This is a genomic window from Kitasatospora sp. NPDC005748, assembly GCF_040630735.1.
In the GTDB taxonomy this organism is placed as follows: domain Bacteria; phylum Actinomycetota; class Actinomycetes; order Streptomycetales; family Streptomycetaceae; genus Kitasatospora.
In genome coordinates this window covers 1-57,671 of record NZ_JBEXYD010000043.1, presented here as the reverse complement: position 1 = coordinate 57,671, position 57,671 = coordinate 1, and the positions used below count along the sequence as shown (strand labels likewise).

The window sequence follows — 57,671 nt, the reverse complement described above, 5'->3', positions numbered from 1 at the left end:
GTCACGACGCACCGTCATATCGGCTCTGAGCTGCGAGGTTTGCAAGCTTCTGACGGGACCTCACCCGGTGTCGCCAGGAAGACATCGGAGGACTTCTTGCGATATGCGAGGTCGCTCCGTATCGTCTTGGCATCACTGATTCATCCGATGTATCGGCCCGTGGAGAGCCACGGCCTCCGGAGTGACCTGGGAGAGACAGCATGAGGTTCCTGCGGATCGGGCCGGCGGGGAAAGAGGTTCCGGCGGTCCTGGGCGAGGACGGGCGGGTGTTCGCGCTCTCGGCCCTGACCGGTGACATCGACGGGGCGTTCCTCGCCTCGGGCGGGATCGACCGCGCCCGGGCGGCCCTGGCCGCCGGGGAGCTGACGCCCCTCGACCCGGCCGGCCTGCGGACCGGCGCCCCCGTCGCCCGCCCCGGCAAGGTCGTCTGCATCGGCCTCAACTACCGCGATCACGCCAAGGAGACCGGGGCGGCCGTCCCGGACCGTCCGGTGGTCTTCCTGAAGGACGCCTCCACCGTGGTCGGCCCCTACGACCGGGTGCTGATCCCCCGGGGCTCGACCAGGACCGACTGGGAGGTCGAACTCGCGGTCGTCATCGGCCGGGAGGCCCGTTACCTGGCGAGCCCGGCCGACGCGGCGGACCACATCGCCGGTTACGCGATCAGCAACGACGTCTCCGAGCGGGAGTTCCAACTCGACTACTCCGCCCAGTGGGACCTCGGGAAGTCCTGCGAGACGTTCAATCCACTGGGTCCGTGGCTGGTCACCCCGGACGAGGTCGGCGACGTGCGGGCGCTCGGCCTGCGCCTGGCCGTCAACGGCGAGGTGCGGCAGGACGGCGACACCAAGGACATGGTCTTCGACGTGCCCTACCTGGTCTGGTACCTGAGCCAGTACATGGTCCTGCGGCCCGGCGACGTCATCAACACCGGCACCCCGGCCGGCGTCGCGCTGGGCCTGCCCGGCACCCCCTACCTGCGCGCCGGCGACACGGTCGAACTCGGCATCGACGGCCTCGGCACGCAGCGCCAGACCTTCTCCCACGCGTGAAAGGCACCGAGTTGTCCGCAACCACAGCGCGGATCACCGCCGTCGACACCTACGACATCCGCTTCCCCACCTCGCGGGAACTCGACGGGTCCGACGCCATGAATCCCGACCCCGACTACTCCGCCGCCTACGTCGTCCTGCGCACCGGCGCGGACGGCCACGAGGGCCACGGCTTCGCCTTCACCATCGGGCGCGGCAACGACGTCCAGGTCGCCGCGATCGACGCGCTGCGCGAACACGTCGTCGGACGCCCCGTCACCGAGCTGTGCGCGGACCCCGGCTCGCTGTACCGCGACCTGATCGGTGACAGCCAACTGCGCTGGCTCGGCCCCGAGAAGGGCGTGATGCACATGGCCGTCGGCGCCGTCGTCAACGCCGTGTGGGACCTCGCCGCCAAGCGCGAGGGCAAGCCGCTGTGGCAGCTACTGGCCGACGCGGACCCGGCGTGGCTGGTCTCTCAGATCGACTTCCGCTACCTCACGGACGCGCTGACTCCCGACGAGGCGCTGGAACTCCTGCGCAACGGCAAGCGCGGCGCACCGGCGCGGGCCACCGAGCTGCTGCGCCGCGGCTACCCCGCCTACACCACCTCGCCCGGCTGGCTCGGCTACAGCGACGAGAAGCTCACCCGCCTCGCCAAGCAGGCGGTCGCCGACGGCTTCACCCAGATCAAACTGAAGGTCGGCGCCGACCTGGCGGACGACACCCGCCGCTGCCGCGCCGCCCGCGAGGCGGTCGGGCCGGACATCCGGATGGCGATCGACGCCAACCAGCGCTGGAACGTCGACGAGGCGATCGAATGGACCAACGCCCTGGGCGAGTTCGACCCGTACTGGATCGAGGAGCCCACCAGTCCGGACGACGTGCTCGGCCACGCCGCCATCCGGCGGGGGGTCCACCCGATCAAGGTCGCCACCGGTGAGCACGTGCAGAACCGGATCATCTTCAAGCAGCTGCTCCAGTCCGGCGCCATCGACGTCCTCCAGCTGGACTCCGCCCGGGTGGCCGGCGTCAACGAGAACCTCGCCATCCTGCTGCTCGCCGCCAAGTTCGGGGTCCCGGTCTGCCCGCACGCCGGCGGCGTCGGACTGTGCGAACTCGTCCAGCACCTGTCGATGTTCGACTACGTCGCGCTGTCCGGCACGGACGAGGACCGGGTCATCGAGTTCGTCGACCACCTCCACCAGCACTTCCTCGATCCGGTGGTGATCGAGAACGGTCGCTACCGGGCCCCCACCACGCCCGGGTTCTCCGCGACGATGCACCGGGCCACCATCGACACCTACACCTACCCGGGCGGCGCGTTCTGGGCCGCGGAAGCGTCGGAACCGTCGGAGCCGGCGGCGCAGGGGGGCCGGGCATGACCACCGACCTCAACGGGCTCACCGCCCTGGTCACCGGCGGAGCCTCCGGCATCGGCCTGGCCACCGCCCGACTGCTCGGCGAGCGCGGAGCGGACGTCGCCGTCCTGGACCTCGACCCGACCGACGCCCGCCCCCCGCTGCGCGGCTTCACCGCCGACGTCGCCGACGACCGCTCGGTGCGCTCGGCCGTCCAGGCGGCGGCCCGGGCGCTCGGCGGGATCGACATCCTGGTCAACAACGCAGGCGTCGGCGCGGTCGGGACGCTGGAGGACAACCCCGACGAGCAGTGGCACCGCGTCCTGGACGTCAACGTGCTCGGCATCGTCCGCACCACCCGCGCCGCCCTGCCCCACCTGCGCCGCTCGCTGCACGCCTCCGTGGTCAACACCTGCTCCATCGCCGCCACCGCCGGCCTTCCGCGGCGCGCGCTCTACTCGGCGAGCAAGGGCGCCGTCCTCTCGCTCACCCTCGCGATGGCCGCCGACCACGTCCGCGAGGGCATCCGGGTCAACTGCGTCAACCCCGGTACCGTCGACACCCCGTGGGTCGCGCGACTGCTGGGCGCCGCCGACGACCCGGCCGCCGAACGCCTCGCGCTGAACGGCCGTCAGCCGACCGGACGTCTGGTGGCCGCCGAGGAGGTGGCCGCCGCCATCGCCTACCTCGCCTCCCCGGCGGCCGCGAGCGTCACCGGCACGGCCCTGGCGGTCGACGGCGGCATGGCCGGCCTGCGGCTGCGACCGGAGCCCCGCCCGTGAAGCCGCGCCGCCGCCCCCTCGGCCGCACGCCGGTCCAGGTCACCGAGCTCGGCTTCGGCGCCGCCGGAATCGGCAACCTGTTCACCGCGGTCGGCGACGACCGCGCGGAACAGGCCGTCACCGCCGCCTGGGAGTGCGGCGTACGGTACTTCGACACCGCCCCGCACTACGGTCTGGGCCTGTCCGAGCGCCGGCTCGGCGCCGTGCTGCGCACCCTGCCCCGGGGCGAGTACACGCTGTCCACGAAGGTCGGCCGGCTGCTGGAGCCGACCCCCGCCGGTGGGGGCGACGACCTGGCCGACGGCTTCGCCGTCCCCGCCACCCACCGCCGCGTCTGGGACTTCAGCGCCGGCGGCGTGCGCCGTTCCATCGAGGACAGCCTCCGACGCCTCGGCCTGGACCGGATCGACGTCGCCTACCTGCACGACCCCGACGACCACGCCGAGCAGGCGCTCGCCGAGGCCTACCCCGAGCTGGAACGCCTGCGCGCCGAAGGCCTCCTCGGGGCGATCGGGGTCGGTATGAACCAGGCCGAGATGCTGGCCCGGTTCACCCGCGAGACGGACCTCGACGTCGTCCTGCTGGCCGGCCGCTACAGTCTGCTCGACCAGCGCGGACTGGCCGAACTGCTGCCGCTGGCCCACCGGCGCGGCGTCGGCGTCGTCGTCGGTGGCGTCTTCAACTCGGGCCTGCTCGCCGACCCGCGCCCCGGCGCGACCTTCGACTACACCGCGGCCCCCGCCGAGCTGCTCGCCCGCGCCACCGCGCTCAAGGCCGTCTGCGCGGAGCACGGCGTACCGCTGCGCGCCGCCGCCCTGCGGTTCCCGTTCGGGCACCCGGCCGTCGCGAGCGTGCTGGTCGGCACCCGCAGCGCCGAGGAGGTCCGGGACGCCGCCGCGCTGCTCGACCACCCGGTTCCGGCGGCGCTCTGGGCGGACCTCAAGGAGCGTGGTCTACTGCCGGCGGACGTCCCCACCCCGGCGCGGGAGAGCTGATGCGCATCGCCCTGTTCATCACCTGCTTCAACGACACCCTGTACCCCGGCACCGGCCGGGCCGTGCTGACCGTCCTCGAACGCCTCGGGCACACCGTCGAGTTCCCGCGGGACCAGACCTGCTGCGGGCAGCTGCACTTCAACACCGGCTACCGCCCCGAGGCCGTACCGCTGGTGGCCCGCTTCGCCCGGGCCTTCGCCGACTACGACGCCGTGGTCACCCCCTCCGCCTCCTGCGCCGGCATGGTCCGCGACCACCACCCCCTGCTGGCCCGGGAGTACGGGAACCCCGGCCTCCAGCGGCAGGTCGAGGACCTGGTGCCCCGGGTGCACGAGTTCACCGAGCTGCTCACCGACGTCCTGGGCGTCACGGACGTCGGGGCCCGCTTCCCGCACCGGGTCGCCTACCACCCCACCTGTCACTCGCTGCGCGGCCTCCGGCTCGGGGACCGCCCCTCGCGCCTGCTGCGCGAGGTCGAGGACCTCGACCTGGTCGACCTCCCCGCGGCCGACTCGTGCTGCGGCTTCGGCGGCACCTTCGCCGTCAAGAACGCCGACACCTCGGCAGCGATGCTCGCCGACAAGGGCGACGCGGTGCTCGACAGCGGGGCCGAGGTGCTGTGCGCCGCCGACAACTCCTGTCTGATGCACATCGGGGGCGGACTGTCCCGCCGGCGCGCCGCCGTGCGCACCATGCACCTGGCCGAGATCCTCGCCGCCACCGAAGGAGCCGCGCCGTGAGCGACCACCGTGACCGCGGCGTCGTCTGGCTGGGCGCCCCCTCCTTCCCCGACGCCGCCCGCGGGGCGCTGAAGGACACCCAACTGCGCGCCAACCTCAGGCGCGCCACCGCCACCATCCGCGACAAGCGGCTCGCGGTCGCCTCCGAACTCGACGACTGGGAGCAGCTGCGGGACGCCGGCGCCGCGATCAAGAGGCGCACCTCGCGGCACCTGGACCGCTACCTGGTGCAGTTGGAGGCATCCGTCACCGCGGCGGGCGGCATCGTGCACTGGGCCGCCGACGCGGCCGAGGCCAACCGCATCGTCACCGAACTGGTGCTCGCGACCGGCGAGCGCGAGGTGGTGAAGGTGAAGTCGATGGCCACCCAGGAGATCGGACTGAACGAACACCTGGCCGAAGCCGGCATCACCGCCTACGAGACCGACCTGGCCGAGCTGATCGTCCAACTCGGCGACGACCGGCCCTCGCACATCCTCGTCCCCGCGATCCACCGGAACCGCACCGAGATCCGCGACCTGTTCGCCGCCGAGATGCGCCACTGGGGGCGGCCCGCTCCCGAGGGCCTGACCGACGAACCGGCGGACCTCGCGGCGGCGGCCCGCCGCCATCTGCGGAGCAGGTTCCTCACCGCCAAGGTGGCCGTCTCGGGGGCCAACTTCGCCGTCGCCGACACCGGTACGGTCGTCGTCGTGGAGTCCGAGGGCAACGGCCGGATGTGCCTGACCCTCCCCGAGACGCTGATCACCGTCATGGGCCTCGAAAAGGTCGTCCCCACCTGGTCCGACCTGGAGGTCTTCCTGCAGCTGCTGCCGCGCTCCTCCACCGGCGAGCGGATGAACCCCTACACCTCCACCTGGACCGGCACCACCGACGGCGACGGCCCGCGGACCTTCCACCTGGTCCTGCTCGACAACGGCCGCACCGACACCCTCGCCGACCGGGTCGGACGGCAGGCCCTGGCGTGCATCCGCTGCTCCGCCTGCCTCAACGTCTGCCCGGTCTTCGAGCGCACCGGCGGCCACGCCTACGGCTCCGTCTACCCGGGCCCGATCGGTGCCGTCCTCACCCCCCAGCTCGTCGGCGTCGAGAACGCCGCGAGCCTGCCGTTCGCCTCCACCCTCTGCGGGGCCTGCTACGACGCCTGCCCCGTGAAGATCGACATCCCGGAGGTGCTCGTCCACCTGCGGGCCGAGGTCGTCGAGAGCGGGACAGGCGGTGCGGAGGCGCCGGCCATGAGGGCGGCCGCCGCCGTCCTCGACTCCCCACGACTGCTCGGCGCCGCCCAGAAGGCCGCCGCCCTCGGTGGCCGGGCCCTCGCCCGCGACGGCCGCATCGGCCGGCTGCCGGGCCCGCTGCGCGGCTGGTCCGACAGCCGCGACACCCCCGTGCCCCCGGCCGAGTCCTTCCGGACCTGGTGGCGCAAGAACCGGGAAGGCGAACGATGAGCAGCCGTGAAGCAGTCCTCGGCCGCATCCGGGCCGCCCTCGCCGACGTCCCCGCCGGCGAGGACCCGGACGATGTCCCGGTGCCCCGGGCCTACCGCCGCCGCCACACCGAACCGGGCGAGGACGTCGTCGCCCTGTTCGCCGAGCGGGTCGCCGACTACCGCGCCACCGTCACCCGCACCGACCGGGCGGGCCTGCCGGCCGCCATCGCCGCCGCCCTCACCGCCCGCGCCGCCGTCCGTCTGGCGCTACCCGACGGCTTCCCCGTCGAGCTGCTGCCGCCCGGCGACTGGCAGTGGCACCCGGAACCGCTGGACGTTCCCGAGCTGGACGCCCTGGACGGCGCCGTCACCCTCGCCGCCGCCGGCATCGCCGTCACCGGGACCGTCGTCCTGGACACCGGCCCCGGCCAGGGCCGCCGTGCGCTCACCCTGATCCCCGACTACCACCTGTGCGTCATCCGGGCCGGCCAGATCGCCGACGACGTCCCCGAGGCCCTCGCCCGCCTCGATCCGACGCTCCCGCTGACCTTCGTCTCGGGCCCGTCCGCCACCAGCGACATCGAACTCGACCGGGTCGAGGGCGTGCACGGCCCCCGCACCCTGCACGTCATCATCGTCGACCCCACCCGACCGGACCCGGAGCCGTCATGAGGATCGCCCTGCACACCCGCGTCCGCGCGGACCGGATCGAGGAGTACGAGGCCGCCCACCGCGCGGTGCCCGCCGAACTCACCGCCGCCATCCGCGCCGCCGGCGTCAACTCCTGGACCATCTGGCGCAGCGGCTGCGAGCTGTTCCACCTGCTCGAATGCGAGGACTACGCCCGGCTGCTCGGCGAACTGGAGCGCCTTCCGGTCAACGTCGCCTGGCAGGCGCGGATGGGCGAACTCCTCGACGTCGCGCACGACTACGGCGAGGGCGGTGCCGCGGCCGGGCTCCGGGCGGTGTGGGAGCTGTGACCGCCCCCGGGACCGTCGACGCGCACCACCACCTCTGGGACCTCGCGGCGAGGCCCCAGCCCTGGATCACCGGTGCGGCCCTCGCCCCGCTCGCCCGCTCCTTCCACGTCGAGGACCTGGCTCCGCGGGCCCGCGCCGCCGGTGTGAGCGCCACCGTCGTCGTCCAGACCGTCTGCGTCCCCGGGGAGACCTCCGAGCTGCTGGCCCTCGCCGCCGGCGGCGGCCTGGTCGCCGGCGTCGTCGGCTGGACCGACCTCACCGCCCCCGACGTCGCCGACGCGCTCGCCGCCCTGCGTGAAGGACCCGGCGGCGACCGACTGGTGGGCATCCGGCACCAGGTCCAGGAGGAGCCCGACCCGGGCTGGCTGCTGCGGCCCGACGTGCACCGCGGGCTCCGCGCGGTCGCCGGGGCGGGCCTCGCCTACGACCTGGTCGTCAGGCCTCACCAGCTGCCCGCCGCCACCGCCGCGGCCGCCCGGCTGCCCGGTCTGACGTTCGTCCTCGACCACCTGGGCAAGCCGCCGATCGCCACCGGGGCGCTCGAACCCTGGGCGGGGCACGTGCGCCGTCTGGCCGCCCTGCCCAACACCGTGTGCAAGCTGTCCGGCCTGGTCACCGAGGCCGCGCCCGGCCGCTGGGGGAGCGAGCACCTCGGGCCGTACGCCGACACCGTCCTCGACGCCTTCGGCCCGCGGCGGCTGCTCTTCGGTTCCGACTGGCCGGTGTGCACCCTTCGGGCCGGCTACTCCGACGTCGTGCGGACCGCCGAGCAGCTCGTGGCCGGGCTGAGCCCGGGCGAGCGGGACGCGGTGTTCCGGCGCAACGCGGTCCTGGTCTACGGCCTCGACGTACCCGTTCCCGGCGTCGCCGCCACCTGAACCGGGGCCCGCGCCGCCGCCCGTGACACCGGCCGCCCGTGACACCGGCCGCAGGTGGCGCCCTGCCGCGGCCGACGGGCCCCGGGCCGGGAGGGGCGGGGTGACTATGCTGTGACGATCAGGACCAGGGAGGCGACACCGTGCCCGTCACCGACGAGGCGATCGAGAAGATCAAGGCCATGATCGTCAGCGGTGAGCTGCGGCCGGGCGCGCGGCTGCCCAAGGAGGCCGACCTCGCCGAGCGGCTCGGCCTGTCACGCAACTCCCTGCGCGAGGCGGTCAAGGCGCTCTCGCTGATCAGGGTGTTGGACGTGCGCCAGGGCGACGGCACGTACGTGACCAGCCTTGAGCCGCACTTGCTGCTGGACGCGCTCGGCTTCGTCCTCGACTTCCACCAGGACGACACGGTGCTGGACTTCCTGGAGGTCCGCCGCATCCTGGAGCCCGCCGCCGCGGCCATGGCCGCCCGGGTGATGTCCGAGCAGGACATCACCGCCCTGGGCGAGGTGCTGGAAGGCCTGCGCGACGACTCGGCGCTGGAGGAGCTGATCGACAACGACGTCGAGTTCCACCGCCGGATCGCGGCAGGCTCGGGCAACTCCGTGCTCTGCTCGCTCATCGACGGGCTGTCCGGCCCGACCGCGCGGGCCCGGACCTGGCGCGGCCTCACCGAGGAGGGCGCCGTCGCCCGGACCCGCGAGCAGCACCGCGCCATCTTCGACGCCATCGCCGGCCGTCGCCCCGACGTCGCGCACGCCTGGGCCACGATCCACGTGGCCGGCGTCGAGCAGTGGCTACGCAACATCCTCGGCGCCCCCGGGTCCGCGCTCGGCTGACGGCCGCCCGGCCGCCGATCCTCCTGTCCGCCGATCCGCCGGCCGCCCCGCGCGGGTCCGTGCGACAGGCGTGTCCGTCCTGCGAACAGAGCCGTCCGCCACGGGCCTGTCACGGCTGCCGGCTGAGTGCCTGGCGTCGTTCCGCTCCCAGTGGTGAACGGATCGCCCTTGCGCGGGTTCCTCCGGATCGGGGTGGAGTCGAGCGGCTCGGGGATCAGGGCGCGTCCGTCGAGGGCGGCGCTGCCGGTGGCGCCGTTCATGAACCCATCCTGGCCGGCCGCTTGGCCTACCTGACGGCCAGCCCGACCGTCCAGCTCGGAGGGCGGTGCCGGTGACCGACCGGACCCTCACCGCGGACCAGCCGACGCCCGACCTCAAAGAGCAGGACACCAGGAGCAGCCGAGGGTAGGACCGACGGGGCGAGTGGGCGCTGCCGACCCGTACGGTCCTCGCCGCGGACTCCGGGGTGGAGGACCTACTGGTCGAGCACCTCACGGCCGAGCACCGGGCGCCGCACCACCGGATCGGCGACGAGCGAGTCCACGTCCTCCTGCACCCCCTCAAGCCGGAGGAGGCCGCCGTCGCCACGTGACGGGTCCCGCTGGTGCGGCACCGGGGGGAGGTAGGACGGGGCGCCCGTCCCGTCCTGCTGGAGCGAGACCGTCCGCGTAGGCGCGGGGATCGAGATGCCTTCCGTCCGGTACCGCTGGTGCAGGCGCTTGATGAACTCGTGCTTGATCCGGTACTGGTCGCTGAACTCGCCGACACCCAGGATCACCGTGAAGTTGATCCTTGAGTCCGCGAAGGTGTGGAAGCGCACGGCGGCCTCGTGGTCGGGCACGCCGCCGCTGATGTCAGCCATCACACTGTCGACGACGTCGAGGGTGACTCTCTCCACGTGCTCCAGGTCGCTGTCGTATCCGACCCCGACCTGGACCAGGATCGACAGCTTCTGCTCGGGCTGGGAGTAGTTCGTCATGTTCGTCCGCGCCAGACGGCCGTTGGGGATGATCACCAGGTTGTTCGACAGGTTGCGCACCACGCTGTTGCGCCAGTTGATGTCGACGACGTACCCCTCCTCCCCGCTGGTGAGCCGGATGTAGTCACCCGGCTGGACCGTCTTGGAAGCGAGGATGTGCACACCCGCGAAGAGGTTGGCGAGGGTGTCCTGCAACGCCAGCGCGACCGCGAGACCGCCCACGCCGAGGGCGGTGACCAGCGGGGCGATCGACACCCCGAGGGTCTCCAGCGCCACGAGGACGCCCATCGACAACACCACGATCCGGGTGATGTTGACGAAGATGGACGCGGATGCCGCGACACCCGTTCGGGAGGCGGCCACGGACTGCACCAGCCCGGCCACCACCCGGGCCGCGCTGAGCGTCGCGATGACGATGAACACGGCCATCAGCGACTGATCGACCAGTCCCCCGGTCCGCGCGGTGAGCGGAAGCGCCGAAGCGGCCACCGCGACCCCGGCGAGCACGGCTGCCCAGGGAACGATGGTGCGCAGCGCGTCGACGATGACGTCGTCACCGCTCCATTTGGTCCTGGTCGCGTGTTTGCCCAGCCATTTCATCAGGGCCCGCAGCAGGAGACCGGCCGTGCAGCCGGAGGCCAGCGTGATGCCGGCCACCACCCAGTCGTGCAGGACCAGGTCCCGGGTCACCGCGCCGCTTCCACAGCGTGGGGAGGGAGGGAACGGGCCGTAGCCGGCCGCTGTATGTGTTGTGTCGTCACCTTGTTGCCTGTCAGATTGTTCTGTTCATAGCCGCGTCGGAGCGGATGTACGCATTCCGAACGGACTGCCATCCTGCCCCATGGGCAGGCCGCCGCTACGAGCAGCCCGCCGTGCAGCCGGTCGACCGCACCCTGCCCGCCCGACGAACGGCCGACGATCACCAGAACCGAGCGCCGGTCGGGCCCGCGGGCTCCCCCGCGCCATGGGGAACGGTCGGCGGAAGGTCGCTACGCCGCCGCCAGCTCGAGCGCTCGGCCCGCCGGGGATGACCCGCCCGCCGCTCCGCGGCGGTGCTGCGCCCCCGGGGCGTGCGTGCCGGTGTGCGGCCGCCGCCGCGGAGCCATCCCCGCGGGCGCGGCGAGCAGCCGGCTGCTCATGGTGGTGTCTCCTGTGGTCAGTTCGCGTCCTCGGCAAGCACCAGGACCAACTCCTCCCGTCTGACGCCGACCTCCCGAGCCGCACGTCCGAGAGTCCGAGCCGGGGAAGGGGCGTCACCGATGGAGAGGTTCACCCGCAGCAGTTCCTCCACGCGCGCCGACCAGGTCGCGGCGGGCCCGCAGCAAGCTGTTGATCGCAGGCTCGACGGTGTTGCGCTTCGTCGTCACAGGTGGGAGACCAGCATCCATACGGCAATGGCGAGGAACGCGATCCCGACCACACGCTGCATCAGGTAACCCCTTCGCGTGGGCTCACCGGCATCAGGGTCCTTCACCCACCCCCGCTGGAGCCGCCGGTTCACCCCCCACAGGAGCTGTGGCCGCAGTGCCTGAAGAAGCCCCATCGCGAACACCGCGCACGCCACAATGATGAACATCCGTCCTCCTCGTCTGGCCACCGCGGGCGTTCCTCTCATCTGACACCCGCTCATCCAGCGGCTGCCCTCGGTGCCTCGCATGAAACAGGGTCTGCAACCCGCAGTGCGCCACCACCCGCCGGGCTGCTGATCGTGACGTTGACGCGCCGCCACGTCGACGACACGCAGCTGCTCTACTCCGAGTTCGCGGACTACGACCTCGGCCAGGCCGTCGCGCACCTGACCATCCAGGCCCAGGCCCTGGGACTGGCCGCCCGCCAGTTCAGGGCCTTCGACCCGGAGGGCCTGACCGAGGAACTGCGCCCGGACCCGGGATGGGCAATGGTCTCCATGATCGCGGTCGGCGGGGCCGCCGGCCACCGCCGGAGCCTCGCGCCCGGCAGCGCCGGCGATCTGCGTTCCGCCCCTTGGGCGTTGCCGCGGTAGCGCGGTGACCGGGGCGTCCCGGTCCGGACCGCTGGTGCGGAGGGCTTGGGGAGGTGTCCCGGTTCGTCGCGGAGCTGGTCGACGACGTGCCGGATCCGGGGCCGGGCACGCGGGAGGCCCGTCAGTTCGCGGTCCGCTCCCCGCCGGAACCGGTGAGGTCGGCCACCACCAGCCCGGCCGCCCGCACCGGGTCCCCGCCGGCGCGGGTGAGAAGCGGTGCCACGTCGTAGTCCGCGTCGGCCCCCTCCCGGTGGGTCGCTCGCAGGGTCAGTCGCATCCGGTGCACCGACTCGTAGCGCGGTGAGCTGAGCGCCGCGCCGATGCCGGGGCGCAGCCGCTCCAGCTCCGTCACGACCGTCCAGGCGTCGTCCTCCATCCGGGCCCGCCGCACCGGGTCGCAGGCCGCGACGGCCCGGTCGGTCTCGGGCGAGTCGGGCTCGCAGCCGGCCAGAGCCGGCAGGAGTGCGGGAACGCCCAGGATCTCCGCCGCGTCGAGGGTGAAGGAGTGGGACCAGCCGTCGCATTCCAGCAGTCCCGCGATCAGCGGGACGGCCCGGGGGTCGTGCCGTCTGGCGAGCCCACGCGCGCCCTCCTCCCGGACCTCGCCGCACTCGTCGGTGGCGCACCTCCACAGGGCGTCCCTGATGGCGGTCGTGTCCTGCTCCAGTTGAAATCCCAACGTGAAGGCCGCCCAGTTGCGGACGTCGGGGTCATGGTCCCGCATGAGCCGGATCAGCGCCTGGACATCTGGCCCGTCGGGCAGTCCGCTGTTGACGAAGGTGAATTCCGAGGCGACCAGACACCGCAGGTCGGCGTCCTCGTGCCGGGAGAGCCTGACCAGCACGGGAACGGCGCGCCGGTCCCGCGTCCGGCCCAGGCCGCAGGCGAGGGACGACAGCACGCGGGTCTCCGTCTCCGCCTCGGCCAGCGCCATCAACGCGGTCGCCGCCTCGCTCCGCACGGACTCGTGCGTGTCGGCCGCGTTTCCCAGCAGATCGCAGCCCACCTTCCGCTCCAGGGCATCGGCCGACCCCAGCAGCCCCGACCCGCAGCGCAACGCGGTCTCCCCGTTCTCCTCCTGCGCCGCCTCCAGGACCAGCGCCCAGTAAGCGTGCTCGTCGCGGTCGGCCTCCGAGTCCCGCGCCAATCGCGCCGCCGCCACCAACCGTCCCGCCGGCCCCACCACGTTGTCCATGTCCGCATTCTGGCCCGACGGCCCGGTGCCGGGCACCGGATTTCTTCACCGAAGGGTCTGTCAGGACCCACACCGCCACCCCGGCCGCCCGCTTCGGCAGGAGGCGCCGGCCGGCACACGGTGCGCCGGCCGGCGCGTGAGGGTTGTCACGGTCGGTGGATCGGTATCGGCGACGGGTGCGGCGGGCGGTGAGGAGGAGCGGGGTGCCGGCGGCGGTCGCCGTGTCGGTGACGCGCCCCGCGCCCACGTCCGCCTGCGTCACCCTGCTCCCCTTGGTTTCTACTCACCCTGGACGCGGGCGGGGCCGAGGTGCGGCGAGTGAGGGATCGGCAGGCGTGCCCTCCGGAAGCGAGGGCAGGCGGCCAACCGACATCACAGACCCGGCCCTCCCGTGGGCTCGCCGGCAGACGTCGGCACAGGGGTTGCCGGGCGAGTCCGGAGGGCGCCAGGGGTCAGGGGGCGGGGAGGTCGAGGGTGGCGAGGGCTCCGCCGTCGGGGGCGTTCGCGAAGGTCAGCCGGGCGTTGAGGACGACCGCCTGCCCGGTGGCGATGGTGAGGCCGAGGCCGTGCCCTTGGCCACGTTCGGCGGCCCCGGTGCGGAAGCGCTGCGGCCCGTCGGCGAGGAGGGCGTCGGGGAAGCCCGGTCCGTGATCGCGTACGGTGATCCGGCTGCCGGTGACGGTGACCTCGACGGGGGCGGTGCCGTGCCGGCGGGCGTTGGCGAGAAGGTTGGTGAGGATCCGCTCCACGCGGCGCGGGTCGGTGCGGACGGTGGCGGGCCTCGTCAGCCGGAGGCGGACATCGCCGTCGTCCCTCCCACTCACCTCGGCGACGAGATCGCCCAGGGGGACCTCGTCGAGTCGGGCGCTCTCGGCGCCGGCGTCGAGGCGGGAGACCTCCAGCAGGTCCTCGACCAGGGCGCGCAGGGCGCGGACCTGTGTGCGGACCAGGCCGGCGGCCTCGTCGTCCTCGGGCAGCAGACCGGCAGCCGTGACCAGGCCCATCAGCGGGGTACGCAGTTCGTGGGCGACGTCGGCGGTGAAGCGCTTCTCCGCGGCGAGCCGGCCCTGGAGTGCCCCGGCCATCTCGTCCACGGCCGTGGACATCTCGGTGATCTCGTCCCGGGCGCGGCCCCGGCGGCCGATCCGGGCGTCGAGGTCGCCGTCCGCGATCCGGCGGGCGGTCCGGGACCCGTGGCGCAGGCGCCGGTTCATCCGCTCCGCCGCCAGCACGGTGAGGGGGACGACAACGGCCAGGGCGGCGAGGGCGGCCTTGACGATGCTGCGGTCCAGCAGCTGGAGGCTGCGCACGGTGGCGCTCATGTCGCTCCGCACGGTGAGCACCTGGCCGTCGCCGACCGGGACGGCTGCCCACATCCAGTACCAGTTCGGTGCTTTGACGTCGTACCACAGGGTGTACTCCCCCGGAGCCTTCGGGCCTTCGAGGGCCTGGGCCAGCGGCCGGGGCAGGCCGGCCCGGGGTTCGAGGGAGGCGTTGTCGGGACGGCGGCCGGTGCGGGAGAGCTCCTGCTCGGCGGCGTCCAGTCGCGCGATCGCCTGGTCGCGCCCGGTCCGCTCGCCGCGCTCCGCGGTCGCCCGGTGGACGAGCACGCCGATCACCACCGCGACCGCGGCGCAGGCGAGCACGACCAGGGCGGTGATCTTCCAGCGCAGGGAACGCGGGTCCAGGGGGCGCGGGCCGGTGCGTGGTGCGGTCATCGCGTCAGCTCCGCAGGAGTTTGTAGCCGAAACCCCGGACGGTCTCGATCCGCTCGGCGCCGATCTTCTTGCGCAGCCGTACCACGCACAGGTCGACCACCCGGGTGTCGCCCTCCCAGCCGTAGTCCCACACCTCGCGCAGCAGGCGGCGGCGGTCCAGGACCGTGCCGGGACTCTCCGCGAAGACCAGCAGCAGGCGCAGTTCGGTGGGCGTGAGGGCAACGGCACGCCCGTCCAGACGGACGTCCAGGCCGCGCGGGTCGATGGTCAGGGCGCCGAAGGTGAGCAGGTCCGGCACGTCCTCCGCGGGGAGGTCCCGGTGGCGGCTGCCCGGCCCGCCCGGCGCGATCGGCTCCTGCCGAACGGGCTCCGCGGCCGGGCGCTGGTGGAACGTGGCGCGGCGCAGCAGGGAGCGGATGCGGGCGACGAGGACGGGGACGTCCACGGGCTTGACCACGTAATCGTCGGCCCCGGCCTCCAGGCCGGCCACGACGTCGAGGGCGTCGCCGCGGGCGGACATCATCAGGACGGGGGTGAGGGTCTCCTCGCGCACGCGCCGGCACAGGCTGATGCCGTCGAGGCCGGGCAGCATGACGTCCAGGATCAGGACGTCGTGTGCGCCGGCCCGCACGGCGTCCAGGCCGTCCAGGCCGTCGCCGGTGACGTCGACCCGGTAGCCGTAGCGTTCCAGGGCCAGCTGGACCGAGCGGCGGATGACCGCGTCGTCCTCGACGAGGAGCACGTGGACCGCATCGGGTACTCGGGTGGCGGACAAGAGCTCTCCGGTGTCGTCGCCTGGGGGTCGGGTCATCATTCCAGCACGTCCGGGGCCGGTCCCCGTCGCCGGGGACCGCCGGGGGGGAGCGCGCCGCCGGGGGCGGTGGCGGGTGGCCGGGGTGGTCACAGCTTCAGGCACGCCGCGACGGGGAGGTGGTCGCTGCCGGTGTCCGGCAGGGTCCACGCGGAGCGCGCGGTGACGCCCTTCACCAGGATCTGGTCGATGCGCACCACCGGGAACGGCGCGGGCCAGGTGAAGCCGAAGCCGTCGCCGGCTTCCTGCTGGGCCGAGCGCAGCGGCCCGGTGAGCGGGTGCAGCGCGGAGTCGTCGAAGGAGCCGTTGAGGTCGCCCACGACGACGATCCTCGTGAGCGGCTCGCTGTGTACGGCCGCGGCGAGCTTGGCCGCCGCTTCGTTGCGGGCTGCGGTGGTGAATCCGGCGTCCGGGCGTACCCGGACCGAGGCGAGGTGCGCCGTGTAGAGGGCGAGGGGGCCCTTGGGAGTGAGGACGGTGGCGCGCAGAGCCCGGGTCCAGGGCATGATCTCCACCGGCTCCACGTCCTGGAGCGGGTACTTGCTCCACAGTGCGATGCCGCCGTGCACCTCGGAGTGGGCGTAGGTGGCGGCCAGCTCGCGCCGGTAGGTCTCCTGCGCCCGGCCCGCCAGTTCCTCCACCGCCACGACGTCGGCTCCGGAGCCGGCCAAGGCGCGTGCCGTTCGGCGTGGATCGGGGTTGTCCTCGTTCACGTTGTGGCTGACAACGGTGAAGTCCCCGCCGCCCGCCCGCTTGTCGACCAGGGCCGGTGCGAACAGAACGCTCCAGACGAGAGCGGGCAGCAGGACGGCCACCGCTGCGAGGGCCGAGCGCCGTAGTGCCGCTAGGAGGAGAAGCAGCGCGATGCCCAGGCCTGACCAGGGCAGCACGGTCTGCCAGAGGCTGACCAGGTTGAGCGGGCCGCCCGGCAGCCAGGGGCCCAGGACCATCACGGCGGCGAGCACGGCGGCGGCCCCCGCGATCAGCCGTCCGCGCCGCCCCACAGGACGATGGGCCGGACGCGGCGAGCGCGTCGGACGTGCCGGGCGCGTCGGGCGCGTCGGGCGCGTCGGGCGGCGAAGGACGCGGTCGCGAAGGACGTGGTGGAGAGGGACGTGGTGGCGGACCGTCCGACCGCGGGGCCCGTGCCCGCAATCGTCGCCGGGCCCGCGGGCCGACGTGGCGCTGTCCAGGGGCGGGGGTGTCGTCGCGGCCGTTCCGGTGCGCGCGCTCATGCCCACTCCTGCCGACCGCCGTCGAGAGCCGGCAGGACACCGGGCAGCTTCTGCCGCAGGGCGTCGACGAGCCGCCCGCTGCGCTCCAGGGCGGCCCGCAGGCCGTCGGCGGGAGTGGTACCGGCACGCTGGCCGAGCACCACGCCGTAGACGAGCCGGCGCCCCGAGCCGTCCGTGCCGTCAGCGACCTCCAGCGCCCACATCAGATTCCCGCCCGCCGAGGTGGTCGAACCGGTCTTGAGGCCCACCACCCCGGGCAGGTCGAGCAGCCTGTTGGTGTTGCGCAGCGGTGCGGCGCGGCCCGGGAGCGTGGTGTCGCGCAGGGCCACCGTGGCCCGCAGCGCCGGGTCCTTCATCGCCTCGCGAGCCAGTTTGAGCTGGTCGGCGGCGGTGGACACGGTCGTGGCCTCAAGTCCGCTGGCCCCGGTGTAGGTGGTACCGGTCATCCCCAGCCGGGCCGCCTGCGCGTTCATCCGGGCAACGAACGCGTCCTCACTGCCCGCGTCCCACCGGGCCAGCAGCCGGGCCACGTTGTTGGCGGAGGGCAACAGCATCACCTCCAGCAACTTGCGCTGGGTCAGGCGCTGCCCGGCGGTGACGGGGGCGGTGGACTCGTCCGTCGCCTCCGCCTCCTCGGCGGCCCGCGCGTCGACCGTGATCGTCGGCCCGTCCTCGCCGTCCTGGAGCGGGTGGTCCCTGAGAACGACGTACGCCGTCATCACCTTGGTGACACTCGCGATCGGCACCGGCTGCTGCGGCCCTCTGACGCCGAGCACACCGACCTTCGCCGCCGCGACGGCCGACTGCCCTTCCTGCGGCCAGGGCAGGCCCAGCGCCGCGATCGCCTCCGGTGCCGGCAGCACCAGCGTCCCGCCGGCCCGGTTGCCGTTGCCGACGGCCGCGTCGCCGCCCTGCCGGGCAGCCAGCGCGCCACCACCGGCACCGGCCCCGGCGAGCAGGACAACGGCCAAGGCCCACAGCGCCCCACGACGGACCGGGGCAGGCCGACCGGGCGAGGAACGCCGCTCCCGGTCCCGGTCACTGTTCCGGTCTCGGTCTCGGTCTCGGTCTTCGGATGGTGTGGGAACTGACACGACAACGGCCTCCCGGAGCCAGAGGGACAAGGTCCCGGGGCCGTGGCCACCGGGTGTCCCCACAGACTCCGCGACCGGCGCTTCGGCCCGGTCGTAGCGCGGCTTCCGCCATCACGCAGTCGTGTATCAACCATGTACCGGACCACCGGCGCCCCAGACCGGGCAGGAGCCCTGCAAAGCCGGACAGCCCGACCCGCCGGGCCGGACTCCGGCGGGGGGTGCCCCCAGGCGGTGCCCCGCCGGGCCGATCACCTGACAGCGCACCTACGCCGATCGCCCTTTCGTGACACCGGCCCTTGGTACCGCCCTGCCACCGGGGGAATCGCGGGTAGTCTCACGGCCCGGCGTCACGAACTCCCGACTCGCGCCGGGCCGGGCGGCCGGGGCAGGCGGCGAGGTGGGGGTGCGTCGGCCCGCCGCTCAGCCGGGTGGTCAGGCCGCTGACCCGTAGGTAGCGAGCCGGCGGGCGAGTTCCGCGGTGACGTCGCCGTTCCCCAGGGCGGTGGCGAGCGGGGCGGGCAGCGGGCCATCGGATGGCGTGGTGCCGTCGGCCCCCGGGTGTCGCGACACCCGGGGGCCCGTTGAACCAGGCACGGACGAAGTCGGCGACGGCGGCGGGGCCGGCAGCGCGCCGTCGTCGGCGAAGGCCTCGTCGGCGTGCTCGTGGCGGCCGTGGCGGGCCGTGGCCGTCGTGGCGGCCGTGACCGTCGTAGTCGATGCCGAGCCAGCCGGTGATCTGGCGCCGGCCGAGCGCCGTTCGTACGGGCTCGTCCTCGTCGTCCTGGTCGTCCTCGCCCAGGTCGATGAACGCCTCTCGCAGCATCGCCTCTCCGTCGTCGGTGGCGTAGTCGGTGGAGCGGTGCGGGCCGGTGTCGTCGCCGGCCTCGCGGACCGCTCGGATCACGGCGTCGAGGTACGGATCGTGCGGCAGGCGCTCTGTCGTCCGCGGCACTCCCCCTGGTACTCCCTCTGCTCTCGTCACGACGGTGCCCTGCGTGAGCGTCAACCCTCGGCCGCGGTTCGGGGACTGGCCGCCAGCGCCTCGCCGGCCCGCCGCTCCTGCGATGCCGGCCGGGGAGGTGTCGACGGTCACGTGATTCCCCAGGCCAGGGTGATGCGATTCCCCAGGTGCCCGGGGCCGTGGCCGATGGGCGCCCGGGCCGTCCGGCGTGCTCGGATCGGCGCGGCTTCATGGCGCCCGGCATCGCCTGTCCGCCGCCCGACAACTCTAATCGGATAGTTCATCCGTTTCTATGCTACCGTCCCAGCAAGCGGATGAACTCTCCGGATATCGGAGTGGAGGGGCACATGGCGAAGACAGCTGTGGTCACAGCGGGGACGGCCGGCATCGGGCTGGAGACGGCCCTGGGACTGGCCGACGCCGGGTTCTCGGTCACCGTGGTCGGACGCGACGCCGACCGCGGCGCCCGGGCGGTCGGCCGAATCAACGCGACGAACCCGGCACATCCCGGACGGTTCCTGGCCGCCGACCTCGGCTCGCTCGACCAGGTGCGCGCGCTCGCCGACCGGATCGCCGCCGAGCACGCCGCCTCCGGCGACCCGCTGACCGTGCTGGTCAACAACGTCGGGGCGATGTTCCCGCAGCGACGGACCCTGGACGGCATCGAAGCGTCGTTCCTCGTCAACCACCTCTCGCCGTACCTGCTGACGGAACTGCTGCTGCCCACGCTGACAGTCGGGGCGCCGAGCAGGATCGTGAACGTGACCTCGGGCGCGGTCGGGCTCGCGAAGAAGGCCTTCGACGCCGTCGAGCCGCCCGGCGGCTACTACGGCTTCCACTGGTACGGCCGCGCCAAGCTCGCCAACCTCGCCTACACGCTCGACCTGGCGAACCGACTGAAGGGCACGGCCACCTCCGTCTTCGCCGCCGACCCGGGAGGCGCCGCGACCGACATGACCAACGGCACCATGACCGACCCGAAGATCGTCTCACCGGCCCTGCGACTGCTGTGGCCACTGGTGCGCCGCAAGTTCGACCGCTCCACCTCGGGCCCGGCGTCCGTGGCCGCCCGGTCCTCGATCATCGCCGCCACCGACGAAGCCCTCGCGGGCCGGACCGGTCTCGTCATCGGGGCCCAGGCGCGCCCGGTGACGCCGCTGCGCGCAGCCACCGACCCCCGCATCGCCCAGGACGTGCGCCGGCTCAGTGAACGGTACGCACCCCTCACCGCCGCCTGACCCGCCAGGCGGTGCGGGTGCTGTCGGCGGCGCCATCCGGATGGAGAATCCGGTTAGCATGTCCCCCATGACGATGCCCCTGCGCAAGGACGCGGCACGCAACTGGGACCGGATCGTCGCGGTCGCCCGTGCACTGGTCGACCAGGGCACACCCTTGCAGCTGAACGACGTCGCCGGCCGCGCCGGACTCGGAGTCGGCACCGTCTACCGGCACTTCGCCACCCCCGAGGCGCTACTGGAGACCGTCGCCGCTCCCTGCCTGGAAGCCCTGGCCGACCACGGCCGGCAGGCTCTGGCCGGCACCGACCCCTGGCACGCCCTCGAAGGTTTCCTGTTCCGCACCGTCGAAGCGCAGGTCACCGACGCGTCCCTCGCCCCGGTCACCGCGGCAGCCACCGACACCCTGCCGCGCACCACGGAACTCAAGGAGACGCTCCGGTCGGTCGGCACCGCACTCCTCGACCGGGCTCGCGATGCCGGAGCGGTCCGACCTGACCTGGCCGCCACCGATCTCGTCCCGCTCATGTGCGGCATCGCCCACGCCGTCAACGTCCACGGCGGAGAACCCGCCGCCCGGATCGACACCGCCCACCGCTACCTGGCCACGCTCCTCGAAGGACTGCACGCCACGCCACAGCACGCGTGAGAACACCGCCCGCGCACCGACCGGGATGATCAGTACCGTGACGCGCGGAAACGGTCGAAGGCGGGGAACTCCGTGACCGCCGACAAGGGTGCAACGCACCACGCACCCGCCTCAACACGGCCTGTCAGCCATCCAGCAGAAGTAGAGGCCCGGTTCAGGGGTGCAACACGCAGTCTCGCGTCGCACCCCGCGACACGTCAGGGGCCGAGACACAGGTAAGCAGCAGCCACCACAGACCGCGCCGCCAGGACCAGGAGGCAGACAGCCCGACAGCGGACATCAGGCGGCGGGCGCCGGCGGCCCCCGCCGCCGGCGCCCGGTGTCCGGTGTCCGGTGTCCGGCCCGTCCGGGTCGGGTCAGCAGGTGCCGACGCGGCCGTTCAGCCGGGACCAGACCGCGGTCCACGGACCGTCGCCGTGGGGACGATAGATGACCAGGTTCCCGTCGTTCTGCAGGCGCAGCCAGTTGACAGGCGGGTTGCAGCCGAGAGCGGTTCCGGAGGCCCACAGGGCGCGCATGGAGCGGTCGTAGACGACGAGGTTGCCGTCCGACTGCATGATGACCCTGCCCGGCGTGGTGTTGGCGGTCCCGGTGGTCCAGACCGCGTGGCCGCCCTCGTCGTACTGCACGAGGTTGCCGTCGTTCTGGTAGACGAGCCGCTGATCGCCGTTTCCGGAGACCAGCGAGTCGCCGGGGAGCAGACAGGTGCGCCAGTCCATGTGGTCCCATCCCCGCGGGTTCCGCGTGCACTTCCACTCCTGGTCGACGGCGTCGGCCGACGCGCTGGTGGCGGTGGTGAGGCCGATGCCGCCGGCCAGGGCGGTCGCGGCGATTGCGAGTGCGACGAGCCGTTCGGACGTCCTGCGGATGGTCATGGCGTTCCTCCTCGCCCCGGAGCGTTCCCGACCGCTCCCGGGCCTACAGTTCATGGCGGCGCGGTACCCCTCCCCGCCCCACCGATGGTCCGGAGCCACGTTCAGCGGCCCCGTACCTGACAACGCTCCGCACACGACCAGCGGTTCAGACACCCGGACGACGAAGCGGTCACCCGGACGAGCACACGTCGAACCTCCGGGGACAGGGCGGTCATCCCCTCCAAGCTGATCGGCTGGTGCTTCCGGCCCGGCAGCAGTACTACCCGGCCCTCCCGAGGCTGCTGTTCGTCCTGGCCGACACCCGCGAGCGGGCCGCCCGCCAGCGCGTACGCGACCTCAAGGCCGATGCCGACGGCCACCCGATGGTGCGGCGGATGCCGACCGGCGTGAAGGCCGGCGCTGCCCGCCCGGCCGACCTCGAGGACCCAGTGCGGGGCCTGGGACCTGTAGTCCTGCCCGCCGGCCCGGCCCGCGCCATGCCGGCCCGGCCCGCGCCATGCCGGGCCGGGCCGGGCCGGGCCGGGCCGGGCCGGGCAGACGACGACAGCTGCGGTGAGAACACGACACCTGTCCGAGCGGCGCCCGGTGCCGTCCGGAGTAACCATGGCCTTATGGACGCCCCCGAGTCGCCGTTCGAGGGCGACGCGACCGCCAAGCCGAGGAGTGGCCCATGACCGGTCAGGTGCTGGCGAGCTGGAGCGAGGGCCCGGCCAGGCGAGCGATCCTGGACTACGTCCACCAGGCGACGACCCCGGGGACGGCGTTCGTCGAGCCGGCCGACCGGATCGCCACGTTCGACAACGACGGCACGCTGTGGGTCGAGCAGCCGCTGCCACCGCAGTTCGACTTCGTGTTCCGCGCCTGGGAGGAGGAGGCGAAGGCCGACCCGTCGCTCGCGGAGCGGCAGCCGTACAAGGCGCTGATCGAGCGGGACCGGGCGTTCTTCGAGGGCGTGGCAACGCAGGAACCCGAGACGGTGGCGACCCTGCTGGAGGCGTTCGCCCGGTCGTGGGCGGGCACGACGCCCGAGGAGTTCGACGCGCGGGTGCGGGAGTGGACCAGGACGGTGCGGGACCCGCAATTCGGTGTCCCGTACGTGGAGCTGGTCTACCGGCCGATGCTGGAGCTGTTCGACCTCCTGCGGGAACGCGGGTTCCGGGTGTTCGTCTGCTCGGGCGGCGGCCGCGACTTCATGCGCGTGTTCTCCGAGGAGACGTGGGGAATCCTCAAGGAGGACGTCATCGGCTCGGCGGCCGCCTACACCTACACCGGCGGCGGGCTCGTCCGCTCCCCCGAGCTGCTGGGCGGCCTGGACCTGGGGCCGGGCAAGCCCGAGCACATCTTCGCCCACACCGGCCGGCTGCCCGCCTTCGCGGGCGGCAACGCCGACGTCGACATCGAGATGCTCACCAGCGCCGCGTTCGCACTGCTCGTCCGCCACGACGACGACCAGCGCGAGTACGCCTACACCAAGGGCGCCGAGGCCTCACTCACCACGGCCGAGCGGCTCGGCTGGACCGTGGTGAGCATGAAGAGCGACTGGACGACCCTGTTCTGACCAGGAGGACGCGGTGGACGACCTGACCGCCGTCGACATACTCGTCAACCCGGACGAGACAACCATGCGGCACGCCCACGCCTGGAACGCCCGGATGCGCCAGAGCGTGCCGGACGGCTTCGCCCTGGACGCCTCCCACCAACCCCACATCACCACCCTCCAGCGCTACGTCCGGACAACCGACCTGGACGACGCCTACCAGGCGGTCCACCGAACCCTGGCCGCGACCGACACGCGCGCCCTGTCCTACCGGGCCGTCGCCATCAGGCACGCCGACTGGGGCGTGCCCGGACAGGGCCTCGCGGTCATCCTCCTGCGCCCCGGCCCCCAGGTCCTCGACTTCCAGGCCGCGCTGCTGGCCGCGATCACCCCCTTCACCGAGTCCGGCGGCACGGCCGCCGCCTTCGTCACCGACCCCGGCGAGGGCATCAGCCAGAGCACCCTCGACTGGGTCGCCGGCTACGTCCCCCACCAGATCGGGCCCGACGGGTACACCGCTCACATCACCGTCGGCTTCGCCACCCTCGACGACCTCAAAACCATCGAGGCCGAGCCGTTCGACGCCTTCACCGTCCGCCCGGCCACCATCGCCGTCTACCAGCTCGGAAACAGCGGAGCCGCCCGCAAGCTCCTCCGGAGCTGGCCCGCACCGACCTGACCGGCCGCACTGCGGATGTCGCCCAGCCCGACCCGGCCCAGGCGCTCACAGAGAGAAACGACACGTGAGTCCCACGCCGCCGGTACGTGGCCGTCTACGGCGCGGCGCTGCCGATCTCCGGCTCGGACCGGACCGGTGACGGGTGCCGCACCCGGCCGGCCCTCGGGGTGCCGACCTCCTGGCTGAAGGGTGCCCGCCAGGGCAGTCCCTCCTCCGGCCTGGTGGTGTCCGTCCGGTCCGGCAGCGACCCGAACCGGTACGTGATGGTGGACGGTCCGGCGCTGCCGATCTCCGGCGCCGAGTGGACGGCCAACGGCTACGAAACCGCTCGCCGATGGGCGTTCCAGCCCCTGCCGGATAGCCTCACCTGCGACTCTTCCTCCAAGCAACCGCTGGCAGGAAGCCGCATCCCACTGACACCGCGCCCGAACATCCCTACCGGCCGGCTCGACGGGCGCGCCGATTCTGCACCCTGCGCGGTGCCCGAGGCCGTCTCGAACGACCGTCCCGCCGCTACCGGGCGAGCAGGGCGCTGACGGTCTTGCCGCCGCCCTCCCGACGTACGACAGCGGTCGCACGGGCCAGACGGTTGACCATGGGCCAGCCGAAACCCCCGGTGCCGCCGTCGAGGTCCGGGGTCCGCATGCGCGGCAGCCGCGAGCTGCGGTCGTGCACGGCCACCTCCACACCGTCCGCCTGCGCGGTCAGGTCCAGAGTGAACGTGCCGCCGCCATGGCGCAGGGCATTGGTGACGAGCTCCGAGACGACGAGAAGTACCGTCTCCGCAGCCTCGGGCGCGGACGCCGGGACGAGGCCGTCGAGGAACCCGCGCGCTCTCTCGCGCGCGGCCGCGACACACGAGCCCGAACCGAGGGCCGCGACCTCAACGCTCACCATGCCCATCATTCACCTACTTCCTGCGTCGCCAACCCCGCTCCATCCTGCCCGAACCTTGTGCCCCGCCAGGAGAGCGCCAACCCCGCCACGATCAACCCGCTGCCCACGCCGGTCCCCCGCATCCGCCCCTTCCATGCGCGTGAACGGTTTGCTCGTTGCGCCTGCTGACGTTGCGGACCGGGGCCGGGCGCTGAAGGATGCCGACCTGCTGTGGGCGATCGGCATCGAGGAGGATCCGGAGCCGGTGGCCGCGACGGCCGCGGCCGAGGCGAAACCGAAGGGGCCCGCACCGGCCGCTTCCGGCAGGGCGTCGCCGCGCTCGCCCGGGTCGTGGAGCGGGAGCGGCATCCCCCGGGTGCCCCGCCCGCGCGGGGAGCCGGTGGAGGCCGGGGAGGCCGGCCCCGGGAGTGGGGAGGTGGTGGTGTCGCACCTCGCGGTGGGCGCCGGGCTCAATCACCCGGAAGGCCCGGCGGAAGGCCCCCCGGGCAGCTCGCCGAACACGGCGGGGAGTGGCCGTGGAAGCGGGCACTGCCGGGGGTCCCCCGGCACCCCCGCAACTCCCGCAAAGCCGGCGCCATCGCCAGCCGCCTGCCCCTCGCCGCCGCCTCCACAGCCCGCGACCCCGCAACCGCCGGGCAAGGGACCGGCAACCGTCAGAGCCGCCACCCCATGCCGGGGCTCGACGACCGCTGACCCGCGGCCCCCCACTTCCCCGGCGCCGCCGGAAGGGCCGCGCCATCTCCGCCTCCCGGCGGCCCCACGCATGCCCCCACCCGCAACGGGCACACGTCCGAACAGGCCCCACCACCTCGGCGGAACAGGAGAGACGATGAGCATAAAGCCCGAACTCGAACCGGTGCTGCGCGGCATCGCCGAAGCCGTCCACGACCGCGACGACCACGTCCTGCGCCGCCTGCTGGCCCGCCTCGCCGAACAAGCCACGATCGACGACCTCTACGCCCTGCGCGACGCACTCCCCCGCCTGCACACCTCCACGAGCGCCACCCACTGACCCCATCACCCGGCCGGCGGGTCCGCCCCGCGCGCGTGGCCGCCGGAGGGCAGCGGCGCCCAGGCTGACCAAGGTGTGTACGTCTCAGGGGCCGGCGGCCGCCTGCCGCAGACGCTGTCGGCCGCCGGCTCCAGGGTCCGGACAGCGCGGCGGCCGGCTGGGGCACTCTCGGAACTTCGACAGATGGCCTGACCCGCAGGATCAGCTGAGCCAAAAGGGGAGAAGAACGGTCAGCAGGCGAACGCCGTGGGTGCACCAACTCAGGGACTGCCGGATGTCCAGGATGTCGAGGCCCTGGCCGAGGAGGAGGGCCGGCCCCCCGCGGTCCTGGCCCTCAGACGTGAGCAGCAGGCGCACGGGCGCCCTGTTGGTGTGGCTGTCCATGGGGTATGTGACGGTGGTGCGCCAGGAAGCGAAGCCGCCGACGCGCCGACCGGGAGGAACGGACAGGTCGTCTGGTAGCCACCTCGCCGGCCCGCGGGAGGGCATGCGAAAGCCCCGGAGCGGTGGGTTTCGGGACCCGGCAATCCCGTGGTGCAATGCGACCCGCGGGCCCGGAGCGAATCCTTCGCCCACCGGGGCCGGGGTCCTGAGCGTCGTCGAGCAGTGAGGAGTCACCGTGACCGCAAGGAAGCCGGAGGAGGACGACGGGTGCTCGCCCCGTCCTGCTGAGGGCGGGAGCCCTCTGGGCAGGGCGATGACTCTGGCGGGGATGTTGGAGGCTGCGGAGGCCGCGGCGCCCGTGGAGTCCCTGGACGTGGTCGCGCGCATCCTCAAGGAGCGCCTCGGGGCATCGTCCGTGTCCTTCCTGATCATCGACTTCACCGGCAGCTCAGTCGTGCGACTGGGCGCCGCGGGCAGCGTCAAGACCGGCGAGCCGGCCCAGCGCATCTCCGTGCGGGGCACCCCGTACGACGACGTGATCCGCAGCCAACGCCCGAGCGTGGAGCAAACAGGTGCCGCAGAGCTGGCGCGGATCATCGTCCCGGTGACCAACCGCGGGGACGCCATCGGGCTCCTCGAACTGTTCCTGCCCGCCGCACCGAACCCCGAGGTGATGCGGGAGATCGGCGAGAGCGCGCACGCGCTGGCGTACATCATCATCGCCAACCGGTCCTTCACCGACGTGTACCAGTGGGGCCGACGCACCGTCCCGCTGAGCTTGGCCGCCGAGATCCAGCACCGGCTGCTTCCGGCGTCGCTGGCGTGCGAGGCCGCGCAGTTCGCGGTCGCGGGGGCACTGGAGCCCGCCGACCATGTCGGGGGCGACACCTTCGACTACGTGATCGACCGGGACACCGTCCAGTTGTCCGTGACCGACGCCATGGGCCACGACGTCGGCGCCGCGCTGCTGGCCACCCTCGTGGTGGGCGCCCTGCGCCGGGCCCGACGGGCGGGTGCCGGCCTCGACGAACAGGCGCGCCAGGCCGACCAGGCCATGCGGGACCACGGCCGCCAGGGCTACGTCACCGGCCAGCTCCTGCGCATCAGCCTGCTCGACGGCACCACCGAGTTCGTCAACGCCGGGCACCCCTGGCCGCTGCGGCTGCGCGACGGAGAAGTGCGGGAGATCGTCCCGAAAATCGATCCGCCGTTCGGCCTCGGACTGCGGGCCGCCCCCACCAACACCTACCGGGTGCAGTCCCTGGACCTGCGGCCCGGGGACCGGCTGGTGATGCTGACAGACGGCATGCTGGAGCGCAACGCCCAGAACCTCCACCTTCCGGACCTGATCGTCCGCACCCGCGCCCTGCACCCCCGGGAAGCCGCCCGCACCCTCATCGGGGCGATCCTCGACGCCGGCCACGGCCACCTGGACGACGACGCGACCGTCATGTGCCTGGACTGGCACGGCCCCCGCAACACCCACCGCGTCGCCGCCACCGGCGCCAACCTCACCGACGCCTCAGAACCCGCAGAAACGACCCGCACCCCGACCATGACCCCGGACGTGCGCTGAGGCCCAGGCCTGTCCGGCAGCGGCACGGTCGGCGCGTGCACCGCAACCGGGACAGCCACCGCTACGGGGCGCCCGGGCCCGGCTCGACCGTCCCAGCCGGTGTCGGGGCCGTCCTCCTGGTCGCAGTCGTGGTCGGTGCCGACCACGACGCCGTCCTCGACGAGCCCACCGTGATCCGCCAGCAGCGGTCGACGCTGGGGATCGACGCTGGGGATCCGCTGCACCGCGGCGGCCAGCCCGGCCGGGCGGTGAGCCATCGGGTGGACGGGGAAGGGGACCGTGGTGCGGGGGCGCAGCGCCCGCACCAGGTCCGGGAAGAAGATCGCGTCGGGGATGAAGGACGTGTCGGAGACGTCGATGTGGAACGAGTCGGCGTGCCGGCCGATCCGCTCGACCTCGGCGGTCAGCGCTCCCGGGTCGGCGGACCACAAGGAGGCGTCGATCATCGTGCCCTCGGGCGGGCGGCCGGTCGGGGAGGGCAGAGGGGACTCATCTCGTCGAGGTTGCTGGGGCGGGGTGCGCGGGCTGGGGGCGCGGAGCCGGTCGGTGATCGCGGCGGCCATCTCGTAGGCGACTTCCGGTGCTTCGCACAAGCCGACCTGAAGGGGCAGGATGCGCGGCCGGTGGGCGTCGAGGACCCGCCACCGCCCTGCCCGTCGGCCCGACCTGCCGGTCACCGGGTTCGAAGAACCGCAACGACGTCGGCACGACCGTCGACCCGCTCTTTGGCACCACGAACGGTGTCGAGGAGGTCGTGGCGTTCTTCACCCGGGTGGGCGAGTCGGGCTTGCAGGCCGCGCATGGCGATCAGGCCATGTCGGCCTGCGCGCTGTCCGCTCCGCGCCGGCCCGCTCCTACTCGGCGACCGCCGTGCTGTAGACCCACCGGTAGACCCGGAGTGCGCGGCCCTCGACCATCTCGACCTCGTCGGTCAGCTCGAAGTGGACGTGCTGCCCGTAGTACGTCACGGCGACCTTCTCCGCTCCCTCGGCGGCAAGGACCTGCGAGACCGGGCCCAGTCCGCTCGGCCCGCCCCTCAGTACGACCCTGATCATGACAGGACTCCTGTCCGTCGGTGGTTGATGCCACGCGGCACCCATGCCGTCGCGGCAGGTTGACGCGAGGGCGGGAAGGGGACACCTCGACACCCGTGCTCCGGTGCCCGGCCACCCGAGGCGCGGGCGCACGTGCGGGGCTCCTCCGCGCCGCACGCGTCGGAGCCGGCAGTGGGCGGACCGCGTCCTCGTCGCTCGCCTGCGCTCAGTGCCTTCACCCAACAGCGGTGCCGGGGAGGCGTCAACTCCAGCTTTGCGAAGCCTCGTTGCTTGTCAACGTTCGACGGCGCACTCCTCGGCCCGCGCGCCCCCCGTCCGCCGTGCGCCCCCCGGCCGGTCATGGAACGTCCGTGCTGGTCGGCACCGCACCGGTCGGCCAGGCGGCCTTGACAGGACACTCCTGGTGCTGCTGGGGGTATTGCCAGAACCGGTGCGGAGGCGTTCCATGTCCAGTCGAGAGCGCCACGCGTCGGCGGACGACCCGCAGACGACGACGCGCCCGCAATCCCGGTGCTGACGGATCCGCAGCCGGGAGATCACCAGAGAGCCACATCGGGGGACCGACTTCCGGAGGCTTCGACATGTCCGCATCCCAGCGAGAACCCATCGCCGTCGTCGGTACCGGCTGCCGCTTCCCCGGCGGCGTGCAGGATGGCAGCGGCCTGTGGCAACTGGCGGCCGACGGCCGCCGAACGGCCGGCCCCGTCCCCGCCGACCGCTGGTGCGCCGCGCGCCTCGCGCGCGGCCACGACCCGGACATCGCCGTCCGTGCCGGGTACGGCTGCTTCCTGGACGGCGACATCTGGGCATGGGATCCCGAGGCCTTCTCCGTGGCGCCGATCGAACAGCGCTGGGTGGACCCGCAGTTCAGGGTGCTGCTGGAGGTGGCCTGGGAGGCCGTGGAACACGCCGGGATACCGATGGACCAGGTGCGCGGCTCCCGGACCGGCGTATACGTGGGCACCTACGCACCGGACAACCTCTTCCGCGAGGCCAGGCCCGTACAGGACGCCCCCAACAGCGCCTACCTGTTCGGCAACTTCACCGCCGGCGCGGCGGGGCGAGTGGCCTTCGCGATGGACCTGCGCGGACCTGTGATGGTGGTGAGCACCCACTGCTCCTCCGGCCTGGTCGCGCTGGACACCGCGTGCGGGGCGCTCACCCTCGGCGAGTGCGACCTGGCACTGGCGGGCGGCGTGCTCCTGATGGTCTCGCCCGAGACCCACCTGTACGAGGCGCCACTGCTGCTCTCCGGACACGGTGCCTGCCACGCGTTCGACGCCCGGGCGGACGGGTACGTGCGCGGCGAGGGCGCCGGAGTGCTCGCACTGAAGCGGCTGACCGACGCCCTGCGGGACGGAGACCGGGTCCTGGCCGTGATCAGGGGCAGCGCCGTCAACAACGACGGACAGGCCAGCCGGCTGACGGCGCCGTCCACACGGATGCAGCAACAACTGTTCCGCCGAGCCGTGGAGAACGCGGGCATCGATCCGGGAGAGGTCGGCCTCGTCGAGGCGCACGGCCCGGGCACCGCCGTCGGTGACCCCATCGAGTACACCTCGATCGACGCCGTCTACGGGCAGGGGAGCGGGGGCTGCGCACTCGGCTCGGTGAAGACCAACATCGGCCATTCGGAACCCGTCTCGGGGATCGCCGGAGTCATCAAGGCGGTCGAGTCCCTGCGCCGCGGAGTGATCCCGCCGAACCAGCACTTCCGCACGTGGAACCCGTCCATCCCGCGGGACGGGAAGTCCCGGCTGTTCGTCCCGACCGAACTCGTCGACTGGCCGGTCCCGGGCACCACCAGGCTCGCGGCGGTCTGCTCCTACGGGGTGACGGGGACCAACGCCCACGTCGTGCTGGAGGCCGCGCCCACCGTGTCCACCGCACTCCGCCCCCGTCCGGGCGGCGGGGACAGCGCTCCGGACGCGAGGGCCAGACTGTTCCTGCTCTCGGGCAATTCGCCGCAGGCCCTGGCGGGGGCCGCCAGGCGACTGGCCGACTGGGCGGATGTCGGAGCCGGCCGGGCCGTGCCGCTCCAGGACGTGGCGCACACCCTCGCCCTGCGCCGCTCGCACGCCGACCACCGGCTGGGAGTGGTCGCCCGCAGCACCGCCGAACTCGCCTCCAGAGCAAGGAGCTTCGCCGCGGACGAGACGCCCCGGGGGGTGAGTGCCGGGGTACCCGTCCTGCCTCCGGAACACGCCGGTCCCGTCTTCGTCTTCACCGGACAGGGCTCGCAGCGCCCCGGCATGTGCCGCGGCCTGCTGGCCACCCAGCCAGTCTTCGCTGCCGCCGTCGAGGAACTCGAACCGCTGATCGCGGCCGAAGCCGGCTTCTCCCTGGTCGAGATGCTCACCCAGCCGGACCGGCTGACGGGCATCGACCGCGTCCAGCCCACCCTGTACTCCGTCCAGGTCGCGCTCGCGGACCTGTGGCGCTCCTGGGGCGTCGAACCCGCGGCCGTGATCGGCCAGTCGCTCGGTGAGATCGCCGCCGCCACGGTCATCGGAGCGCTCGGTCGGGAGGAGGGGGTGAAGGTCATCTGCCGCCGGTCGGCGCTGCTCGCCACCGTCTCCGGCGGGGCCATGGCCTCCGTGCGGCTCGGCGCCGAGGAGACGGCTGCGGCGATCGCGGCGATGGGCGCCGACGGGGTGACACTCGCCGTGCTCACCTCACCGACCAGCACCGTCGTCTCCGGCGACGCCGGCCAGGTCGCCGCACTGGTCCAGGGCTGGGAAGCCGCCGGCGTCGCGGCACGGATGATCGACGTCGACGTGGCGTCGCACTCCCCCCAGGTCGATCGGATCCTCACCCGTCTGGGTGCCGCCCTCGACGAACTACCCGCCGCCGACACCGGCGGCGCCTTCCTGTCCACCGTCACGACGGATCCGTCGGCGCCGGGCCTGCTCGACGCGTCCTACTGGGTGCGCAACCAACGCGACCCGGTACGGTTCCACGCGGCGGTGCGGGAGGCACTGGCTCGCGGGCACCGGCTGTTCGTCGAGTGCACCCCGCACCCGTTGGCCGTGCAGCCCATCCAGGAGAGCGCGCGGGCCCAGGGCGTCACGGACGTGGTCGCGGTCGGCACCCTGCGCCAGGGCACCGAGGACACCGACGCCTTCCTCGCCCACCTGGCGGCCGTGCACTGCGCGGGCCACCACGGCATCGATTTCGCGGCCCACTACGGGGACGGCCACCTCGCCGACGTGCCGGGCACCACCTGGCACCGGGTGCGCCACGGCGGCGACGGCACGCCGTACCAGCTCGTCGCCCCGCACCTGGTCGGAGCGACCCAGCATCCCCTGCTCGGCGGCCACGTCGCCGACCCCGACCGCCCCGGCCGGCACCTGTGGCAGACACCGATCGGCCCGCGGCGGCTGCCCTGGCTGGCGGACCACCGGGTCGCCGGGGTACCGGTCCTGCCCGGCACCGGCTTCGCCGAAATGGTCCTGGCGGCCGGCGCCGCCGCCTTCGGCACCGACACCGTGGCCGCGGAGGACCTCCGGGCACACTCACCCCTCCTTCTGGACCCGGAGCCGGAGGTCACCACCCGGCTGACCGTGGAGGACGGCCAGGCCCGGACGCAGATCCTGTCCGGCACCGGTGAAGCGCGGGTGATCCACGCGCACGCCACCGTACGGCCGCTGCCCGCCGGGTCCCCCCGCACCCTCGCACCTCCCGCCACCGATGGCTGGACCGACTTCCCTCCCGCCGACCTGTACAGGTACCTGCGTACCCGCCACGACGTCCTCCACGGCCCAGCCTTCACCGCGATCGAGCGCATCCAGGTCCACCCCACCCAGGACCGCGCCGTCTCCTGGCTGCGGGTCGCCGACAGTGCCCGGGTCTCGGCCTGGACGATGACCCTGCACCCTGCCCTCACCGACCAACTGGTCCAGACCGTGGTGGCGGTCTGGCTCGCACACCACACCCTCAGCCCCGGGCCGGTCGTGGTCGCCGGCTTCGACGCGGTCAGGTGTTACGGGCCCTGGAGCCACGCCCGGCGGGCCGAGGCCGAACTCGACCGCGCGGACGACCTCTCCTGCACCGCCTCCGGACGGCTGCTCACCGACGACGGGACCGTGGTCGCCGAGATCCGCGGACTGCGCCTGGCCAACATCACCCCGCCCGAGGAGCGCTTCGCCTCCCGGCTCTCCCACCTGGCGCAGGTGCCCGCACCCGTTCCCGCACCCCCCACCACATCGGGCGACGACGGGCGGCGCGGGCACGGGGGCTGGCTGGTCGTCACCGACGAGGACACCGGGTGGGCGCACGACCTCACCGCGCTCCTCACGCGGGAGGGCGCGCCGGCCCGGACGGTGCGCACCGCCTCGCTGCCCGAGGCGCTGGACGATCCCGCCCCGGAGGGGGCCGCGGCGGTGGCCCTCGTCCTCGGACGGCCGGACCCCGCCAGGTCGCCCGCCGTGGCCGCACGCGAGGTGGTCACTCGGCTGGCCGCCGTCCTGCAAGCGCTCAGCACACAGGCCGCCCCGCCCCGCATCTGGGTGGTGTGGCGCGAGGAGGAGGCGGGTCTGGCCGGCGCCGGGGTGCCCGGCCTGCTCCGGGTGGCCGCCTACGAGCACCCGGGACTGGTCGGAAGCATCGAGATGAGAGGGCGGACAGCACCGCAGGACATCCTCCCGGACCTGCTCGCGGACCGGCCGGTCGCCGAGATCTCCTGGCGGCACGGAGTGCGCCACCTGGCACGCGTCAGACCCGGCCCCGCCGGCGGGCCCGTGGACCCGTTGCCCTCCGGTCCCGTTCGCGAGGACGGCCGCTACCTGGTCACCGGCGGCCTCGGCGGCCTCGGCCTGCTGACCGTCCGCTGGCTCGCCGAACGCGGTGCCGGGCGGATCGTGGCCTGCGGACGCGGAGCGCCCTCCGAGGAAGCGCGACGAGAACTGGCGGTACTGCGCGCGGCCACCGGCGCGAGGATCGACGTGCTCCTGGGCGACATCGCCGATCCCCGCACCGCCGAGCTGGCCGTCCGGACGACGGCGGACGACGGCAGGGGCAGCCTGCACGGGGTGTTCCACAGCGCGGGGCTGGTGGAGGACGCCGTCCTCACCAGGCTCGACGCGACACTGACCGCACGGGTCTGGCGCGGCAAGGCCGAGGGAGCCTGGGCCCTGCACCGGGCCACCGCCGGACACGACCTCGACCTCTTCGTCCTCTACTCCTCGATCGCCGGCCTGGTCGGCTCACCGGGACAGGGCGCGTACGCCGCCGCGAACACCTTCCTCGACGCCCTGGCCGAGTACCGCCGCGACCGGGGCCTGCCCGCCACCTCCATCGCCTGGGGCGGCTGGAGCCGGGTCGGCCGCGGCCGACACCTGGCGCAGCGCGGACACGTCATGATCTCACCCGAGGACGGCATCGCGGCTCTGGAACGGATCCTCACCGAAGGCCACCGCCGGATCGCCTACTCGCCGATCGACCTCGACCGGTGGATCGAACCGTTCCCCGCGCTGCGCGACTCCCCCCTCCTCGCCGGGATGCTGACCACGCCCTCCCCCGACCGGGGAGCCACTCCCGCACGCGACGAAGTCCTGTCCGCCGGGACCGCCGCCGAACGGCGCCGCCTGCTGAACGACTTCATCACCGCACAGGTGCGCGACCTGCTCGGCGGCACCGCCCGCCACATCGGCCCGCACACCAGCATGGTCATCCTCGGCCTCGACTCGCTCGGCGCCGTCCAGCTCCAGCAGCGCATCCGGCGCGGGCTCGGCATCGACGTCAAACCCGGCATCATCTGGGTGCGCCCCACAGCCGCCGGCCTGACCGACCACATCCTCGACACCATGGGGCTCGCCGACGATGCCGAGGAGCACCACTGACATGAACGGCAACCCGGCCCCGGCCACCCCCGGGCCCGCAGCGCCGCGCCAAGGCCAGGCACTGCCCGCGAGCCGACGGCGCTCTCCCGTCGGCTACTGGGCCGCCTTCGGGCTGGCCTGCCTGATCCTCCAGGGCGTGGTCTACGCACGCTGGATCATCGGCGGAGACGCCCACGCCCACTCCGCGCGGGGCTACAGCATCCCCCACGCCATGAAGGTCACCACCCACATCGGGCAGGGTACGGCGGGCCTGCTCTTCCTCGCGCTCACCGCGGTGGTGTGGCGGGAGTGCCGCACCCAGGGCCGCATCACCTTCAAAGCAGCCGTGTTCACCGGCTTCTGCTTCTCCTTCTGGAGCAATCCCTACGTCAGCCAGTTCCACTACGCGGCCGGGAACAACCGCTACGACCTCAACGTCGAGACGTGGGGGCCGTACCTCCCCGGCTGGCGGGGAGACACCCCCGCCGTCGAGTCCTTCCTGATGGAGATGGCCTACCCGGTGATGCTGCTCTGGCTCGTCGTCGCGCTGACCCTCGCCCGACTGTTCGGCCACCGCCGGCCGAACTGGGGGCGGGGGCGCCTCTTCGCCGCGACGACCCTGGCAATGCTGGTGTGCGAGCCCGTGCTCACCCACCTCTACCAGCGGCTCGGCGGATTCGCCTACCCACGCGCCCTGCCCGGCCACCTCACCCTCTTCGAGGGGCGGTGGTACCAACTGCCCGTGACCTCTACGCTCGCCGTCGTCGGATTCTTCATCGTGCCCCTCCTGGCCATGGTCCTGTACGCGCGGCCGGGCCACGAGGTCCACCTCTTCCGCGGCTGCGAACTCCTGCCCCGGCGGCTGCGCCCCTGGAGCCGACTGCTCGCCGGAGCCGGCCTGATGAACGCCTGCACCCTGGGCTTCCAGATCACCATGGCCCTCGTCTCCCTGGTCAGCCACCCGATCGACCTGCCGGGCTGGCTGGACCGGCCCGCCCGTTGACGCCCCGTCGGGAGACTTCGTGAACTCCGCAAGCCGCCACCCCGGCCCCCACCCGCCAGCACGCGGGCACGCCCTCGTCATCGGCGCCGGCATCGCGGGGCTGCTCTGCGCACGCGTACTCAGCGAGACCTTCGAGCGCGTCACCCTCGTCGAGCGCGACCACCTGCGCCGTGACACCCGGCCACGCCCGGGAGCGCCACAGGGGCGGCACGCACATGCCCTGCAGGCCCGGGGACTTCAGGCCTTCGAGGAACTCTTCCCCGGCCTGTCGCAGGAACTGACGCTCGCGGGAGCGCCGCCGGTGGACTTCTGCCGTGACACCCGCCTGCAGCTCCCGCACGGCGCGCCGCCTCCGCGCACCTCCGGCATCCGCGTCCAACCCGTCAGCCGGCCGCTTCTGGAGGAGACGGTACGGCGCCGCGTCGAGGACCTCGACGGTGTCCTGACCGTCGACACCCGCACCGTGACCGGTCTCATCGTCCCGCCGACCGGCCTCCGGGTGACCGGCCTCCGGGTCGAACGCCGCAGCTCTCGGCACGCGCGCTCGAACCCCGCCGAGGAGCTCCACGCGGACCTCGTCGTCGACGCCTCCGGACGCGGCACACACCTTCCGGACTGGCTCACCCGGCTCGGCCTGCCCGGCGTGCCCGAGACCGTCGTCGACGCCCGGGTCGGCTATGCCACCCGCGCCTACCGCACCGACCCCGAATCCGCCCCCGCCTGGCGTGCGCTGTTCGAACTGCCGTCACCGCCCCACCACCCCCGCGGCGCCGTCGCGCTCCGGATCGAGGGCGATCGGCTCCTGGTGACGCTGCAAGGAGCCGGCGGGGACCACCCGCCCACGGATGCCCAGGGGTTCGAGAGCTTCCTGGAATCCCTCTCCAGCGGACTGCACGGCGCGCTGCGGCCGCTGGAGCCCGAACCGTCCGTAGCCCGTTACGGACGGACGGCCAACCGACGCGCGCACTACCACCGGCTGCCCCGCTGGCCGGAAGGACTCGTCGTCCTCGGCGACGCGCTCTGCGCCTTCAACCCCGTCTATGCGCAGGGCATGACGATCGCCGCTCTGGAAGCGCAGGCCCTGGGGCAGCTGCTCACCTCCTGGCCGTCCGAGTCCCTGGACGGCCTCGCCCGTCAGGCGCAGCGGCGGATGGCCCGCCTCACCCTGTGGCCCTGGTTCCTCGCCACCCTGACGGATCGCGGCTGGGCGGACGGACGGCCTCCCGCCCACATCCGCGCGGGGCTGCGGTACCTGGAGCGCTGGCAACGCTCGGTGCCCCACAGCCCGCGCCTGCACCGGGACTTGGCACGAGTGACCAACTCCCTGGCCGGTCCCGCGACAGTCCTCCATCCCTTGCACCTCGCCGGCATCCTCGGCCCTCTGCCATGGGTCCGCCGCAGTCGAGGGACAGCGCCGGCACGGGAGTGACCCTGTCCGGGGCTCCCACTGGTGGGAGCAGGCTGATGCGGCACTGGCGAAGCTGACGCAGTCGCTGCTACCTCACGTGAACGAAGCCAACGCCTCGCCGGGATGAGGGAGGCGGCCGCGCAGGATGCCCTTGCCGTGCAGGCCGGCCCATACCCGGACGCCTGCTCGGGCGCGTCGCGCGCGGCGTCGTTGAACTCCCGCCTCGACCTCGCCACGGCGCCTGTGGTGCCCATCCAGCGTTCTGAGCAGCCAGCCCCGGGCGCAGCGGAATGATGCCCGATCACCTCGACCGCATCGCCAGCTGATTGACCAGACGAACACCACCGCTGCAAGCGGGTCGTCGTTGAGCCGCTGCGCGGGCGCTTTGCCCGCCGCAGCGGACACGGGACCGAGAAGGCCGTGCCCGACGTGATCACCGACGAGCACGGGGCAGCCAGCGCCAGCGCCTTGGCCGGCGCCTCTCTCCTGTTTCACGGATCTGCCACGTTCCCGATGCGGGGTACCACACGAGTTGGACTTGTCCCTGGTCTGGCCGGCGATGCGTCAGCTCGTCCAAGTCGAGTGCTGAGAGTGCCCTCAGTGCCTCGTCTGACGCATTCGACCAGAGGTAGAGCGCGATCCCCGCGTCCGGATCCTGAACGATGGCGAGGCCCGGCTCACCGCCTGGCTCAAGTGCGGAGTGCTGCGAGGAGCCCTCGACGCCGCTGCTCTCGCGGCCCCTGCGCAACAGTCGATGGACCAGCTGCCGGGCCTGCCCGTAAGCATCTTCGGCTACTTTGGACGCGATGGCCTGGACAAACGGCACGATCGCGGTGGTGACCACCGCCGTTATCACGACTGACCCGAGATCCGGCGCGGCCCCAGCCGCATGTCGGCGAGCTTCCTCGTCTTCGCGGCCCCGGAGCGCCAGGGCCTGTGCACGCCATTCAGCGGCCTCCTCGGCATGGCCGAGCTCGTGGTACAGGTCGGCGAGTTTCCCGGCGGCTCCTGACCATTTGGCGTCGTCTTCGGCCTCCTTCGCACACCTCAGCGCCTCGCTCGAACGACCCTGGCCTGCCTGCAGGGAGGCAAGGGCCGGGCGAGCGCTCGGGACGCCCTGGTCGATGGCCGATCGGTACCAGCGTTCCGCTTCGGCCGTCTCCCCCTTCGCTTCCAGGAGCTCGGCAAGCTCCAGCATTGAGTGCGGCGCGCCGCCCTCAGCAGCGCCCCGGAGCCAGAACTCGCGCTCGTGCGGATCGCGGTTGGCCATGGACACCAGGGCCGGGAGCCAGCCCGACTCCGCTGCTCGCCGGCACCACGCCTCCGACGCGGCCTCCTCGGTCTGACCACGCGGGCGCTTGTTCGCCGACTGATCCCAGTAGAAACGAGAAAGGTCGTACATTGACTCGGCGTCGCCGGCTTCCGCGCCGGCGAGAAGCCACCGCTCCGCCAAGCCGATCTCGTGACGCACGCGGTAGAAGTACCTGCCCAGCAGCCTCATTGCAGTTGGATCGCCTACCTCAGCGGCCAACTTGACGTTCGGATCCATCATGCCCGGCACGTTCGGTGCTGCCACTCGCCCTCCCGGATCCACGGCCTTGCCGTCGGCCCTCCCCTGGGCGACGTGGCACGGATGCCCGCAGGATAAGCGGTCACGGGTCAGCGATGAACCGGCTTTCCCAACTTCCAAAGAAGGACCAGAAGCCAGCAGCAACACAGCAACTGCGTAGCGGTAGCCCTGCGAACCACCGACCGATCGTCGGTCCGGTCCGGTGGCGCAGGGCAGTGCCCAACCCCGCCGACACCACCCAGACCCGGAACGCGGTGTGGCTCTACGAGCACTACAAGGGCGTGTTCCCGGCCGGCCTGAGCAACGAGTCCCGCCAGAGCCCGGTCCCCGGCATCGACGGCTCGCTCAGCACGGTGACCTCCATCGGCGGGCCGCAGTACGACGAGAACATGGCGTACTACCAGAACCTCCGCCTCTCCGGGAAGGACTTCTGGCTCTACTACTGCAACAACCCCACCGACAAGCACCTCAACCGCTACATCAGCTACCCGCTGTCCGACTCCCGGCTGACGCCGTGGATGGTGGCGTCCGCCGGCGGCAACGGCTTCCTGCACTGGGGCTGGAACATCTGGACCGACCCGTACAACAACTACGCCCCCCTCGACACCTTCAACGGCAGGATGGACGGCGACTTCTACCTCGTCCGTCCCGACAAGGCCACCTACGGCGTCTACGACAGCGTCCGCAGCGAGGCCCTGCTCGCCGGCATCCAGGACTACGAGCTGCTTCACCAGCTCTCCGCCACCAAGCCGGTGCTGGCCCGCGCCCTCATCGGCTCTCTGATCAGCGGCACCACCGCGTTCTCCACCTCCGGCGCGGCGGCCGACCAGCGGCACAAGCAGATCCTCGACGCGCTCGCCTCCCCCGCCCCGGACGCGGTCTTCCCGTTCGCCGACGACTTCGGCCCGGACAAGGACGCCGCCTGGCGCACCGCCCGCGGCTCCTGGTCGGCGGCCGGGGACGGCGGGTACGTGCAGGGTGACGCCAACTCCGGCTGGGACGTGGTCGCGGGGCTGACCGGCCGCGCGTACCAGGACGTCTCCGCCTCCGTCGACCTCCGGATCACCGGGGTCAGGCCCGACGGCGGCGACACCAACTGGGCGGGCATGGTGGTCCGCAACCAGAACCCGACCGAGTCGCAGACCGGGTACCTGGTCGCGCTGCGCAACAACGGCGAGGTGTTCGTCAACCGCAGCGGCGTCCCACTGGCGTCCGCCACGGTCCCGGGCTACGCCCCGGGCCAGACGGTCAGCCTGCGGGTGTCCGCCCAGGGCGGCACGATCACGGTCTACGCCGGGGCCGTCCAGCTGCTCACCGTGACCGACCAGGGCTACCCGGTCGGCGGCTTCGGCCTCGCCACCGGCGGGGCGTCCGCCCGCTTCGAGCACGTGCGGCTCGATCCGGGCACCGACCCGGCGCAGAACGCCGCCGTCACCACCTCCAGCACGTACGAGGGCGACGGGTGGAGCACGGCCGCACTGACCGACGGGCGCCGGGGCCTGGCCACCGGCACCAACGGCTGGAGCAGCAACACCACCGTGAACGCGGACCACAGCGAGTGGGCCCAGCTGGACCTCGGCTCGACCAGGCGGATCAGCCGGGTGGACCTCCACCCGCGCGCCGACGGTCCGGCCGCCGGCAAGGGCTTCCCGGTGGACTTCACCATCCAGGTCTCCGCGGACGGCTCCACCTGGTCGACCGTCGCCGACCGCAAGAACTACCCGAAGCCGTCGGACGCCTCCGTCCAGACCTTCCCGTTCCAGCCCGCCGACGTGCGCTTCGTCCGGGTGACAGGGACCAGGCTCGGCACCGACCCGAACGGCCACTACCGGATGCAGCTCGCCGAGATCGAGGCGGCGGGCAGCGAGCTGGCGGTCAACCGGCCGGTCCAGGCGTCGAGTTCGGCGGGCCCCTACAGCTGGCGGCCGGCCGCGGTCAACGACGGCGTCGCGAACTCCACCCTCGACCACTCGATGGGCTGGAGCAGTGCCCGCTCCGCCGGGGCGGTCGCGAACGAGTGGGTCACCGTGGACCTCCAGGGCCCCAGCCTGATCAGCCGGGTGAGCCTGACTCCGCGCACCGACGGTGCCAACACCGGTCTGGGCTTCCCGGTGGACTACACCGTCCAGGTCTCGGCGGACGGCAGCACCTGGTCGACCGTCGCCACCCGGACGGGCACGCCGCGCCCCGGCGCGGCGCCGCAGGTCCTCACCTTCGCTCCGACCACGGCCCGGTACGTGAAGGTCACCGGCACCCGGCTGAGCGCCGACCAGTTCGGCGACCACTACCTTCAGCTCGGTGAACTCGGCGTCAGCTGACCCCGGACCGCTCTCGGGCCCCTGACGGCACGGCGGTGTCCAGGGGTCGTTGCAGCACGTGGTTCGTCGTTCAGGCCGCGAGCAGTTCGTGCGGGCGCTCGGCTGGGGTCTCCCAGCCGAGCGCTTCGCGTGGCGGCCGTTGAGTTCGGCGGCGACGGCAGCGAGGTGTGCTGGGTCGTGGGCGGCCAGGTCGGTGCCCTTGGGGGAGCTTTGCCGCAGCGAGCCGTTGGCGCCTCCCTGCCCAGCGGCGAGTTCGCGTGGGGTGATGTGGTGCTGTCGGCGCCGAGCTTCATGCCGCCGGCGCCCGGTGCGGCCTCCGGACTCCCCGAGGCGTCCCAGCCCCGTCCCCTCGTCCCAGGGTCTGCTGGAGTCCCGCCTCGTGCCCGGTAGTGCTGGCACCGATCGCGGCTCCGGCACCCGGTCGGTGGCCGCTCTGGACATGCTCAGTGGTTCCGAGGTCCAGGTTCGGCCTCGGGGCGCCGTTGGCCCCCAAGGCCGAGGCCGCGTCAGCGGCACCATACCTCCGAAGGCGGCGCCAGAAACTGCCTGGCCTCTGGCCTCGACGCCGATGGCCCACACACCAGCAGGTGTGGGCCATCGGGTCCCGGGCCGTATCCGGGGCTGTCAGGCGGTGGCTCTGCCGAACAGGTGGTTGGCAGGAGCGTCCGGGTCGTCGCCGTAGAAGAACTCCGAGACCGCCTGGTGGAACTCGGTGCGGTCCAGCGCGCCGGAGCCGTCCCGGTCCAAGGCGGCGAAGACCTCGGCGCAGTCCTCGCCGGGAACGCCTGAGATCGAGTTGAACATCAGCTGGAACTCCGCCTGCTCGATCTTGCCGTTTCCGTTGAGGTCGACGAGGTCGAAGAAGCAGTTGCTGACCGGCTCGATCTGTTCCGGGAACCGGGCAGGGTCGGTCAGGGCCCGCTTGAAGCCTTCGGTCATCTCCCGCAGATCGACCTTTCCGTCACCGTCCTGGTCCATCGGGGCGATCACGTTCGTCCAGAACTCGTCCATCCCGTCGGTGAGCCGGCGGGCGGTCGCGGAGTCGGGCGCGGTGCCCCGGGCGGCGATGTAGCGCTCGCTCATCGCACGGACGTCCTGCCGGGTGATGAACCCGTCGCCGTCGGTGTCGGCGCCCCTGAACCACTGGCCGTACTTGAGGTCTCGAAGTGCACTCATGACTGCGCACAGTATTCACTCGGTTACCCATGCGCAAACGGGTGAGTGGGGTATCCCGCCGGGCCGGCCAGTGGCCGCGCGCTTGACGACGGCGAACCCGGGACACGCCCCGACGGGGTCGGGAGTTCTTCGTGTCAACGTTCGAGGTGTGGCGGCATGAAGGCGAGCACCTCCGGAAGAGGGCCGTCGTAGACCTCGACGTCGACCAGCGCGCTGTGCGCACTCGGCCCCTGGGACAGGCGCGAGCAGCCTCGATCGGCGGTGAGGGAGTTCGGATTGCCGTGGCGGTCCAGGGTTCCGCTCAGGCCCGGCCGGACCGGATCCCACCACGCTCCCGTGGACAGCTGGACGACGCCTGGCATGACGTCGTCCGACAGGACTGCGCCCGCCAGGCAACTGCCCCGGTCGTTGTGGACCCGCACGATCATGCCGCTTTCGATGCCGCGGGACGCGGCGTCCAGCGGATTGATCGTCACGGGCTCACGACCGAGGATCTTCGACTTGAGGCTGTGGCCGCCGTTGTCGTACTGGCTGTGCAGACGCGAGGCCGGCTGATTTGAAATCAGGTGCAGGGGGAATCGGTCCGACAGGCCGCCACGGAGCCACTCCACCGGTTCGAACCACGCCGGATGCCCGGTGCAGTCGTCGTAGCCGAACGAGTCGATCTCCTCGGAGAAGATCTCGATCCGACCCGACGGCGTCGTCAGGGGGAACCGCTGCGGATCTGAGCGCAGCGCCTCGAAGCTGCCGGGGAACGGTCCGCTCAGCGCCGGCAGCTCAGCGGTGGAGCTTCGCCAGAAGTCGTCGAAGCTTGGCAAGGCGGTGTCGTCGCCGAGGTTGGCCCTCGTCTGCTCGTAGAGGTGCCGGACCCATTCGATCTCGGAGCGCGACTTCGTGAACTCCTGCTCGTATCCGAGCCGGGAGGCCAGGGCGGTGAAGATGTGGTGGTCCGTGCGCGACTCACCCTGCGGCTCGCGGACCTTCGGCATCGCGACGAGGTGAGGGTCGGAGAACCCGGCGGCGAAGTCGTCGCGCTCGAGGCTGGTGGCGACGGGAAGGACGATGTCAGCGAACTTGGCCGTGGTGTTCCACCAGGCTTCGTGCACCACCACCGTGTCAGGAGTCTGCCAGGCGCGCGCCAGCCGGTGGAGATCCTGGTGGTGGTGGAACGGGTTGCCTCCGCACCAGTAGATCAGGCGAAGCTCGGGCAGGGTGAGGCGCCGGCCGTCGTAGTCGATGGTCTTGCCCGGATGCAGCAGGGTGTCGGCGATCCGTGCGACGGGGATGAAATCCGCAACAGGGTTGGGACCCTGGGGAATCGACGCCACGGAGGGCCGGCCGGGGGCGACACCGGTCGCGTCCATCGTCGCGTAGCCCGCGCCCCAGCCGCAGCCGGGCCGCCCCATCGAGCCCGCCATGGCAGCCAGCACGACCGACATCCAGACTGGCTGTTCGCCGTGGTCCGCCCGCTGTATCGCGTAGTTGACCATGATGAGGGAAGGTTGCGTGGTGAGGCGGCGCGCGAGGTCGGTGATCGTGTCGCGGCTGATGCCCGTGATCGTCGCCGCCCAGTCAGCGTCCTTCGGGACGCCGTCCAGGTCGCCGACCAGGTAGGAGGCGAAGCGGTCGAACCCGACGCAGCACCGGCGCAGGAAGTCTTCGTCGTGCCATCCGTTGACCAGCATCGTGTGGGCGATGCCGAGCATCGCGGCGGTGTCGGTGTTGGGAATGACGGGTAGCCACTCGGCGTCGAGGAGACCCGCGGCGTCGCTGCGGATGGGGCTGACGTTCACGAACCGCACCCCGGCTGCTCGGCACTTCCGTTGCAGCTCCTGCGTCTGGTGCCGGGCCAGCCCGCCCGGGTTGACCTGGCTGTTCTTCAGGGCCAGCCCTCCGAATGCCACCACCAGCTCACAGTTCTCGGCGATCTCGTCCCACATCGGCATCCGGGACTGGTAGCTCCACGGGGCCCCGCCGATCACATGGGGAAGGATGACCTCCAGAGCCGCAGTGCTGTACGTGTTGCGCGAGTCGGTGTATCCCCCGCCCAACGCCAGGAACCGGTGGAGCTGACCTTGCGCGTTGTGGAAGGCCCCCGCACTCGCCCAGCCGTACGATCCGCCGAACACCGCGCTGTCTCCGTGCTGGGCACGCACCCGACTCAGTTCCTCGCTCACCAGGGTGATCGCGTCGTCCCAACTCACCTCCACGAAGGCGTCCGTGCCCCTGGCCGTGTCGTGGACGCGTGGCAGACCGTTCAGCCAGCCCCTGCGGACCGCTGGGCGCAACACGCGAGCGCTGTCGTCGGCGGCCGTCACCATCCCGGGGCCGATGGGCGACGGCGCCGGGTCATCGCTCCTCGGCTCGATGCGCACCAACCGGCCAGAATCGACCACCGCGATGAAACTGCCCCAGTGCGTCGCAACCGACACGCGTCGTTCCACCGTGCATCAACTCCACCCCTGATGTTTGCCCGGCTCCCGGACAGCGGTTGCCTCCGCCGCCGGGCTCCACTTCACTCGGCGGGCCGCAGAACACAGGCTCCCCCTGCGGCCCGCCGCCCAACCCTGTAGGTGACGAGCCTTCCAAGGGCCGCACGGCAGCGCCGACCGACGCCCGGCAGGTCGCCAGCCCGTTCGGGCCAGCGGGTCAGCAGGAGGGAAGTCGAGGGCGCGAGAACGCAGGTGCGGCCCCTCATCCCCCGGGGCAGCCAGGAAGAACGTCACCGAAGTCGCCTCGTCCGCGGACTTCCGGGACGCGACGAGGAGCAGGCCGACGGCCACGCCGGCCTGCTCTGCGACCCGGCTGTCGGGCATGCCCTCACGGACCGCTCGCTGCACCATCGGGTGGACCCGCACGGAGCGGTGCCGGTCCGCCGGGTCGTGGTCGAGCAGGCTCCAGCGGTGTGACGATGCTCCCGCTACCTCCCGACGATGCCCTCGGTGCCGGTGGTGTGCTGCGCGGGCTCACGCGACCGCAGGTCACGGACGGCGGGACGGTGGACGTGCTGACCCGCCGCGACCGACTGCCCGATCCGGTCCGCCCGCTGACCACCTGGCGCGCCTCCAGGCCGTCGACCCCAGCTACCTGCCGCGCTCGGCGCGCTCGCCAACGTCCAGCCGCTCTGGGCCGCCCACGAGCCGCGGAGGGACGAGCTGACCATCCCGTTCCTCGGTCCCGAACGGGCCGCCTGGCAGTACCCGTTCGGCGGCCTGCTGCGGTCCGGCGCCACCCTGGCGGCGGGCAGCGACCGGCCGGCGGCCGTAGCCCGAGCGCCGGGCGCGTCCGCCGGGGTGGCGGACGCACCCGGCGTTCCGGGCATCCCCCGGCATTCCCGGCGCACCCCCGGCGTCCCCGCCCGCGCCGGGGAGCCGGACGGCGGAGCGGTGCCGCCCTACGCCTCCGCCTCCGCCTCCGCCTCCCGCAGCCAGTCCGGCGTGCGGAAGCCGCCGCCGCCGTACATGGGGAGCCGGACGGTGTCGCCGTAGCGGGCGAGCTGGGCCCAGGGGCGGTTGAGGCCGGCCGAACCGTGGCGGCGGACGCGGGTGACGGCGTCCAGGTCGAGGACGTCGACCAGGATCTCCTCGCCGGGGCCGGCCTGCTGGCGGACGATGCCCTCCGGGTCCACGACGACGCTGGCGCCGACGCCGGCCGGGTCGGCGGCATTGACGTTGACCACGTACACCTGGTTGGTCCAGGCGTTGGCGCGGGCGCAGACCAGCTCCATCTCCCGGTCGCGGGTGGTGGTGAGGGTGGGCTGGATGACGATCTCCGCGCCCAGCCAGGCGAGTTGGCGGTAGGTCTCGGGGAACGAGCCGTCGTAGCAGACGGCCAGGCCCACCCGGCCGGTACCGGGGATGTCGAAGACGGTGAACTCGTGGCCCGGGGCGGCGCGTTCGTACGGCTGCCAGGGGAAGACCTTGCGGTAGCGGGCCGCGATCTCGCCCTGCGGGGAGACGGCGATGGCGGTGTTGTAGACGAGCCCGTCCGCCGGATCCCGTTCGAAGAGGCTGCCGGGGACGAGCCAGAGGCCGGTCTCCACGGCGAGCGCGCAGATCCGGTCGGTGAGCGGGCCGGGGACGGTGACGGCGGCCCGCTCCATCCAGTCCGCGGGTGCCGGCCGCAGGAGCGGGCCTTCGGCCGCGAGCAGCAGTTCGGGAACGACGACGAGCTGGACGTGCGGGAAGAGCGCCCGCGTCGTGCGGACCTGGTCGGCGAAGCGCTGCCAGCTCGCTTCGAGGTCGTGGGTGACGGGCCTGGTCTGCAGGGCGGCGATGGCGAGCGTGCGCATGGTGTTCAGTCCTCCGTGGAGTCGGATGGGCGGTCGGCGTCGGTGGTAGAGGGGCGGGCGGTGGCAGAGGGGCGGGCGGTGGTAGAGAGACGGCCCGTGGCAGTGGCCGGGGCGCGGACATCGGTGTCGGTGTCGGTGACGGTGAGTCGGGCTACGGCCGTGCGGCCGTCGCGGAAGAAGCGGGGCAACCGGGCGCGCACGACCAGCATGGCGACCACTCCCCCGGCGATGGAGCCGACGCCCAGCAGGAAGACCCCGCCGACGCCGTGGAAGGAGGTGCTGCCGTAACCCGGGTCGAACATGTCGGCGGCGCTGCGGGCGAAGGCCGCGAGCATCAGCAGCCCGCCGAACAGGGGCAGGACGCCTCGCAGCAGCAGGTCCCGCGGTGAGTCGCGGAGTCGGCCGCGGAAGTACCAGACGCAGGCCAGTGCGGTGGTGCCGTAGTAGCAGGCGATGAGCAGGCCGACGCAGAGGATGGCGTCGCCGAGGAAGTGGCTCGACACCAGGGTGAGCAGGACGAGCAGGCCGGCCGCCGTCGCACCGAAGAAGACGGTGCCGAAGCCCGGCGTCAGGTGACGGGGGTGGATGCGGGCGAAGGCGCGCGGCAAGGCGCCGTGAGCCGCCATCGAGAGCGTGCCCCGCGAGGTGCCGACCAGGCAGGTGAGCAGCGCGGAGGCGGCCGAGACGCAGACGGCCAGCTGCATCACCCGGGCGAGCGCGTCACCGAGGACGGGTGGGGCGAGGGTGGCGAGGACGTCGGCGGCGTTGTCGGGGTTGCCGAGCCCGAGGCCGTCGGTGCCGGAGCCCGCGAAGGAGAGTGCGGCGAAGGCGGTGAACAGGTACGTCCCCAGCAGGACGAGGGTGGAGATCACGGCGGCCTGGCCGGGGACCCGGCCGCTGTCCCGGGTCTCCTCGTTGGTGGTGATCAGGGCGTCCCAGCCCCAGTAGATGAACAGGCAGAGCAGCACGGCCTGGGCGAACGGCCCGAAGCCGTCGAAGCCGAGCGGGTCGAGCCAGGCCAGTGACGGGGTGGCGGAGCCGGGCCGGGTGAGGGCGACGGCTCCGAAGCCGAGCAGCGCGATCAACTGGAGCCCGAGCAGCGCGTACTGGACGGCGGCCGCGACGCGCAGGCCGCGGTGGGCGATCGCGGTGAGACCGGCCAGTAGCAGGACGGCGGTCGTGGTGACGGTCGCGCCGTCGTCGGCGAGCGCGTGCAGACCGAGCAGAGCCAGCAGGTAGCCGGCGCTGACCTTGGCGAGGGCGGTCATCGCGATGACGGTGGCAGCCTGAGCGACCCAACCCCCGGCGAGCCAGCCGACGGCCGGCCCGAAGGCGCGGGTGGTCCAGACGAAGGTGGTGCCGCAGTCCGGCATCTCCCGGTTGAGCTCACGGAACGCGAAGGCGGTGAGCAGGATCGGCAGGAAGCCGAGCAGCAGCGCGGCCGGGGCGAGGTCCCCGGCGACGAGCGTCACGAAGCCCAGGGTGACGGCGATGCTGTAGGCCGGGGCGACGGAGGAGAGGCCGAGCGCGATCGAGGCGGCGAGGCCGACCGAGCCGGCCCGCAGGCCCTTTCCGGCGGGGGTGGGTGGTGGGCCCGGTCTGACGTCGGTAGCGCGGGGGTCGGGTGTCACGGCGGGCTCCTGGGGCGGTGGGGGGCACAGGGAGTTGTTAAACGCAGATTTAAGAGATAGCTGCTGTATCAGTCAAGAGCTGAGGAGGTATTGTTAAATCGAGATGCAACAGAACCAATGGAGGGAGAGGGAGTGGCGGCCAAGAAGGGCAGCGGCAAGGAGGCTCGCCGGGCCGAGCTGGGGGCGGCGGTGCAGCGGGCCCTGATGGTGCGGGGCCTGGAAGGACTGCGGCTGCGCGACATCGCGGAGGAGGCCGGGGTCACGCCGGCCGCCGTGCTCTACTACGGCGACCTCGACGGCCTGGTCCACGAGACCTACCAGCAGGCCATCGAGCGTTACAGCCGTGGGCGCGAGGAGGCGGCGGACGGCTTCGCCGACGCCCGCGACAAGCTCAGGGCCTGCATCGACAACGGCGTCGCCACCGGCCCGGACGACGCGCTGACCAGGCTGCTCTTCGAGTACTGGCCACGCTGCCTGCGTGACGCGAAGGCCGCCGCGCTGGACAGCGCTCTGACGGAACGTCAGATCGCCGTCTATTCGGCGATCCTGGTCCTCGGCGAGGCGCAGGGCCACTTCGTCCTCCCGGACCCCCCGCGCCTGCTGGCGGCCAACTTCGTGGCGATGGAGGACGGTTACCAGATGGAGGTACTCGCCGGTCGGCGCACCCGCGCCGAGGTGATCAGCGCACTGAACTCCTACGCCCGCGCCGTCACCGGCCACGACCCGGGCGTTCGGGCCTGAGGGGATCCCGGCGTCGCGCGCGCAGCGCTCGGAGGCCGGCGTTGTCGGTTCCGTCTCGGTCGAGGACTCCGGTGTGCCGGAGCCGGAGGCAGAGTCACGGTGCCGTCGATCGAACCCGCCCGCGCGGGTGCAGCACGGACGGGTTCGATCGTGCCGGTGTGGCGGCCCACGCCTACCGCGGACGTGCTCGCGGCGGACCACCAGCAGCTCCTCTCGGCGCTGACCGAACGCCGCACGGTCGAATGGCTGGTTACGTGCCAGGAGATCGTCCTCGTACTCGGGCTGGAGCTGTGCCCGGCAAGAAGAAGCCGACGGTCGGGGCCATCGCCGCGGATGAGGCGGGGTCGCGGCACGGTCACCCCTTTCGCCCGCCTCTCCGGCTCGCCGACCCGCGCCCGCCTCTCCGGCTCGCCGACCCACGCCGGCCTGGAGGTGGTGGCCGGCCCCGACGACCGGAACGCGATGTTCCGGCCACCAGCCGCAGCGTTCAAGTCGGTTGTGAAGAGAGTAAGTTCAACCGGACCTCGCCGCCGAAGCTCCGATGCCAGACTTGCCGACGCCTCGTCAGGGGTACGCGGCACATTCATCGCCGCTCCGGGACGGGGGACGGGCCGGGGCAGGCGTCCATGCTTGTGGGAGGGGAACAGTGGCACCTCGGGAATCCCTGCTCAAAGTCTACGGAGACCGGTCGTACCGGCACGTGACGATGGCCCGGCACCAGGGCACGACCATCGCGTTCGCGATGGACGCGGCGCGCCGGATCGTCTACTCCGTCCTCGACCTGTCCGGCCAGCAGACCAAGGGGGAGATCGACTCCGCGTACTGGAGCGAGAACCCCGCCGAACTCGCCTTCCCCCGTGAGCTGGCCGAGGTGGGGTACGCCGTCGTCGGGGCGACGGCGATGCCCACGGTCAAGCGGGGCGGAGCCGAGGCGGGCCCCGATGACCGGCCGACGGCCGCTGAGACCGACTCCTTCCTCTCCAGCACCGCGCGGCTGACGGCGGACGCGCCGTTCCACGTGGTCTCCGACGGCACCTACCTGGTGGTGCTGCGGCAGTCGATCGGCGCGACGCACACCGACGCGGTGCACAAGCTGACCGGCGGCGGCTGCTCGGGGGACGCCACCCGCGGCGACTACGTGCTCAGCGGAGCGAAGAAGGTGCCGCTGGTGCGCGACACCCTGCTGGTCGACCGGTTCCTGCTGGTGGACGGCAAGCTCAAGCCGGTCCTGGAGGTGCGCTTCAAGCGCAGCCGGCACGCCACCCGCCCCGAGTCGGCCAAGGACAGCCTGGGCACCGAGGACATGGAGGGCCGCCCCTTCCACGAGCCGACCCAGGAGCTGTCCTTCGTCCGGAACCTGACCCGCGGCCGGTTCGCCGCCGTGCTGGTGCCCACCGCGGTCAGCAACGTGCGGCGCTGGCAGCTGTTCGCCCACAACGACGCCACCGGGCGGGTCGACTGCTTCAACGTCGAGCAGGGCGCCCAGGGCCTGTTCAACACCCTCGGCACCCGCTTCTACACCAGCCCGGATCCGCTCTACCGGGACTCGGTGTTCGAACGCAGCCCGGGCACCTGTCCGTTCACCGGGCGCGAGCTGGTCCCGGTCACGGGCGCCGAGGGGCACGCGGAGACGGCGCTGCGGCTGACCGGTACCGGCCCCTGCGTCGACCTCGGCGACCCGGCGGCGCTGCGCTTCGGCGGCGAGCCCTACTCGGTCGAGGCCTGGATCAAGCCGAACTCCTACGACGGCCCGGTGCTCTGCCGGAAGGGGGAGTACCGGCTGAGCGTGGACCCCACCGGTTCGGTGGTGCTCACCCACACCGGGGCGCCGTCCCCGCTCACCTCCACCGATACCGTCCCCACCGACACCTACACCCACGTCGCCGCCACCTTCGACGGCACCACCGCGAAGCTGTACGTCAACGGCAATCCGGCCGGCAGCGGCGCGCTGCCCTTCACCCCGGCCACCGGCGTGAGCACCCTGGTCGGCAAGGACGGTGCGGGCGACCACTTCGACGGCGACCTCGACGAGCTTCGGATCTGGAACCGGGTGCGCTCCCAGGCCGAGCTCACCGCGGGCATGGGCCACCGGCTGATCGGCAACGAGCCGGGCCTGGTGGCCTACTACCGCTTCGACGAGGGTGCCGGCACCACCGCCTACGACCAGACGGACAACGCCCTGCACGGGACGCTCAGCGCCGACGCGCAGTGGACCGGCTCGGACGCCCCGGTCGGCGACCACCCCGGGGTGCGGCGCGACAGCTTCACCCTCAAGGGGCGCACGGTCGAGTCCGGCATGTCGGCCGTGCTCTACCACCAGCAGGAGAACGTCGTCGCCGGGTACCGCCCCGATCCCAAGCCCGCCAAGCGGCAGGCCCGGGTGATGCTGGCCTTCGCCGCCAAGGACGGCCAGGACCCGTACACGGCCGCCCTGGACTTCGCCGTCGGCCGCGACGGCCGGCTGGCCCAGGCCCCGGACGTGCTGGACCCGGCGGTGCTCAAGCGGCCGGTGAAGGGCCAGGACTCGGAGCAGATCAGCGCCCTGCAACAGACGATCAAGCGGCTGGAGCCGGAGATCGCCGACCTGCGGTCGAAGATCGCCCAGCTGGCCGGCGTAGCCGGCAAGGCGGCCGACCACCAGGCGGAACACGACCGCCTGCGGCCGGGGTTCGACGACCTCGAGAGGCGCTACCTGGCCGAGAGGGACCAGGTGACCGCCTACAACTACAACCTGGGGCTCAAGACCGAGCGGGTGGCGCCGAGCGGCTACCGGTGGCGGTGGCTGTTCGCCGCCAGCAATCCGGGCAGCAACGGCGTCGTGGTCTTCACGGAGGACAAGCCGGCCGACCCGCAGTCGAGGGCGGTCTGGCGGCTGGCGGCCGTCGGCCAGAGCCAGGACGGCAGGCCCTGCTACTGGCTGGTCTCCAGCAACACGGCCGGGCAGCGACTGCACGTCGTCGGCGACTCGACGGAGGAGAACGCCAAGCTGGACGCGGCCGCCCACGACCCGGCCAACGCCGCCATGCAGTTCATGCTCCTCACCGACAACAACGACGTCACCGCCACGCGCGAGGTCCGCCTCGTCAACCGGAAGAGCCGGCTTGCGATCGGCTCGCCCTCCGCCGTCCCGTACGCCCTCCTGTGTCAGTCGAGCGAGTGCCTCACCGCGGAATCGGGCCTGTTCCTCCTGGTCAACCTCGGCCTGACGTCGGGGCTGGACAAGCAGTACGGCCCGGCCAAGGCGGCGATGGACGAGCTGCGCAGGAAGCTCCAGGAGGCGATCACCGCCCAGCAGCGCACCGCCGAACTGCAGCTCAGGCTCACTGCCCGACAGGTCGAACTGCAAGCCGCTCAGAGCCGGTTGGCCGCACTGTCGACCGCCCTGCAGGGCGATGACGACCTGACGCTGGCCATGCCGCTGATCGCGGTGGACGCCACCGGCTTGAGCGTGTCCGGCAGCCTGCTCGAATTCGCCCGGGGCACCGACCGGCCGACGCTGTTGGACAGCGGCACCGGCAACCTCGTGCTGTACTTCCGCGGGGTCAACGAGCAGTTCTTCGCCGTGTACTACGACACCGCCGTCATCCGGGGCGCCCGGACGCTGGCCGGGGACGGCGGCACGCTCGCCTTCCTCGCCCGCGACCCGGCCGTCGCCCTGGACCCATGCACCATCCAGGTCAGCGACGGTGACGCGCCCGGCCGCTGCGACCTGACCGTCACCGTCGGGACGGACACCGAGACCTGGAGGTCCCTGCCGCGCAAGGCCGAGCTGATGGCGGCCGCGTTGGCCGGGAACCCCGGCCGGCCGGTGACGCTGGGCACGGTCGCACGGGTGACGGGCAGCACGGTGGAGTTCACCGCCGCCACCACCGTCGCCGTCCCGTCCAGGGCCCACCTGCTCATCGGCGGCACCAACCACGCCGCGTCCGCCGACGCCCCGATCGGCGCCAAGACCCTCACCCTCACCTCGGCGAGCACCGCGATCAAGCCCGGTGACAAGGTCAGCCTCGTCGCCTACGACTGGAGCCGGGCCCGGTCCAGCCGGCCCGGGGTCCTGCTGTCCGCCGGGTCCCGCTTGATCGGACTGACCACGGGCGGGGTCGACTCCGTGCCCAACGGCACGGCCAAGGCGTCCGTCACCGGCCGCGGCTGCCGCTGGCGCGCCGAGATGCCCGGCCGCGCCTTCCTGTTCGACGGCAAGGAGCAGTACCTGACGCTCCCCGCCGCGAAGCACCAGGCCGTCACCCCGGGCGGGGACCTGAGCCTGGAGGCGTGGGTCCACCCCGAGACCGGACAGGGCCGGCTCGTCCACGGCAAGACGGACGGGGCGTCCTACTCGCTGGCGCTCGGTGCCGCCGGTCTCCCCGTGTGGCAGTTCCTCGGCAACTCCAAGGTCGAGCTGACCGCCTCGCTCGACCTGTCGAACCGCGACTTCACCGTCGAGCTGTGGGCCAAGCGGGACAATGCCCGCAGCGTCCGGGAGCCACTGCTGACCCACGGCCTCCCGGGGGGCGGCCGGGACCGGACGCTGCACCTGCACTTCGAGCCGGACAACACCTTCGGTTTCGCGCTGTTCGACGACGACCTGACCACCACTCAGGCGTACTCCGACCTGGAGTGGCACCACTGGGCCGCGGTGTACAGGAACGCCACCCGGGAGCAGATCCTCTACCGGGACGGCGTCGAGGTCGCCCGGCGCACCGCCACCGGAGCCTATGCCGGCAACGGCCCGCTGGTCCTGGGCCACCAGCAGTTCACCGGTGCCCACCTCTACGGCCAGATCGACGAGGTCCGCGTCTTCGGGCGGGTCCGCACCCCGGAGGAGATCACCGCCCAGCGCTACCAGCGGCTGTCCGGACTGGAGCCCGGCCTGCTGGGCCACTGGAACTTCGAGGGCTCCAACGACACGGCCTCCCCGATCAAGGGCTACCAGGTGGTCGCGCGGGTCGGCGGCCAGGTGGTGCGTTCGGCCGAGCGCTTCCCGTGCAACGAGTGGGGGCACGTCGCCGCGACCTTCACCCAGTCCTGGGCGGTGCGCCTGGACGGCGGCGAGGGCCTGTCGGTGGCCTCGCAGGACTCGCTGAACATCCTGGAGGACCTCACCATCGAGGCGTTCGTCCAGGTCGAACAGCTGGGCAAGCCCATGGTCCTGGTCGCCAAGGGAGCGGCGATCGACGGCGGCCGTGACGGAGTCCCGTACCAGCTGGGCATCCGGGCCGACGGCCGGGTGGAGTTCGCCTTCGCCGACGCCGACGGCAAGGCCAACCGGTACACCACCGGCCAGGCCGTCAAGCCCGGCACCTTCCACCGCCTCACCGTGGTGCGCGAGCGCCTCAGCCCCGAGGTCCGCACCACCGCGACGCTGACCGAGAGCAGCCCGCCGGTGCAGCAGATCCGCCTCTACTTCGACGGCGTGTCGGCCGGCACCACCCTGTACAGCGGCCCCGGTCCGCAGTCCAACACCAGCCCGCTGGAGATGGGCCGGGGACTGCGCGGCGTCCTGTGCGAGGTGCGGCTGTGGAACACCGCGCGCACCGCCCCGCAGCTCGGACTGCCGGTCGGACCGCGCGACAAGGGCCTGCTGGCCTGCTGGCCCTTCAACGAGAACACCGGCAACGTCACCCACGACGTCGGCGGCTCCTTCCCGGCGAAGCTGCGCGGCGCCCGCTGGACCCGCGACCCCGACCCCAGGGCCAGCGCCCTGCGCCTCTACCGCAACGGCGAGGCGCTGTCCGAGGGCCCGGTGACCGCCCAGGACAGCGACGCCTGGGGCGATGCCCAGCTCACCCTGGGCGGTCGCCTGGTGGGCGGCAAGCCCAGCGAACTGCTGACCGGCACCCTGGAGGAGGTGCGGATCTGGCGCACCGTCCGCACCCGGGAGCAGATCTCCGACAACCTGTTCACCCGCCTGCGCGGCGACAAGCAGGACCTGCTCGGCTACTGGCCGTTCGACCGGGACTCCACCGCCGCCGGCGCCGCCTCGGTGCGCGACGAAGGCCTGCGCGGCAACGACCTGGACTTCTCCCCGAAGCGGCCGCGCGTCCTGCTCTCCACCGCACCCATCTCCGCCGACACCGCGCAGGTCCGCTCGGCCCTCGCCGACGTGCGCACCCCCTTCCACAGCACCGTCGCCGGCTCCCCCGGCGCCACCGAGTACGCCGACCTCCAGTACGACGCCCGGGGCCAGGCGCTCGGCGTGCTCAAGCGCTGCTACGGCTTCGTCCGCGACGGCCGCTGGCACCTGATCACCGGCTACAAGGTGGGCGACCTGGTCACCGAATGGGTCGGCCAGGCCCAGTTCGACCCGCAGCTCATGGGCTACGTCGAGGGCGCCCCGCCGGTGCCGTCGGAGAACCTCACCGACAAGTCCGACGGCTACGCCGCCGCCTCCTCGGTGGAGTTCGGCGAGGCCGAGCAGGTGGTGCAGGCCCTGTCCTCCAGCCGGACCCGGAGCGTCGACACCGCCTTCAACTTCTCCTTCGGCGGCGAGACCGACGCCGGCACCATGACCGTCACCGCGCCCCTCGGCGTCGGCACCGCGACCCCCGCGGCCAACTTCCAGCTGAAGCTCGCCGCGACGGGCAGCCTCGAGTACTCCAACACCTGGAGCGAGGACACCAGGATCAGCCAGGGCAGGAACACCGCCCGAAAGACGAAGCTCGCGCTGAGCGGCTACGTCGAGGACCCCGCCAAGGTGCTCAACCCCGCCGTCGGCCGCCGCTACGTGCCCGCCAACACCGGCATGGCGCTGGTCCAGTCGCAGACCGCCGACATCTTCGCGCTGCGCCTGGCCACACCGGCGCCCTGGTCGCCTACCGGATGATGCCCAACCCCGACATCCCGCCGGACTGGAATGTCATCCACTTCCCGATCAACCCCCGCTACACCAAGCAGGGCACCCTGGACGGCACGGTCGGCTTCAACGACAACGGCAAGGTCCTCGACCCCGACTACCCGACGGCCAAGGACTACGGCGAGTACAGCTACTTCAAGCCGCGGGACGCCTACGCGCTCAAGCGCCGCGTCACCCGCGACCAGCAGCGGCTGCAGGCCTACTACGAGTCGATCTCCACCGAGGTCGGCCACCACACGAGCGACGACCAGGCCAAGGAACAGGCCAAGACGGCCCTTCGCTCGATGGGCGTGTCCGTCGGCCCGGACGGCCGCCGCACCACCGCCGGCAGCAAGACCGCCACCGGCTTCTCGCACCGGGACCTGGTCAACACCTACGTGTGGACGGCCCAGGGCGGCTTCTTCGCCGAGACCACCGAGGCCACCGACGCCGTCAGCGAGACGACCTCCGGCTCCTACACCTACAGCAGCAAATTCGGCGGCTCCTTCGACTTCAGCTTCGGCGTCCTCGGCATCGGCTTCACCGCCCACCTGGACGCCTCCAGGGGCGGCGGCTTCAGCGTCACCCGGGCCAGGAGCAGGGACACCTCCCGCAGCTTCGGCCTCGACGTCCAGTGCGCGCCGTCCGGGGACCTCCAGCGCCGGGACAAGGACGGCAAGCCCGTCTACGACGCGGCCGGAAAGCCCGTCCTGGTGCCGGGCAAGGTGGACGCCTACCGCTTCCTCAGCTTCTACCTCGGCGAGAACAGCGCCAACTTCGACGACTTCTACCACAAGGTCGTCGACCCGGTCTGGCTGTCGAACAGCGACGCGCCCGACGCCGCGGCCCTGCGGCAGACCCGCCAGAACTCCGCCAAGCCCCCGTGCTGGCGCGTCCTGCACCGGGTCACCTACGTCAGCCGGGTGCTCGCACCCGTCCCGCCGCCCACCGCGCCGCCGCTGGAGAGGGCGATGCGCGCCGAGAACATCGACAGCAACTACGAGCTGATCAAGCGCCTCGAACCCCACGTCCGCCCCGCCGCCACCAGCAGCGCCGGCCTGGCCGCCGCCACCCGCGAAGCCCTCGCCACCCAGCTGCCCGAACTCGTCCCCCACGCGCCCGAGATCATCGACTACCTCACCCGCTACTTCGGAGTAGAGAACTGACACCCGCCCGGCCCTCCGGCAACACCGGAGGGCCGGGCACCCTCCCTGGCGCAGGGCGAGGTGACCGACCGGCGTCGGCCTCCTCGGACCGCACCGGACACCGCCGATCTGGGGACCTGGGGACCTGGGGACCCGGGGACCCGGCTGGTCAGCGTCGCCCTCACCCGGCCTTCGCCTGGCCCGCCAGCCGGCCGCAGAACGGCGCCGCCCCTGGGAACGTTCCGCGGCCTGTCGTCCTGTCCGCTCCGGTCAGGGGCCCGCGAAGTGGGCGTGCTGCAAAATGCGGACGGCCTGCTGGGTGGCCGGGTCGCCGAGATAGTAGCCCTCGTCCCCCGCGACCCAGCCGTCTCCGCCGTCCAGGCCCCCTCGACCCAGCCGACCGGGCGTCGAGGGCCTCGCTTCGGTCGCTGTGCAGGAGGGGCCGGCCGAGGCGGCCGAGCAGCGGTTCGGCCCGGCCGCCTCGGCCAGGTGCAGCACCGCGATCCAGCCGTCCCGGCCCCACGGACGGTCGTCGAGCGGCGCGGCCCAGCCGACCCTCACCCCCCTTGGTGGTGGAGCTGGTGAACGCCGGCAGCTTCCGGCGCGGACCAGGACGACGTGGTCCAGCCCTCACCGGAGGTGCCCGCCAGGGCGCCTGTGCGGTCCGGGGGCCCGAAGCGGCGCACCGGGTCGGAGGTGGCGCGCAGCACGGCGTCGGGCTGCAGGCCGGTGTCGTCCGGGTGGCTGGACGAGGGCCAGCGGGATCAGCACGAGCCACGCGAAGCGCATCAGCTGGTCCTCCCGCAGTCGC

General features: G+C 72.6%; 41 protein-coding genes and 4 pseudogenes. 25 read left to right on the top strand and 20 right to left on the bottom strand.

What is annotated here, in order from left to right; all coding sequences use genetic code 11:
• Window positions 1–200: 200 nt before the first annotated feature.
• The 10 genes from ABZ495_RS26345 (at window position 201) to ABZ495_RS26300 (ending at window position 9,032) form a co-directional block, all read left to right on the top strand.
• Window positions 201–1,052, top strand: coding sequence for a fumarylacetoacetate hydrolase family protein (locus tag ABZ495_RS26345; protein ID WP_359809424.1), 852 nt, complete (start codon window positions 201–203; stop codon window positions 1,050–1,052).
• Between the two features lie 11 nt (window positions 1,053–1,063).
• A complete protein-coding gene (locus ABZ495_RS26340; RefSeq protein WP_359838409.1) occupies window positions 1,064–2,416 on the top strand; it encodes an L-fuconate dehydratase in 1,353 nt (450 codons plus the stop codon).
• A complete protein-coding gene (locus ABZ495_RS26335) occupies window positions 2,413–3,174 on the top strand; it encodes an SDR family oxidoreductase (RefSeq protein ID WP_359838407.1) in 762 nt (253 codons plus the stop codon). The genes ABZ495_RS26340 and ABZ495_RS26335 overlap by 4 nt, the downstream gene beginning before the upstream one ends.
• Complete coding sequence (locus ABZ495_RS26330; protein WP_359809430.1) at window positions 3,171–4,169, top strand: aldo/keto reductase; 999 nt, start codon at window positions 3,171–3,173, stop codon at window positions 4,167–4,169. Before ABZ495_RS26335 ends, ABZ495_RS26330 begins: the two co-directional genes overlap by 4 nt.
• Window positions 4,169–4,909 (top strand): (Fe-S)-binding protein, encoded by a 741-nt coding sequence (locus tag ABZ495_RS26325; RefSeq protein ID WP_359809432.1) that lies wholly within the window; start codon window positions 4,169–4,171, stop codon window positions 4,907–4,909. The genes ABZ495_RS26330 and ABZ495_RS26325 overlap by 1 nt, the downstream gene beginning before the upstream one ends.
• The gene (locus tag ABZ495_RS26320) at window positions 4,906–6,357 is read left to right on the top strand and encodes a LutB/LldF family L-lactate oxidation iron-sulfur protein (RefSeq protein ID WP_359838405.1); all 1,452 of its coding nucleotides are present in this window, start codon (window positions 4,906–4,908) and stop codon (window positions 6,355–6,357) included. Before ABZ495_RS26325 ends, ABZ495_RS26320 begins: the two co-directional genes overlap by 4 nt.
• Window positions 6,354–7,010, top strand: coding sequence for an LUD domain-containing protein (locus ABZ495_RS26315; protein ID WP_359809436.1), 657 nt, complete (start codon window positions 6,354–6,356; stop codon window positions 7,008–7,010). Before ABZ495_RS26320 ends, ABZ495_RS26315 begins: the two co-directional genes overlap by 4 nt.
• Window positions 7,007–7,318: an L-rhamnose mutarotase gene (locus ABZ495_RS26310; RefSeq protein WP_359838403.1), complete on the top strand. Its 312-nt coding sequence runs from the start codon at window positions 7,007–7,009 to the stop codon at window positions 7,316–7,318. Before ABZ495_RS26315 ends, ABZ495_RS26310 begins: the two co-directional genes overlap by 4 nt.
• Window positions 7,315–8,196, top strand: coding sequence for an amidohydrolase family protein (locus tag ABZ495_RS26305; protein ID WP_359838401.1), 882 nt, complete (start codon window positions 7,315–7,317; stop codon window positions 8,194–8,196). Before ABZ495_RS26310 ends, ABZ495_RS26305 begins: the two co-directional genes overlap by 4 nt.
• 140 nt (window positions 8,197–8,336) lie before the next feature.
• On the top strand, window positions 8,337–9,032 hold the full coding sequence (locus ABZ495_RS26300; RefSeq protein ID WP_329485073.1) for a FadR/GntR family transcriptional regulator: 696 nt from the start codon (window positions 8,337–8,339) through the stop codon (window positions 9,030–9,032).
• 475 nt (window positions 9,033–9,507) lie between these two features.
• On the opposite strand, the gene ABZ495_RS26295 is transcribed toward ABZ495_RS26300, so the two are convergent.
• Both ABZ495_RS26295 and ABZ495_RS26290 read right to left on the bottom strand, forming a co-directional pair.
• Window positions 9,508–10,701: a mechanosensitive ion channel family protein gene (locus ABZ495_RS26295; RefSeq protein WP_352294430.1), complete on the bottom strand. Its 1,194-nt coding sequence runs from the start codon at window positions 10,699–10,701 to the stop codon at window positions 9,508–9,510.
• A 673-nt stretch (window positions 10,702–11,374) separates the two neighbouring features.
• Window positions 11,375–11,587, bottom strand: a complete 213-nt coding sequence (locus ABZ495_RS26290; RefSeq protein WP_359809479.1) for a DUF6199 family natural product biosynthesis protein — start codon at window positions 11,585–11,587, stop codon at window positions 11,375–11,377.
• 117 nt (window positions 11,588–11,704) lie between these two features.
• Between ABZ495_RS26290 and ABZ495_RS26285 the strand changes: the two are divergent.
• Window positions 11,705–12,013 (top strand): annotated as a pseudogene (locus tag ABZ495_RS26285) (nitroreductase); the annotation flags it as partial.
• A 121-nt stretch (window positions 12,014–12,134) separates the two neighbouring features.
• Here the strand turns inward: ABZ495_RS26285 and ABZ495_RS26280 are convergent.
• The 6 genes from ABZ495_RS26280 to ABZ495_RS26255 form a co-directional block, all read right to left on the bottom strand.
• Window positions 12,135–13,208 carry a HEAT repeat domain-containing protein gene (locus tag ABZ495_RS26280; protein WP_359809440.1) on the bottom strand — a complete coding sequence of 358 codons (1,074 nt, stop codon included), beginning with the start codon at window positions 13,206–13,208 and terminating at the stop codon, window positions 12,135–12,137.
• Window positions 13,209–13,660: 452 nt separating this feature from the next.
• Window positions 13,661–14,926, bottom strand: coding sequence for a HAMP domain-containing sensor histidine kinase (locus ABZ495_RS26275; protein ID WP_359838399.1), 1,266 nt, complete (start codon window positions 14,924–14,926; stop codon window positions 13,661–13,663).
• A 4-nt stretch (window positions 14,927–14,930) separates the two neighbouring features.
• Window positions 14,931–15,701 (bottom strand): response regulator transcription factor, encoded by a 771-nt coding sequence (locus ABZ495_RS26270; RefSeq protein ID WP_359809442.1) that lies wholly within the window; start codon window positions 15,699–15,701, stop codon window positions 14,931–14,933.
• A 125-nt stretch (window positions 15,702–15,826) separates the two neighbouring features.
• Window positions 15,827–16,741 (bottom strand): endonuclease/exonuclease/phosphatase family protein, encoded by a 915-nt coding sequence (locus tag ABZ495_RS26265; RefSeq protein WP_359838397.1) that lies wholly within the window; start codon window positions 16,739–16,741, stop codon window positions 15,827–15,829.
• 227 nt (window positions 16,742–16,968) lie between these two features.
• Window positions 16,969–17,943 carry a serine hydrolase gene (locus ABZ495_RS26260; protein WP_359838395.1) on the bottom strand — a complete coding sequence of 325 codons (975 nt, stop codon included), beginning with the start codon at window positions 17,941–17,943 and terminating at the stop codon, window positions 16,969–16,971.
• Window positions 17,944–18,400: 457 nt separating this feature from the next.
• Window positions 18,401–19,018, bottom strand: coding sequence for a hypothetical protein (locus tag ABZ495_RS26255; RefSeq protein WP_359838393.1), 618 nt, complete (start codon window positions 19,016–19,018; stop codon window positions 18,401–18,403).
• Between the two features lie 356 nt (window positions 19,019–19,374).
• On the opposite strand from ABZ495_RS26255, the gene ABZ495_RS26250 reads away from it, so the two are divergent.
• The gene (locus ABZ495_RS26250) at window positions 19,375–20,265 is read left to right on the top strand and encodes an SDR family NAD(P)-dependent oxidoreductase (protein WP_359838391.1); all 891 of its coding nucleotides are present in this window, start codon (window positions 19,375–19,377) and stop codon (window positions 20,263–20,265) included.
• Window positions 20,266–20,332: 67 nt separating this feature from the next.
• On the top strand, window positions 20,333–20,911 hold the full coding sequence (locus ABZ495_RS26245; RefSeq protein WP_359838389.1) for a TetR/AcrR family transcriptional regulator: 579 nt from the start codon (window positions 20,333–20,335) through the stop codon (window positions 20,909–20,911).
• Window positions 20,912–21,267: 356 nt separating this feature from the next.
• Here the strand turns inward: ABZ495_RS26245 and ABZ495_RS26240 are convergent, their stop codons facing one another.
• Entirely contained in the window at window positions 21,268–21,786 is a 519-nt protein-coding gene (locus ABZ495_RS26240; RefSeq protein ID WP_359809453.1) for a hypothetical protein, read from the bottom strand.
• A 670-nt stretch (window positions 21,787–22,456) separates the two neighbouring features.
• Between ABZ495_RS26240 and ABZ495_RS26235 the strand changes: the two genes are divergently transcribed.
• Complete coding sequence (locus tag ABZ495_RS26235; RefSeq protein ID WP_359838387.1) at window positions 22,457–23,344, top strand: HAD family hydrolase; 888 nt, start codon at window positions 22,457–22,459, stop codon at window positions 23,342–23,344.
• A 13-nt stretch (window positions 23,345–23,357) separates the two neighbouring features.
• Window positions 23,358–24,002 (top strand): hypothetical protein, encoded by a 645-nt coding sequence (locus tag ABZ495_RS26230; protein ID WP_359838385.1) that lies wholly within the window; start codon window positions 23,358–23,360, stop codon window positions 24,000–24,002.
• Between the two features lie 94 nt (window positions 24,003–24,096).
• On the opposite strand, the gene ABZ495_RS26225 is transcribed toward ABZ495_RS26230, so the two are convergent.
• Both ABZ495_RS26225 and ABZ495_RS26220 read right to left on the bottom strand, forming a co-directional pair.
• Window positions 24,097–24,315, bottom strand: a complete 219-nt coding sequence (locus ABZ495_RS26225) for a hypothetical protein (RefSeq protein WP_359838383.1) — start codon at window positions 24,313–24,315, stop codon at window positions 24,097–24,099.
• A gap of 200 nt (window positions 24,316–24,515) precedes the next feature.
• Window positions 24,516–24,905 carry an ATP-binding protein gene (locus tag ABZ495_RS26220; protein WP_359809480.1) on the bottom strand — a complete coding sequence of 130 codons (390 nt, stop codon included), beginning with the start codon at window positions 24,903–24,905 and terminating at the stop codon, window positions 24,516–24,518.
• Window positions 24,906–25,728: 823 nt separating this feature from the next.
• Between ABZ495_RS26220 and ABZ495_RS26215 the strand changes: the two genes are divergently transcribed.
• Both ABZ495_RS26215 and ABZ495_RS26210 read left to right on the top strand, forming a co-directional pair.
• A complete protein-coding gene (locus ABZ495_RS26215; protein ID WP_359809461.1) occupies window positions 25,729–25,911 on the top strand; it encodes a hypothetical protein in 183 nt (60 codons plus the stop codon).
• 697 nt (window positions 25,912–26,608) lie between these two features.
• Complete coding sequence (locus ABZ495_RS26210) at window positions 26,609–27,871, top strand: PP2C family protein-serine/threonine phosphatase (RefSeq protein WP_359838414.1); 1,263 nt, start codon at window positions 26,609–26,611, stop codon at window positions 27,869–27,871.
• 248 nt (window positions 27,872–28,119) lie between these two features.
• Here ABZ495_RS26210 and ABZ495_RS26205 read toward each other — a convergent pair.
• Together ABZ495_RS26205 and ABZ495_RS26200 are read right to left on the bottom strand one after the other, a co-directional pair.
• Window positions 28,120–28,317: pseudogene (locus tag ABZ495_RS26205) on the bottom strand (ribulose-phosphate 3-epimerase); the annotation flags it as partial.
• 408 nt (window positions 28,318–28,725) lie between these two features.
• Window positions 28,726–28,926 (bottom strand): DUF5988 family protein, encoded by a 201-nt coding sequence (locus ABZ495_RS26200; RefSeq protein WP_359809462.1) that lies wholly within the window; start codon window positions 28,924–28,926, stop codon window positions 28,726–28,728.
• Between the two features lie 581 nt (window positions 28,927–29,507).
• Between ABZ495_RS26200 and ABZ495_RS26195 the strand changes: the two genes are divergently transcribed.
• From ABZ495_RS26195 to ABZ495_RS26185, 3 genes are read left to right on the top strand one after another with little or no spacing between them, the layout of a single operon-like run.
• Window positions 29,508–34,766, top strand: a complete 5,259-nt coding sequence (locus ABZ495_RS26195) for an SDR family NAD(P)-dependent oxidoreductase (protein WP_359838381.1) — start codon at window positions 29,508–29,510, stop codon at window positions 34,764–34,766.
• Window position 34,767: 1 nt separating this feature from the next.
• The gene (locus ABZ495_RS26190; RefSeq protein ID WP_359838380.1) at window positions 34,768–35,748 is read left to right on the top strand and encodes a spirocyclase AveC family protein; all 981 of its coding nucleotides are present in this window, start codon (window positions 34,768–34,770) and stop codon (window positions 35,746–35,748) included.
• 19 nt (window positions 35,749–35,767) lie between these two features.
• A complete protein-coding gene (locus ABZ495_RS26185; RefSeq protein WP_359838378.1) occupies window positions 35,768–37,177 on the top strand; it encodes a monooxygenase in 1,410 nt (469 codons plus the stop codon).
• A gap of 412 nt (window positions 37,178–37,589) precedes the next feature.
• Here ABZ495_RS26185 and ABZ495_RS26180 read toward each other — a convergent pair whose 3' ends face one another.
• Window positions 37,590–38,732 carry a hypothetical protein gene (locus ABZ495_RS26180; RefSeq protein WP_359838377.1) on the bottom strand — a complete coding sequence of 381 codons (1,143 nt, stop codon included), beginning with the start codon at window positions 38,730–38,732 and terminating at the stop codon, window positions 37,590–37,592.
• A gap of 209 nt (window positions 38,733–38,941) precedes the next feature.
• Here ABZ495_RS26180 and ABZ495_RS26175 point away from each other — a divergent pair, with 209 nt between their 5' ends.
• Window positions 38,942–41,044, top strand: coding sequence for a discoidin domain-containing protein (locus ABZ495_RS26175; RefSeq protein WP_359838375.1), 2,103 nt, complete (start codon window positions 38,942–38,944; stop codon window positions 41,042–41,044).
• Between the two features lie 70 nt (window positions 41,045–41,114).
• Here ABZ495_RS26175 and ABZ495_RS26170 read toward each other — a convergent pair.
• From ABZ495_RS26170 to ABZ495_RS26160, 3 genes and pseudogenes are all read right to left on the bottom strand, one after another.
• Window positions 41,115–41,272 (bottom strand): annotated as a pseudogene (locus tag ABZ495_RS26170) (IS30 family transposase); the annotation flags it as partial.
• 396 nt (window positions 41,273–41,668) lie between these two features.
• Window positions 41,669–42,220, bottom strand: coding sequence for an EF-hand domain-containing protein (locus tag ABZ495_RS26165; RefSeq protein ID WP_359838373.1), 552 nt, complete (start codon window positions 42,218–42,220; stop codon window positions 41,669–41,671).
• 134 nt (window positions 42,221–42,354) lie between these two features.
• Window positions 42,355–44,664 carry a molybdopterin-dependent oxidoreductase gene (locus tag ABZ495_RS26160; RefSeq protein WP_359838371.1) on the bottom strand — a complete coding sequence of 770 codons (2,310 nt, stop codon included), beginning with the start codon at window positions 44,662–44,664 and terminating at the stop codon, window positions 42,355–42,357.
• Window positions 44,665–45,271: 607 nt separating this feature from the next.
• Here ABZ495_RS26160 and ABZ495_RS26155 point away from each other — a divergent pair.
• A pseudogene (locus tag ABZ495_RS26155) lies at window positions 45,272–45,471 on the top strand (amidohydrolase); the annotation flags it as partial.
• A 143-nt stretch (window positions 45,472–45,614) separates the two neighbouring features.
• Here the strand turns inward: ABZ495_RS26155 and ABZ495_RS26150 are convergent.
• A complete protein-coding gene (locus ABZ495_RS26150; protein ID WP_359811996.1) occupies window positions 45,615–46,511 on the bottom strand; it encodes a carbon-nitrogen hydrolase family protein in 897 nt (298 codons plus the stop codon).
• A 5-nt stretch (window positions 46,512–46,516) separates the two neighbouring features.
• Window positions 46,517–48,142 (bottom strand): APC family permease, encoded by a 1,626-nt coding sequence (locus ABZ495_RS26145; protein WP_359838369.1) that lies wholly within the window; start codon window positions 48,140–48,142, stop codon window positions 46,517–46,519.
• Window positions 48,143–48,274: 132 nt separating this feature from the next.
• Between ABZ495_RS26145 and ABZ495_RS26140 the strand changes: the two genes are divergently transcribed.
• The 3 genes from ABZ495_RS26140 (at window position 48,275) to ABZ495_RS26130 (ending at window position 56,881) form a co-directional block, all read left to right on the top strand.
• Complete coding sequence (locus ABZ495_RS26140; protein ID WP_359811990.1) at window positions 48,275–48,883, top strand: TetR/AcrR family transcriptional regulator; 609 nt, start codon at window positions 48,275–48,277, stop codon at window positions 48,881–48,883.
• A 646-nt stretch (window positions 48,884–49,529) separates the two neighbouring features.
• Entirely contained in the window at window positions 49,530–55,706 is a 6,177-nt protein-coding gene (locus ABZ495_RS26135; RefSeq protein ID WP_359838367.1) for a LamG-like jellyroll fold domain-containing protein, read from the top strand.
• Complete coding sequence (locus ABZ495_RS26130; RefSeq protein ID WP_359811984.1) at window positions 55,706–56,881, top strand: hypothetical protein; 1,176 nt, start codon at window positions 55,706–55,708, stop codon at window positions 56,879–56,881. Before ABZ495_RS26135 ends, ABZ495_RS26130 begins: the two co-directional genes overlap by 1 nt.
• A 249-nt stretch (window positions 56,882–57,130) precedes the next feature.
• Here ABZ495_RS26130 and ABZ495_RS26125 read toward each other — a convergent pair whose 3' ends face one another.
• On the bottom strand, window positions 57,131–57,421 hold the full coding sequence (locus ABZ495_RS26125; RefSeq protein ID WP_359838365.1) for a hypothetical protein: 291 nt from the start codon (window positions 57,419–57,421) through the stop codon (window positions 57,131–57,133).
• Between the last annotated feature and the right edge of the window lie 250 nt (window positions 57,422–57,671).

What these genes read in the sequence shown, in the direction of transcription:
- ABZ495_RS26345 (WP_359809424.1), top strand. Translation starts at nt 201, where the DNA reads ATGAGGTTCCTGCGGATCGGGCCGGCGGGGAAAGAGGTTCCGGCGGTC.
- ABZ495_RS26335 (WP_359838407.1), top strand. Translation starts at nt 2,413, where the DNA reads ATGACCACCGACCTCAACGGGCTCACCGCCCTGGTCACCGGCGGAGCC.
- ABZ495_RS26325 (WP_359809432.1), top strand. Translation starts at nt 4,169, where the DNA reads ATGCGCATCGCCCTGTTCATCACCTGCTTCAACGACACCCTGTACCCC.
- ABZ495_RS26315 (WP_359809436.1), top strand. Translation starts at nt 6,354, where the DNA reads ATGAGCAGCCGTGAAGCAGTCCTCGGCCGCATCCGGGCCGCCCTCGCC.
- ABZ495_RS26310 (WP_359838403.1), top strand. Translation starts at nt 7,007, where the DNA reads ATGAGGATCGCCCTGCACACCCGCGTCCGCGCGGACCGGATCGAGGAG.
- ABZ495_RS26290 (WP_359809479.1), bottom strand. Translation starts at nt 11,587, where the DNA reads ATGTTCATCATTGTGGCGTGCGCGGTGTTCGCGATGGGGCTTCTTCAG.
- ABZ495_RS26280 (WP_359809440.1), bottom strand. Translation starts at nt 13,208, where the DNA reads ATGGACAACGTGGTGGGGCCGGCGGGACGGTTGGTGGCGGCGGCGCGA.
- ABZ495_RS26275 (WP_359838399.1), bottom strand. Translation starts at nt 14,926, where the DNA reads ATGACCGCACCACGCACCGGCCCGCGCCCCCTGGACCCGCGTTCCCTG.
- ABZ495_RS26250 (WP_359838391.1), top strand. Translation starts at nt 19,375, where the DNA reads ATGGCGAAGACAGCTGTGGTCACAGCGGGGACGGCCGGCATCGGGCTG.
- ABZ495_RS26245 (WP_359838389.1), top strand. Translation starts at nt 20,333, where the DNA reads ATGACGATGCCCCTGCGCAAGGACGCGGCACGCAACTGGGACCGGATC.
- ABZ495_RS26240 (WP_359809453.1), bottom strand. Translation starts at nt 21,786, where the DNA reads ATGACCATCCGCAGGACGTCCGAACGGCTCGTCGCACTCGCAATCGCC.
- ABZ495_RS26235 (WP_359838387.1), top strand. Translation starts at nt 22,457, where the DNA reads ATGACCGGTCAGGTGCTGGCGAGCTGGAGCGAGGGCCCGGCCAGGCGA.
- ABZ495_RS26220 (WP_359809480.1), bottom strand. Translation starts at nt 24,905, where the DNA reads ATGGGCATGGTGAGCGTTGAGGTCGCGGCCCTCGGTTCGGGCTCGTGT.
- ABZ495_RS26215 (WP_359809461.1), top strand. Translation starts at nt 25,729, where the DNA reads ATGAGCATAAAGCCCGAACTCGAACCGGTGCTGCGCGGCATCGCCGAA.
- ABZ495_RS26210 (WP_359838414.1), top strand. Translation starts at nt 26,609, where the DNA reads ATGACTCTGGCGGGGATGTTGGAGGCTGCGGAGGCCGCGGCGCCCGTG.
- ABZ495_RS26200 (WP_359809462.1), bottom strand. Translation starts at nt 28,926, where the DNA reads ATGATCAGGGTCGTACTGAGGGGCGGGCCGAGCGGACTGGGCCCGGTC.
- ABZ495_RS26195 (WP_359838381.1), top strand. Translation starts at nt 29,508, where the DNA reads ATGTCCGCATCCCAGCGAGAACCCATCGCCGTCGTCGGTACCGGCTGC.
- ABZ495_RS26190 (WP_359838380.1), top strand. Translation starts at nt 34,768, where the DNA reads ATGAACGGCAACCCGGCCCCGGCCACCCCCGGGCCCGCAGCGCCGCGC.
- ABZ495_RS26165 (WP_359838373.1), bottom strand. Translation starts at nt 42,220, where the DNA reads ATGAGTGCACTTCGAGACCTCAAGTACGGCCAGTGGTTCAGGGGCGCC.
- ABZ495_RS26150 (WP_359811996.1), bottom strand. Translation starts at nt 46,511, where the DNA reads ATGCGCACGCTCGCCATCGCCGCCCTGCAGACCAGGCCCGTCACCCAC.
- ABZ495_RS26130 (WP_359811984.1), top strand. Translation starts at nt 55,706, where the DNA reads ATGCCCAACCCCGACATCCCGCCGGACTGGAATGTCATCCACTTCCCG.